The 57,671-nt window shown below is 37.0% G+C and carries 58 protein-coding genes, 1 tRNA gene and 1 pseudogene (1 of these 60 running past the window's edge); 45 read left to right on the top strand and 15 right to left on the bottom strand.

From position 1 onward, the window contains the following. From ACWPVE_RS04140 to ACWPVE_RS04090, 11 genes and pseudogenes are all read left to right on the top strand, one after another. A protein-coding gene (locus ACWPVE_RS04140; protein WP_453990976.1) for an ABC transporter substrate-binding protein crosses the window boundary here: on the top strand, positions 1-675 show its 3' portion. 612 nt of this gene lie to the left of the window's left edge; only the last 675 of its 1,287 coding nucleotides appear in the window; its start codon lies beyond the left edge, outside the window; the stop codon is at positions 673-675. Positions 676-792: 117 nt separating this feature from the next. Beyond that, a complete protein-coding gene (locus ACWPVE_RS04135; RefSeq protein WP_453990975.1) occupies positions 793-2,604 on the top strand; it encodes a sensor histidine kinase in 1,812 nt (603 codons plus the stop codon). After that, positions 2,585-3,334, top strand: coding sequence for a response regulator transcription factor (locus ACWPVE_RS04130; protein ID WP_453990973.1), 750 nt, complete (start codon positions 2,585-2,587; stop codon positions 3,332-3,334). Before ACWPVE_RS04135 ends, ACWPVE_RS04130 begins: the two co-directional genes overlap by 20 nt. Before the next feature lie 21 nt (positions 3,335-3,355). After that, positions 3,356-4,081 carry a ThuA domain-containing protein gene (locus ACWPVE_RS04125; protein WP_453990971.1) on the top strand — a complete coding sequence of 242 codons (726 nt, stop codon included), beginning with the start codon at positions 3,356-3,358 and terminating at the stop codon, positions 4,079-4,081. 22 nt (positions 4,082-4,103) lie between these two features. After that, positions 4,104-5,132, top strand: coding sequence for a Gfo/Idh/MocA family protein (locus ACWPVE_RS04120; RefSeq protein WP_453990969.1), 1,029 nt, complete (start codon positions 4,104-4,106; stop codon positions 5,130-5,132). Positions 5,133-5,244: 112 nt separating this feature from the next. Further along, positions 5,245-6,213 carry a sugar phosphate isomerase/epimerase family protein gene (locus tag ACWPVE_RS04115; RefSeq protein WP_453990966.1) on the top strand — a complete coding sequence of 323 codons (969 nt, stop codon included), beginning with the start codon at positions 5,245-5,247 and terminating at the stop codon, positions 6,211-6,213. A gap of 348 nt (positions 6,214-6,561) precedes the next feature. Continuing rightward, the gene (locus ACWPVE_RS04110; protein ID WP_453990964.1) at positions 6,562-6,825 is read left to right on the top strand and encodes a (2Fe-2S)-binding protein; all 264 of its coding nucleotides are present in this window, start codon (positions 6,562-6,564) and stop codon (positions 6,823-6,825) included. Further along, a pseudogene (locus ACWPVE_RS04105) lies at positions 6,822-7,124 on the top strand ((2Fe-2S)-binding protein); the annotation flags it as partial. The gene ACWPVE_RS04110 and the pseudogene ACWPVE_RS04105, both read left to right, overlap by 4 nt. A gap of 94 nt (positions 7,125-7,218) precedes the next feature. After that, positions 7,219-8,424: an NAD(P)/FAD-dependent oxidoreductase gene (locus tag ACWPVE_RS04100; protein ID WP_453990962.1), complete on the top strand. Its 1,206-nt coding sequence runs from the start codon at positions 7,219-7,221 to the stop codon at positions 8,422-8,424. A gap of 70 nt (positions 8,425-8,494) precedes the next feature. Next, positions 8,495-9,670, top strand: a complete 1,176-nt coding sequence (locus ACWPVE_RS04095; protein ID WP_453990960.1) for an NAD(P)/FAD-dependent oxidoreductase — start codon at positions 8,495-8,497, stop codon at positions 9,668-9,670. Positions 9,671-9,777: 107 nt separating this feature from the next. Beyond that, positions 9,778-10,065 carry a putative quinol monooxygenase gene (locus ACWPVE_RS04090; protein ID WP_453990958.1) on the top strand — a complete coding sequence of 96 codons (288 nt, stop codon included), beginning with the start codon at positions 9,778-9,780 and terminating at the stop codon, positions 10,063-10,065. Between the two features lie 45 nt (positions 10,066-10,110). Here the strand turns inward: ACWPVE_RS04090 and ACWPVE_RS04085 are convergent, their stop codons facing one another. Next, the gene (locus ACWPVE_RS04085; RefSeq protein ID WP_453990956.1) at positions 10,111-10,791 is read right to left on the bottom strand and encodes a phosphoribosylaminoimidazolesuccinocarboxamide synthase; all 681 of its coding nucleotides are present in this window, start codon (positions 10,789-10,791) and stop codon (positions 10,111-10,113) included. Positions 10,792-10,995: 204 nt separating this feature from the next. On the opposite strand from ACWPVE_RS04085, the gene ACWPVE_RS04080 reads away from it, so the two are divergent. Then, positions 10,996-12,480 carry an amidase gene (locus tag ACWPVE_RS04080; RefSeq protein ID WP_453990954.1) on the top strand — a complete coding sequence of 495 codons (1,485 nt, stop codon included), beginning with the start codon at positions 10,996-10,998 and terminating at the stop codon, positions 12,478-12,480. Positions 12,481-12,754: 274 nt separating this feature from the next. Here ACWPVE_RS04080 and ACWPVE_RS04075 read toward each other — a convergent pair whose 3' ends face one another. Continuing rightward, the gene (locus tag ACWPVE_RS04075; RefSeq protein WP_453990953.1) at positions 12,755-13,735 is read right to left on the bottom strand and encodes a diaminopimelate dehydrogenase; all 981 of its coding nucleotides are present in this window, start codon (positions 13,733-13,735) and stop codon (positions 12,755-12,757) included. Between the two features lie 277 nt (positions 13,736-14,012). On the opposite strand from ACWPVE_RS04075, the gene ACWPVE_RS04070 reads away from it, so the two are divergent. The 6 genes from ACWPVE_RS04070 (at position 14,013) to ACWPVE_RS04045 (ending at position 20,571) form a co-directional block, all read left to right on the top strand. Then, positions 14,013-15,365: an MATE family efflux transporter gene (locus ACWPVE_RS04070; RefSeq protein ID WP_453990950.1), complete on the top strand. Its 1,353-nt coding sequence runs from the start codon at positions 14,013-14,015 to the stop codon at positions 15,363-15,365. 457 nt (positions 15,366-15,822) lie between these two features. Continuing rightward, positions 15,823-16,725 (top strand): pyrroloquinoline quinone biosynthesis protein PqqB, encoded by a 903-nt coding sequence (pqqB, locus tag ACWPVE_RS04065; protein WP_453990948.1) that lies wholly within the window; start codon positions 15,823-15,825, stop codon positions 16,723-16,725. Between the two features lie 2 nt (positions 16,726-16,727). Continuing rightward, complete coding sequence (gene pqqC, locus ACWPVE_RS04060; protein WP_453990946.1) at positions 16,728-17,459, top strand: pyrroloquinoline-quinone synthase PqqC; 732 nt, start codon at positions 16,728-16,730, stop codon at positions 17,457-17,459. Between the two features lie 25 nt (positions 17,460-17,484). Then, positions 17,485-17,799: a pyrroloquinoline quinone biosynthesis peptide chaperone PqqD gene (gene pqqD / locus ACWPVE_RS04055; RefSeq protein ID WP_453990944.1), complete on the top strand. Its 315-nt coding sequence runs from the start codon at positions 17,485-17,487 to the stop codon at positions 17,797-17,799. Further along, on the top strand, positions 17,777-18,886 hold the full coding sequence (pqqE, locus tag ACWPVE_RS04050) for a pyrroloquinoline quinone biosynthesis protein PqqE (protein WP_453990942.1): 1,110 nt from the start codon (positions 17,777-17,779) through the stop codon (positions 18,884-18,886). The genes pqqD and pqqE overlap by 23 nt, the downstream gene beginning before the upstream one ends. A gap of 428 nt (positions 18,887-19,314) precedes the next feature. Next, positions 19,315-20,571, top strand: coding sequence for an MFS transporter (locus ACWPVE_RS04045; protein WP_453990940.1), 1,257 nt, complete (start codon positions 19,315-19,317; stop codon positions 20,569-20,571). Between the two features lie 39 nt (positions 20,572-20,610). Here ACWPVE_RS04045 and ACWPVE_RS04040 read toward each other — a convergent pair whose 3' ends face one another. Next, positions 20,611-21,696, bottom strand: a complete 1,086-nt coding sequence (locus ACWPVE_RS04040) for a DUF1648 domain-containing protein (protein ID WP_453990938.1) — start codon at positions 21,694-21,696, stop codon at positions 20,611-20,613. After that, positions 21,693-22,085, bottom strand: a complete 393-nt coding sequence (locus ACWPVE_RS04035; RefSeq protein WP_453990936.1) for a GntR family transcriptional regulator — start codon at positions 22,083-22,085, stop codon at positions 21,693-21,695. Before ACWPVE_RS04035 ends, ACWPVE_RS04040 begins: the two co-directional genes overlap by 4 nt. A gap of 437 nt (positions 22,086-22,522) precedes the next feature. Here ACWPVE_RS04035 and ACWPVE_RS04030 point away from each other — a divergent pair, with 437 nt between their 5' ends. The 7 genes from ACWPVE_RS04030 (at position 22,523) to ACWPVE_RS04000 (ending at position 30,851) form a co-directional block, all read left to right on the top strand. Then, the gene (locus tag ACWPVE_RS04030; RefSeq protein ID WP_453997345.1) at positions 22,523-23,212 is read left to right on the top strand and encodes a response regulator transcription factor; all 690 of its coding nucleotides are present in this window, start codon (positions 22,523-22,525) and stop codon (positions 23,210-23,212) included. A 1-nt stretch (position 23,213) separates the two neighbouring features. Next, positions 23,214-24,218, top strand: coding sequence for a HAMP domain-containing sensor histidine kinase (locus ACWPVE_RS04025; RefSeq protein ID WP_453990934.1), 1,005 nt, complete (start codon positions 23,214-23,216; stop codon positions 24,216-24,218). A gap of 126 nt (positions 24,219-24,344) precedes the next feature. Beyond that, positions 24,345-25,028 carry an ABC transporter ATP-binding protein gene (locus ACWPVE_RS04020; RefSeq protein WP_453990932.1) on the top strand — a complete coding sequence of 228 codons (684 nt, stop codon included), beginning with the start codon at positions 24,345-24,347 and terminating at the stop codon, positions 25,026-25,028. Further along, positions 25,025-27,613, top strand: a complete 2,589-nt coding sequence (locus ACWPVE_RS04015; protein WP_453990930.1) for an ABC transporter permease — start codon at positions 25,025-25,027, stop codon at positions 27,611-27,613. The genes ACWPVE_RS04020 and ACWPVE_RS04015 overlap by 4 nt, the downstream gene beginning before the upstream one ends. Positions 27,614-27,796: 183 nt before the next feature. Then, the gene (locus tag ACWPVE_RS04010) at positions 27,797-29,065 is read left to right on the top strand and encodes a mechanosensitive ion channel family protein (protein ID WP_453990928.1); all 1,269 of its coding nucleotides are present in this window, start codon (positions 27,797-27,799) and stop codon (positions 29,063-29,065) included. Positions 29,066-29,154: 89 nt separating this feature from the next. Next, positions 29,155-30,045 carry a DMT family transporter gene (locus ACWPVE_RS04005; protein ID WP_453990926.1) on the top strand — a complete coding sequence of 297 codons (891 nt, stop codon included), beginning with the start codon at positions 29,155-29,157 and terminating at the stop codon, positions 30,043-30,045. Positions 30,046-30,116: 71 nt separating this feature from the next. Next, positions 30,117-30,851: a pirin family protein gene (locus ACWPVE_RS04000; protein ID WP_453990924.1), complete on the top strand. Its 735-nt coding sequence runs from the start codon at positions 30,117-30,119 to the stop codon at positions 30,849-30,851. A gap of 76 nt (positions 30,852-30,927) precedes the next feature. Here the strand turns inward: ACWPVE_RS04000 and ACWPVE_RS03995 are convergent, their stop codons facing one another. Further along, positions 30,928-31,851: a DsbA family protein gene (locus ACWPVE_RS03995; protein WP_453990922.1), complete on the bottom strand. Its 924-nt coding sequence runs from the start codon at positions 31,849-31,851 to the stop codon at positions 30,928-30,930. A gap of 158 nt (positions 31,852-32,009) precedes the next feature. On the opposite strand from ACWPVE_RS03995, the gene ACWPVE_RS03990 reads away from it, so the two are divergent. The 10 genes from ACWPVE_RS03990 to ACWPVE_RS03945 all read left to right on the top strand — a co-directional run bounded on the left by ACWPVE_RS03990 (position 32,010) and on the right by ACWPVE_RS03945 (position 40,012). After that, positions 32,010-32,570 (top strand): TetR/AcrR family transcriptional regulator, encoded by a 561-nt coding sequence (locus tag ACWPVE_RS03990; protein WP_453990920.1) that lies wholly within the window; start codon positions 32,010-32,012, stop codon positions 32,568-32,570. A gap of 100 nt (positions 32,571-32,670) precedes the next feature. Then, the gene (locus tag ACWPVE_RS03985) at positions 32,671-32,895 is read left to right on the top strand and encodes a DUF378 domain-containing protein (protein ID WP_453990918.1); all 225 of its coding nucleotides are present in this window, start codon (positions 32,671-32,673) and stop codon (positions 32,893-32,895) included. 698 nt (positions 32,896-33,593) lie between these two features. After that, positions 33,594-34,919, top strand: coding sequence for a group II intron reverse transcriptase/maturase (ltrA, locus tag ACWPVE_RS03980; RefSeq protein ID WP_453990916.1), 1,326 nt, complete (start codon positions 33,594-33,596; stop codon positions 34,917-34,919). A gap of 186 nt (positions 34,920-35,105) precedes the next feature. Beyond that, the gene (locus ACWPVE_RS03975) at positions 35,106-36,161 is read left to right on the top strand and encodes a C45 family autoproteolytic acyltransferase/hydolase (RefSeq protein ID WP_453990914.1); all 1,056 of its coding nucleotides are present in this window, start codon (positions 35,106-35,108) and stop codon (positions 36,159-36,161) included. Between the two features lie 119 nt (positions 36,162-36,280). After that, the gene (locus tag ACWPVE_RS03970) at positions 36,281-37,486 is read left to right on the top strand and encodes an SEC-C metal-binding domain-containing protein (RefSeq protein WP_453990912.1); all 1,206 of its coding nucleotides are present in this window, start codon (positions 36,281-36,283) and stop codon (positions 37,484-37,486) included. A gap of 418 nt (positions 37,487-37,904) precedes the next feature. Further along, positions 37,905-38,621 (top strand): 3-ketoacyl-ACP reductase, encoded by a 717-nt coding sequence (locus ACWPVE_RS03965; protein ID WP_453990910.1) that lies wholly within the window; start codon positions 37,905-37,907, stop codon positions 38,619-38,621. Positions 38,622-38,681: 60 nt separating this feature from the next. Further along, the gene (locus ACWPVE_RS03960; RefSeq protein ID WP_453990908.1) at positions 38,682-38,912 is read left to right on the top strand and encodes an LLM class flavin-dependent oxidoreductase; all 231 of its coding nucleotides are present in this window, start codon (positions 38,682-38,684) and stop codon (positions 38,910-38,912) included. Then, positions 38,885-39,013: an LLM class flavin-dependent oxidoreductase gene (locus ACWPVE_RS03955; RefSeq protein WP_453990906.1), complete on the top strand. Its 129-nt coding sequence runs from the start codon at positions 38,885-38,887 to the stop codon at positions 39,011-39,013. The genes ACWPVE_RS03960 and ACWPVE_RS03955 overlap by 28 nt, the downstream gene beginning before the upstream one ends. A gap of 43 nt (positions 39,014-39,056) precedes the next feature. Next, on the top strand, positions 39,057-39,299 hold the full coding sequence (locus ACWPVE_RS03950; RefSeq protein ID WP_453990904.1) for a hypothetical protein: 243 nt from the start codon (positions 39,057-39,059) through the stop codon (positions 39,297-39,299). 281 nt (positions 39,300-39,580) lie between these two features. After that, positions 39,581-40,012, top strand: a complete 432-nt coding sequence (locus ACWPVE_RS03945) for a DUF892 family protein (protein ID WP_453990902.1) — start codon at positions 39,581-39,583, stop codon at positions 40,010-40,012. 91 nt (positions 40,013-40,103) lie between these two features. On the opposite strand, the gene ACWPVE_RS03940 is transcribed toward ACWPVE_RS03945, so the two are convergent. The 4 genes from ACWPVE_RS03940 to ACWPVE_RS03925 all read right to left on the bottom strand — a co-directional run bounded on the left by ACWPVE_RS03940 (position 40,104) and on the right by ACWPVE_RS03925 (position 41,998). Further along, positions 40,104-40,469, bottom strand: coding sequence for a carboxymuconolactone decarboxylase family protein (locus ACWPVE_RS03940; protein ID WP_453990900.1), 366 nt, complete (start codon positions 40,467-40,469; stop codon positions 40,104-40,106). 23 nt (positions 40,470-40,492) lie between these two features. Then, positions 40,493-40,636 carry a hypothetical protein gene (locus ACWPVE_RS03935; RefSeq protein WP_453990898.1) on the bottom strand — a complete coding sequence of 48 codons (144 nt, stop codon included), beginning with the start codon at positions 40,634-40,636 and terminating at the stop codon, positions 40,493-40,495. 88 nt (positions 40,637-40,724) lie between these two features. Continuing rightward, a complete protein-coding gene (gene splB / locus ACWPVE_RS03930) occupies positions 40,725-41,753 on the bottom strand; it encodes a spore photoproduct lyase (protein WP_453990896.1) in 1,029 nt (342 codons plus the stop codon). Then, on the bottom strand, positions 41,750-41,998 hold the full coding sequence (locus ACWPVE_RS03925; RefSeq protein WP_453990894.1) for a transcriptional regulator SplA domain-containing protein: 249 nt from the start codon (positions 41,996-41,998) through the stop codon (positions 41,750-41,752). Before ACWPVE_RS03925 ends, splB begins: the two co-directional genes overlap by 4 nt. A 178-nt stretch (positions 41,999-42,176) precedes the next feature. Here ACWPVE_RS03925 and ACWPVE_RS03920 point away from each other — a divergent pair, with 178 nt between their 5' ends. Beyond that, a complete protein-coding gene (locus tag ACWPVE_RS03920; protein ID WP_453990892.1) occupies positions 42,177-42,602 on the top strand; it encodes a YugN family protein in 426 nt (141 codons plus the stop codon). Positions 42,603-42,684: 82 nt separating this feature from the next. Here the strand turns inward: ACWPVE_RS03920 and uvsE (ACWPVE_RS03915) are convergent, their stop codons facing one another. Together uvsE (ACWPVE_RS03915) and uvsE (ACWPVE_RS03910) are read right to left on the bottom strand one after the other, a co-directional pair. Beyond that, positions 42,685-43,650 carry a UV DNA damage repair endonuclease UvsE gene (uvsE, locus tag ACWPVE_RS03915; RefSeq protein WP_453990890.1) on the bottom strand — a complete coding sequence of 322 codons (966 nt, stop codon included), beginning with the start codon at positions 43,648-43,650 and terminating at the stop codon, positions 42,685-42,687. 67 nt (positions 43,651-43,717) lie between these two features. After that, complete coding sequence (gene uvsE / locus ACWPVE_RS03910; RefSeq protein WP_453990888.1) at positions 43,718-44,671, bottom strand: UV DNA damage repair endonuclease UvsE; 954 nt, start codon at positions 44,669-44,671, stop codon at positions 43,718-43,720. 188 nt (positions 44,672-44,859) lie between these two features. Here uvsE (ACWPVE_RS03910) and ACWPVE_RS03905 point away from each other — a divergent pair, with 188 nt between their 5' ends. Continuing rightward, positions 44,860-45,717, top strand: coding sequence for a hypothetical protein (locus tag ACWPVE_RS03905; protein ID WP_453990886.1), 858 nt, complete (start codon positions 44,860-44,862; stop codon positions 45,715-45,717). Between the two features lie 110 nt (positions 45,718-45,827). Beyond that, complete coding sequence (gene aac(6'), locus ACWPVE_RS03900) at positions 45,828-46,265, top strand: aminoglycoside 6'-N-acetyltransferase (RefSeq protein WP_453990884.1); 438 nt, start codon at positions 45,828-45,830, stop codon at positions 46,263-46,265. Between the two features lie 37 nt (positions 46,266-46,302). On the opposite strand, the gene ACWPVE_RS03895 is transcribed toward aac(6'), so the two are convergent. After that, positions 46,303-46,755 (bottom strand): nucleoside deaminase, encoded by a 453-nt coding sequence (locus tag ACWPVE_RS03895; protein ID WP_453990882.1) that lies wholly within the window; start codon positions 46,753-46,755, stop codon positions 46,303-46,305. Positions 46,756-46,931: 176 nt separating this feature from the next. On the opposite strand from ACWPVE_RS03895, the gene ACWPVE_RS03890 reads away from it, so the two are divergent. After that, positions 46,932-47,480: a DUF6241 domain-containing protein gene (locus ACWPVE_RS03890; RefSeq protein WP_453990880.1), complete on the top strand. Its 549-nt coding sequence runs from the start codon at positions 46,932-46,934 to the stop codon at positions 47,478-47,480. 9 nt (positions 47,481-47,489) lie between these two features. Here the strand turns inward: ACWPVE_RS03890 and ACWPVE_RS03885 are convergent, their stop codons facing one another. Together ACWPVE_RS03885 and ACWPVE_RS03880 are read right to left on the bottom strand one after the other, a co-directional pair. Then, positions 47,490-47,834, bottom strand: coding sequence for an ArsR/SmtB family transcription factor (locus ACWPVE_RS03885; RefSeq protein WP_453990878.1), 345 nt, complete (start codon positions 47,832-47,834; stop codon positions 47,490-47,492). A gap of 21 nt (positions 47,835-47,855) precedes the next feature. Further along, positions 47,856-49,613, bottom strand: coding sequence for a SulP family inorganic anion transporter (locus ACWPVE_RS03880; protein WP_453990876.1), 1,758 nt, complete (start codon positions 49,611-49,613; stop codon positions 47,856-47,858). 389 nt (positions 49,614-50,002) lie between these two features. Here ACWPVE_RS03880 and ACWPVE_RS03875 point away from each other — a divergent pair. Continuing rightward, positions 50,003-50,076: transfer RNA gene (locus ACWPVE_RS03875), tRNA-Gly, on the top strand. A 71-nt stretch (positions 50,077-50,147) separates the two neighbouring features. On the opposite strand, the gene ACWPVE_RS03870 is transcribed toward ACWPVE_RS03875, so the two are convergent. After that, positions 50,148-50,813, bottom strand: coding sequence for a B3/B4 domain-containing protein (locus tag ACWPVE_RS03870; protein ID WP_453990874.1), 666 nt, complete (start codon positions 50,811-50,813; stop codon positions 50,148-50,150). Positions 50,814-50,911: 98 nt separating this feature from the next. Here ACWPVE_RS03870 and queG point away from each other — a divergent pair, with 98 nt between their 5' ends. From queG to yhbH, 5 genes are all read left to right on the top strand, one after another. After that, positions 50,912-52,045 carry a tRNA epoxyqueuosine(34) reductase QueG gene (gene queG, locus ACWPVE_RS03865; protein WP_453990872.1) on the top strand — a complete coding sequence of 378 codons (1,134 nt, stop codon included), beginning with the start codon at positions 50,912-50,914 and terminating at the stop codon, positions 52,043-52,045. Positions 52,046-52,188: 143 nt separating this feature from the next. After that, the gene (locus tag ACWPVE_RS03860) at positions 52,189-53,073 is read left to right on the top strand and encodes an amidase domain-containing protein (RefSeq protein WP_453990870.1); all 885 of its coding nucleotides are present in this window, start codon (positions 52,189-52,191) and stop codon (positions 53,071-53,073) included. 103 nt (positions 53,074-53,176) lie between these two features. Beyond that, positions 53,177-53,659 (top strand): tRNA (uridine(34)/cytosine(34)/5-carboxymethylaminomethyluridine(34)-2'-O)-methyltransferase TrmL, encoded by a 483-nt coding sequence (gene trmL, locus ACWPVE_RS03855; protein WP_453997343.1) that lies wholly within the window; start codon positions 53,177-53,179, stop codon positions 53,657-53,659. 518 nt (positions 53,660-54,177) lie between these two features. Continuing rightward, the gene (locus ACWPVE_RS03850; RefSeq protein ID WP_453990868.1) at positions 54,178-56,073 is read left to right on the top strand and encodes a PrkA family serine protein kinase; all 1,896 of its coding nucleotides are present in this window, start codon (positions 54,178-54,180) and stop codon (positions 56,071-56,073) included. Positions 56,074-56,469: 396 nt separating this feature from the next. Continuing rightward, positions 56,470-57,651 carry a sporulation protein YhbH gene (gene yhbH, locus ACWPVE_RS03845; protein ID WP_453990866.1) on the top strand — a complete coding sequence of 394 codons (1,182 nt, stop codon included), beginning with the start codon at positions 56,470-56,472 and terminating at the stop codon, positions 57,649-57,651. Positions 57,652-57,671 lie beyond the last annotated feature (20 nt).

The raw sequence follows: 57,671 nt of genomic DNA, 5'->3' as shown, positions 1-57,671 counted from the left end.
CAACATTTACTTAATATTCCATTTGCTCAACAAGATGACCCTGTTAAATTTATCGAAGGACTTTATGCTGGAACAGAAAAAATTGTGGGTAATAAGCATTTTGAGGATTTTAAGAATGTACTAGATTTAGAGTTAGAATATGCAAATGACAATCCACTCACGACTGACTATAATACCCAGGTTACGTTATTTGCATCTGGCGAAACGGCAATGCTACAACAAGGGAACTGGACTGAAAACATGATCTATGAAATTAATCCTGAAATTAACATGGGCTTCCTACCAATTGCAATGACGGATGATGAGGCGTCAGCAAACCGATTACCAGTTGGGGTTCCAAATAACTGGGTTGTTAATAAGAATTCAAAGCATTTACAAGAAGCAAAGGATTTCTTAAATTGGATGGTGTCTTCTGAAACCGGCAAACGTTATATCACTGAAGAATTCGCGTTTATCCCTGCATTTGATAACATTGAACCGACTGGATTAGGTGATTTAGGTCGTTCGATTCTAGAATATTCTAAGGATGAAAATACCATTCCGTGGACTTGGTTTAGATGGCCAGATGGTGCAAATATGGAAAAAGCAGCAGCTATCCAAGAATATGCAGCAGGCAAAATTGATTATGATGAATTATTAGCTCGTTTCCAAGAGACATGGGATAACCTGAAGTAATCGTTAATTGATAGGTAGTTTTCAGTGATTACTCCCTTCTTTGTAGAAAGCATGTCTATACTAGGCGTGCTTTCTATTTTATACTAATACTGTATATATTTAGGAGGGAGATACCCTTTGTTTAAAAAGAGCATTAGAAATAGACTGATTGTACTATTGCTACTTACAACAATCATACCGTTTGGAACATCCATTGCAATTACCTATTTTCATATTAAAGAATCGTTGAAGGATCAAGTCGTTCAAGAAAATAAAAGTCTCCTATATCAAGGGAAGGAAAATCTCTCAGGCTATATTCGCGAGCTCAATGGTTTATCACTCTCCCTTTATAATAATCCCGATTTTGTGAGTTTCTTAAAATTTCCTTATAAGGAAAATCATTATCCGATAGTTGAAAATGTGAAGAATGTTTTGCAAACAATTTTAAATGCTGAAGAGAATATTGAGAGGGTATATATTACTTTTTCAAACGATGACAAAATTGTCTCAATATCAAAGAAATCAGCGGTCGTCTTTGCAAATAAAATAGAAAATGTAAACGAAGAAGCTTTCAAAAAGGCTAAAAATAGTGCGGGTTATATGTATATTGAGCCAATTCATATCCAGAAAAATTTAGATAATATCGTAAATGTAAAACGGCCGAAAACCGTATTATCCATACATCGAGCTTTTATCAATTCACCGTCTAAAGAAGTTCTTGCATTTGTTACATTGGAAATTACACCAGATAAAATCTTTAATTTAAGTGAAAATCTATATAACGAAGAAAATGAGGAATTTTATATTGTTTCAGCAGAAGGGGATTTTATCTATCAATCCAAACAAGAAGAAAAGGAACTTCACAAAGCATGGATTGACAAATTAGTCCATACAAATGAAGAACAGGGAACCATAGAGTGGAGCGATGATTCCTTCCAAGGTGTCATGGTCTATAATAAGCTCCCAGAGATTTCAGGGAACTGGATGCTAGTGAAGAGAATTCCCTATACAACTCTTTATGAAAGCGTGAATCGTGTAGCGTTGATTAACATCTTATTTGGTGTCGTTGGATTAATTTTAGTTGTGTTAGCAACTTTATTTGTTTCCTTTAAAATAACGTCACCCATTCGAATTCTTTTACACAATATCCGTCAAGTAGAAGAAGGTAACATGGATGTGAATTTACAATCACTAGGCGAGGATGAAATTGGGGTATTAGGAAATCGCTTCAAGCAGATGATAGAAAAAATTGATCATCTTATTAATAAGGAATATAAGCTTCAGTTAGAAAATAAAACGAATCAATTACGCGTTTTACAATCACAAATAAATCCGCATTTTTTATATAATGCACTTCAGTCCATAGGTACACTTGCGCTAAAAAACAATGTACCACAAATTTATTCATTAATCACTCAGCTTTCCAAGATTATGAGGTACGGAATGAATATGGAGGAAGACATCATTCCATTCATTAAAGAAATAAATTATATAAAAGCGTTTCTTCTTTTACAAAAAGAAAGATTCGGTGAGCAATTAGAATTTATCATTGATGTTGATGAAAATGCTCAATTTGTGAAGGTGCCCAAGATGATTCTGCAGCCTATCATTGAGAACTATTTCAAGCATGGATTTGATGATCGGACAGACACTGGTCGCATTACAATCACTACTATCGTCGAGCAAAATGAACTAATTATCTCTATAAAGGACAATGGGAAGGGTGTAACGCAAGAAAGACTCCAAGAAATTTATTCGTATTTTCATAGTGAAAAGAATTTGGGGAATGGGTCTAATATCGGTCTTAAAAATGTATATGCCAGATTAAAACTTTATTATCATGACCAAGCAACTTTACAACTTCAAAATAATGAGGAAGGTGGTTTTTTAGTTACCATGAAACTTCCAACTGATTTGAAAGGTGCCGATTATGAAAGCGATTATAGTTGATGATGAAAAGCATGTACGAGAAGGACTACTTCTGCTAGCTGAGTGGAAAAAGTTTGGGATTCATACAGTTTTAGAAGCAAAAGATGGGGAAGAAGCCACTAGGATCATTAAGGAGCATCAGCCAGAAATCATATTTACTGATATGAGAATGCCAAAAAAAGATGGAATTAGCCTGTTGAAATGGATACACACATCCAAGATTTTGAGTAAGACAATTGTAGTAAGCGGTTATGATGATTTTGAATACATGAGAAATGCCATTTATTATAAAAGCTTTGATTATTTATTAAAGCCAATCGAGCCAGATCTTCTTAATGAAACATTAGAAAGAGCTGTTAACGAATGGAAGGAGCAAGCCCACCATCAAAAGGCTATAGACACGTCCACTACAATTCAAAAAGAGAAAAAAGGAATTCATTTGATTGAAGAATTTATAAGACAAAATTATCAAAATGAAATCAATTTGCAAGAAATTGCTGACCGATTTTTCTTTAGTAGGGAGTACATTTCAAGGAAATTTAAACAAGAATTTAATGATACAATTACGGACTATGTGATTAAAATTCGCATGGAAAAAGCAAAGGAATTATTAGAGAACTCACATCTAAAAATCTATGAAATTGCTAATCACGTGGGATATCGGGATGAGAAATATTTTAGCAAGCTATTTAAGAAGTTAATTGGGATAAGACCGAATGAATACCGAAATATGAAAATAAAAGTAAAATGATTAAATTGGAGGAATAAAACAATGTTACAAGTAACGGTTTGGAATGAAAATCGCCATGAGCAGAAGAATCCGATTGTACGAGAGATATACCCAGAGGGCATTCATGGAGCGATTGCAAGCTATTTGAGAGAGGAGCAATTCCAGGTGAGAACAGCAACGCTTGATGAGCCAGAGCACGGCTTAACAGATGATGTTCTCGCTCAGACAGATGTTTTAATATGGTGGGGACATCTTGCCCATCATGAAGTAAGTGATGCAATCGTTGAAAAGGTCAAGCAACGGGTTCTTGACGGAATGGGGCTAATTGTTCTTCATTCAGGTCACTTTTCGAAAGTTTTTAAAGCATTGATGGGAACATCCTGTGATTTAAAATGGCGAGAAGCAGATGAAAAAGAAAGAATTTGGATAGTTGACCCAAGTCATCCGATTACAGAAGGGCTTGGTGAATATATAGAGCTTGAAAAAGAAGAAATGTATGGGGAACATTTTGATATTCCAGCACCTGACCAGCTCTTAATGGTGAGTTGGTTTGAAGGTGGCGAGGTATTTCGAAGTGGTTGTACATATCAAAGAGGAAAAGGAAAAATCTTTTATTTTCGTCCAGGACATGAAACGTATCCAACCTATCACCAAAAAGATATTCAACTAGTGATCCGTAATGCAGTTAAATGGGCAGAACCTACTAAACTTCCAAAACCTAATTATGGGAACGCAAAACCACTAGAAGAAATTAAAGCAAATAAATAAATACATAGGGAGGAATAGCCGAATGAGTAAAATAAAAGTTGCTGTGATTGGTTGCGGGAGTATTGCCCAACATCGTCATTTACCAGAATATGCAATGAACGACAATATTGAGATTGTAGCAGTGTGTGATGTTGTTGATGAACGTGCTAAAAAGATTGCGAGTGAGTATGGTGTAAAAGCCTATACAAGCTATGAAGAACTCCTTGAAAATCCTGATATAGATGCAGTTAGTGTTTGTACACCAAACTATCTGCATGCACCGATATCAATTGCGGCATTAGAAGCAGGAAAGCATGTCCTTTGCGAAAAACCAATGGCTACTTCAAAGGAAGAAGCGTTAAATATGATTGAAGCAGCGAAGAAAAACAACAAAAAGCTGATGATTGGGCATAATCAGCGATTTGTTCCCTCACATCAAAAGGCAAGACAGTTGATTGAAGAGGGGGTACTCGGAAAAATTTATAGCTTCCGAACAGCCTTTGGGCATGGTGGGCCAGAAGGATGGAGTGTTGATGGGGCGGATAGCTGGTTCTTTAAGAAGAGCGAGGCCTTTATTGGGGCAATGGCGGATCTTGGTGTCCATAAAACTGACTTGCTACGTTACTTGTTGGGTGAAGAGTTTGTAGAGGTAGGAGCGTTCGTTGAAACAAGTGCTAAGGAAAATGCGGATGTAGATGATACAGCAGTCTGTATTCTACGAACAGAATCAGGAATTATTGGAACTTTATCTGCGAGCTGGTCTTATGTTTCAAAAGAGGATAATTCAACGATCATTTATGGAGAAAAGGCGATATTACGTTTAGAAGATGATCCTGTTAATAATCTCATTATTCAATATGCAAATGGGGAGGTTGTAAAGTTTGAATTAGGGGGTATTCAAACAAATGAAGATGGTGGACAAACAAATACAAACGTTATTTCTCATTTCGTCCAATCCATTGTTACCGACACGACTCCACCTGTGCCAGGAGAAGAAGGAATGAAATCACTACAAGTGATTTTGTCAGCACTTGAATCAAAAGAGACGAAGAAGATTATCACAATTAACTGAGGTATAAAAAGCGAGTAAACTGTGAATTAAACATCTTGGAGTAGACGAACAATTGCACGGGCACTGCATATTCTTAAGAAGGATTAAAATGTAGCGGGAGGAAAAACGTGAAATGAAACTAGGAGTATTTACTGTATTATTCTCAGAGAAAAGCTTTGAAGATATGCTTGATTTTGTGGTGGATTCTGGATTACATGCTGTAGAAATTGGTACTGGTGGATACCCTGGCAATGCCCATTGTGATTTAGATGCATTGCTCGAAAGTGAAGAAAAACGAAAAGAATATTTAGAAAAAGTGACATCACGAGGGCTACAAATAAGTGCGTTTAGCTGTCATGGAAATCCGATATCACCTGATAAAAAGTTTGCCATGGAATCTCATCAGACTTTGATAAAGACAATTAAACTTGCAAGTTTATTAGGTGTTCCAGTTGTCAACTGTTTTTCAGGTACAGCAGGAGACTATGAAGGTGCAAAATATCCAAACTGGCCAGTTGCTCCTTGGCCAAATGAATTTACTGATATTTTAAAATGGCAATGGGAAGAAAAATTAATCCCCTATTGGAGGGAGTGGGGGCAATTTGCAAAAGACCATAATGTGAAGATCGGGCTCGAGCTTCATGGGGGTTTTTTAGTTCACACTCCTTATACCCTTCTTAAGCTACGAGAGGAAACATGTGATGCGATTGGAGCGAATCTTGATCCTAGTCATTTATGGTGGCAAGGAATTGATCCTATAGCAGCAATCAAAATTTTAGGTAAGGCAAATGCGATTCACCATTTTCATGCCAAGGATACGTATATTGATCAAGATAACGTCAATATGTATGGACTAACAGACATGCAGCCATACGGGAATATTCAAACAAGAGCGTGGACTTTCCGTTCTGTAGGATGTGGTCATAGTTTACAAGAATGGTCAGATATGATGAGTGCTCTTCGAACATACGGATACGATTATGTCGTAAGCATTGAGCACGAGGACCCAATTATGTCAATTGAAGAAGGATTTACCCGTGCTGTACGAAACTTAAAGACAATCATACTTGAAGAATTACCAGGAAATATGTGGTGGGTTTAGGGGTACCTAAATAGTTTACTAGTTTACATAGATGAATTATCTTAAAATAAAGGACCTTTCAAGGTCCTTTTCTTGCATGCAAAACAATAATAATGCATCATTCAATTTTGTTTTTCCATTAAAAGAAATTACTTCAATTTTGACAAACAAGATATTAATAATATTGGAGTTTAACTTAAACTAAATCATAGTATAATAGAATATAAGAAAGCGTTTACTTTTTTTATCTGTATCATATTTTTTTGAGAGTTTAGGTAAAATTTTTTTTATTTAACAAAGGTTCATATATTACCTAACCTTAAATCATTTTTTAAACACACATTTTTTGGCAAAAGGAGGATTTGCCCGATGGAAAAACTGGTTATATGCAGATGTGAAGAAGTGACCTTAGCAGACATCAAAGATACAGTTGCTAAATATGAGTGCTCTGCGCGTGAGGTGAAATTGCGTACACGAGCAGGAATGGGATATTGTGGTGGACGCATGTGTCGAACATCAGTCGATGCCGTTTTGCATGAGATTAAGGGAGAGAAACCTGGTAATGAAATTCCATTAAATATAAAGCCACCTGTTAGACCAGTATCTCTATCATCATTAGGAGGTCAATCATGAATAACCGTATCGTAAACCATCCTGTTTTAGGTGATTTAGAAAATAAAAAAAAGATTACATTTACATATGATCAGAAAACTCTTCAAGGATATGAAGGAGATACGATTGCTTCTGCTCTTCTAGCAAACGGAATTCGCCTACTGCGAGTCCATGAAGAAAGCGGAAAGCCTCGAGGAATCTATTGTAATATCGGGCATTGCTATGAATGTCGAATGACTGTTAATGATACATCAGGGGTCCGTGCTTGCTTGACTGAATTAAAGGAAGGCATGATTATCGAAAGTGGAAAAATTCAACCCTTACCATTTGCTCGAAAAACAGATGCAGACGATATGCCTCGAACATATGCAGAGTTTAGCAAAAAATGCAAAAGCAACAAGGAGGAAGGGTCACATGTATGATGTTGTTGTCATTGGTGCTGGGCCAGCAGGCTTGTCAGCAGCGATTGCTTGTCGTGAATGGGATTTACACGTCCTAGTCATTGATGAATATCCACAACCTGGTGGCAGATTACTTGGGCAGCTATATCAGGAATCCAATGGAGAATGGTGGAATGGGATAGAAGAAACAAAAAAATTGCTACAGAAGGCAACTGAATTGGAGACAGAAATTCGCTGCAGTATCTCCGTTCACCATATCGAAAAGCTGAATACAGGCTTTTGTGTTCATACAAACAAAGGAAGGTACAATACAGAGAATTTACTACTCGCAACGGGTGCAGCAGAAACACCTGCCCCAATACCTGGGTGGACTCTACCTGGTGTTATGTCAATTGGTGCTGCACAAGTCATGACAAATGTGCAGCGAGTACGTGTCGGTAAGAAAGGTATTATCGCAGGGATTAATGTTCTGTCAGTCGCCATTGCACGGGAATTGCAACTAGCAGGTATTGATCTTCATAGCATGGTTTTGCCCACTGTAAATTCAGTTACGAAACAAGCTGGAAATCCGAAGCATGTGATGGAAGGGTTAATTCGGGTAGCACATTTAGCCCCTTCTGCTTTCCTTCGTTTCGGCAGTAAATTCGCAAAAACTACTTGGGTTCGTGACTTAGCCCTACAGTTTTATCCTAGTGGTGGTGTGAAAATGTGGGGAATGCCTATCCACGTCCGGAAAGCAATCATTGAAATAAATGGTACGGAACAAGTAGAATCTGTAACAGTGTGCAAAGTTACAGCAGATGGGGAACGTATACCAGGCACTGAAGAAACAATTGACGTAGATTTTGTTTGTATCGCAGGCGGACTTTATCCACTAGTAGAATTGGCTTCAGTAATCGGTTGCCCTTTCCAATATATTGAAGAACTTGGTGGACATGTTCCAGTTCATAATGAACAAATGGAGACACCAATTGAAGGTTTGTACGTCGCGGGGAACATTACAGGTATTGAAGGTGCAAAAGTGGCAGCTGCACAAGGTACTCTTGCGGGATTATCCATTGCTAGAAGTAGATTAATCGATATTGCTGACATCAGTGATAAAGTGACCCAAGCTATGGAAAATGTAAAAACGACCAGGGAAAATGCAGCCATTCAATTCCATCCTGGGATCAATGAGGGACGAGCAAAAATGGAAAAAGCATTCCATGCATATATGTAAGAGAAAGGTACGTTCATGTTTGTCTCTTTTTCTATTATTTTAAGTATTGTTTATAGGGAGGTTCCTAGATATGAATAATAGTCACACAGAAGTAGCCATTATAGGTGGTGGGATTGTTGGCTGTGCAATAGCATATTATGTATCAAAAGCAGGTATAGATTGTACGTTGATTGAAAAAGGGGATCTCGTAAGTGGTACATCTTCTAGGTGTGATGGAAACGTCACAATCGTGGATAAGGATCCAGGATTTGATAGTCAAATGTCGTTGGTAAGTCAGGAGCTAATTCTTGAATTGTATAAGGAGCTCGATTTACCATTTGAATACCGTGCACTAGGAAGTATACTCGTTTGTGATAATGAGGAAGAAATGGATGCAGCAAAAAAGTGGGTCGAGACACAGAGTAAAGCAGGATTGAAATTTCATGTTCTTAATCCAATAGACATTCGTCAAGAATCTCCTTACTTTGCGGATGATATACCAGGGGGATTGGTATGTGAAACAGATTCACTAATTAATCCGTATTTATTTTGCTATTCCTTAGTTGATAAAGCGAAGCAATTTGGATTGAAGTTGCGCACCCATTCTGAAGTCACTGCCATTAAGAAAAACGAAGATTTTACAATCGAAACTACAAACGGAACAATTGTTGCAAAAAAAGTAGTGAATGCTGCAGGGGTATGGGCTCCTTTTATTGGTAAGATGTTAGATATTCATATACCTATCATCCCGAGAAAAGGACATATCCTTGTTGGGGCTAGGCAGAAACCAATTATGATGCGAAATGTGATGGAATTTGGCTATTTGATGAATAAATTTGGACGTGAACGAAAGGTAGACGAGCGAACAAAAGGACATGGCGTAGCGTTAGTTTTAGAACCAACGGAAAGTCAAAACTTTTTGCTTGGCAGCAGTCGTCAATTTGTAGGTTATGATGGAAGTGTTGATATTAACGTCGTCGAAACAATGGCGAAACGAGCCTTACGGTTCTTCCCTAAAATAGACGACTTTAAAATGATTCGTACATACACTGGTTTTAGACCTTGGACAGAAGACCATTTACCGATTATTTCCTCTGTTGAAAAGGTACGTGGATTCTATATCGCAGCTGGACATGAAGGGGATGGTATCAGTTTGGCAACAGTCACGGGGAAATTGGTAGAGGAGTTAGTCCGTGAAAAAGAAGAAACAATTATACCGTTAGAACCACTACGATATGATCGTTTTGCGCATACACCTGTAACTTGATGTCCGACACTTGTAATAGTAAAATTCAATAGAATAAGCTTTCTACTATAATATGAAAAGATTTACTTGTTAATGGAAAGAGTATGAATGAAAAAGGAGTTTTCAACATGATTAAAGTTGTATGTCGAATTAAATTAAAACCAGGAGTAAGCGTAGAAGAATATCTTGCACTTGCAAAAGAAGTGATTATTGAAACTCGAAAAGAAAAAGGGTGTATTACATATACAATTAATCAAGATCTTGATGACCCAACTGTTATTTCAATGCTTGAAGAATGGGAAGATCAAGAGTCTTTAGATGCTCACCTTAATGCCAAACATGTTCTAGAAATTGTTCCAGAGCTTAGAAAACTGCGGGAGAGTACAGAGCTTAACCAATATAAAGAACTATATTAAGACATTTAAAAAGAAGCCAATCCGTTTTGATTGGCTTCTTTTTCATTATAGAAACATCTTTTCTAATTCTAAAGGTTCAATGTACTTTCCATCTTTATAGGCGCGCATGTTTCCGCCTGAGATTTCATCAATCAGCACGATTTGTTTGTTCTCACCAGTACGTCCAAATTCGAATTTAATATCATATAATTCGATGCTCTTTTTAGCAAGTTCATCTTTGACAATACCAGCGATTTGTTGGGTTAGTTGTTTTAGAACTTGGTATTCTGCTTTAGATAAAATACCAAGCATATCCAATGCATCTTCACTAATTGGAGGATCTTCACGTTTGTCATCTTTAAGTGTCACTTCAACAAAAGCATCCAAGGCTTGTCCTTCTTCTGCATATAAGCCATATCGGCGCAGAAAACTACCTACAGCCCGGTATCTGCAAATGACTTCAAGACCTTTACCGAACACTTCTGCAGGTTTTACTGTCATAGTAGCTTTGTCGATATCAGCGTCAATATAGTGAGTTGGAATATCTTTTTCTTTTAGAATTTCGAAAAAGTATTTCGTTAATTTTAATCCTGCACGTCCTGCACCTTCAATTGTTAGCCCTACTGTATTTGCACCTGGATCAAAAACACCATCAACGCCTGTTACATCGTCTTTAAATTGAAGTAAGTAATTTCCGTCCTGCAATTCATAGACATCTTTTGTTTTACCTGTGTACTTTAGCTCCATGTCAATCCCCCTATGCGAAATTCAATTTCATAACATAATAATCATAAAGTGAAAATGGATGTTGCACAAGTGGAAATATTAAAATAACAAAATATTAACGCTTACATTAATGGCCGAAAGGTTTTACAATATTTAATATGCACATATGATAGAGTAAACAGTTGAATTTACTGAAAATTCTATGGAATCTATGGGGGTGTATTGGTGTTTGATTATAAGATGTATGATGGGATTGGGTTGGCAGAGTTAATCAAAAATAAGGAGTTGAAGTTAGAGGAAGTAAGGGAAGCCGCTATCAAAGAAATTCAACAAAAAAATTCTACCTTAAATGCTGTCATTCATATGATAGATGATTCCCCAGAAGAAGGAGCTTTGAGCAATCATACTAGCGTTTTTGCGGGTATACCCATTCTAACAAAAGCAATTCATCAAGAGGTAAAATACCAACCTGTCCTGGAGGGCACGAAGGTTCTTGCCAAGCATGCTGCAGAACAAGATAGTGAGTTTGTCAGGCAATTAAAGGGCATGGGTATTTCAATCCTCGGGATAACGAATGTTCCAGAATTCGGGTTGATGGGAATCACAGAGCCATCCTATTTTGGACCTTCAAAAAATCCATGGAATCCTAATTATACACCAGGTGGATCAAGTGGAGGAGCTGGTGCTGCAGTTGCTTCAGGTATGGTTCCAATAGCAGGTGCAAATGATGGTGGTGGTTCAATTCGCATACCAGGTGCTTTTTGTGGATTATTTGGGTTAAAACCGACTCGTGGTCGAACTCCTATTGGTCCTAATAGTGGCAGAGTATGGCAGGGTGCTTCTGTTAATCACATATTGAGTCGATCCGTACGAGATAGTGCTGCGATGCTTGATGAATATCAATTTGATCGAAACAATGCTTTCATTGCTCCAGTTTATAATGGATCTTTTCTTAGAGCAGCGAATACCCCAATTTCAAGACAGTTAAAAATTGCATTTTCAACTAATTCACCTCTTGGAAGCAGTGTTGACCAGGAGTGTCGCGAAGCCGTACGTAAAACTGCTAATCTACTCGAAGAGATGGGACATATAGTGGTAGAGAAGGAAGCACCTGTTGATGGTAAAAAACTAGCAAATTATTATATGTTATTGTATTTTGCAGAAGTAGCTAGTACGTTAAGAGCATTAGAGGAAACCATTGGACGGAAAATAAGATACGACGACGTTGAACCCACTACTTGGATACTTGGATTACTAGGGAAAGCTGTATCTGCAGAAGAGTTCTTAATAAGTTTAAAATATTGGGACGAAGTTGCCATTCAAATGCAGAATTTTCATGATGATTATGATTTTTATATGACTCCTACAACGGCGATGCCTCCATCAAGAATAGGTGAACTAGATTTACGAACTTTTGAAAAAACGTTGATTCGAACTGTTGGAAGTCTTGGTTTGGGAGGAATTTTAAAAAAGTCTGGATTTGTGGATCAGTTGGCATATAAGAGTCTTGAGCGTACTCCATTTACTCAACTTGCTAATTTTACTGGGCAACCAGCCATGACTCTACCAATGCATATTACAAAGGAAGGCTTACCATGTGGTGTTCAAGTGATGGCAAGACGTGGAAGAGAAGACCTTCTACTTCAACTAGCAGGACAGTTAGAGAAATCAAACGCATGGATTGATGTAACCCAAAACCCTACTTATTAATTTGTTCTGTACATAAGGAGCAGGACAGTTAAGATGAGACCGTTCTCGCTGAAAAAATAAAAGATCAGTCGACATCTTGAGGTGACAGTGAGCTCCGTGACCCATATTTATTGGACAACTTTATCACGAGTAGTCAGAAAGAGGTATTTCAATTCTGCTTGTAGATGGTTAATTGATGGGGTGGGGTAGCCGATGTCATATAAAGAAAGGGAATTGTTGATAAAAAAATCACTCCCCAATAAGGTGAGTGATTTTTTGTTGGTATTTTTGAATCCTATAGAAAATCTTTTCTTAGTTCTTCAGGTGAACGTGGTGAAATATAGCCTGGTGCGATATCAAAAACGGTTTTTGCGCCAAATTGCTTTTCTTGGCTAAGTCGATAAGCAGCTCTTGCATATGCGACTAAAACACTTGATGTGAATTCTGGGTTACTGTCTAATTTTAGTGAGAATTCGTAGATTTGTGTAGTATCTTCACCCGTTTTCCCGCCGCGAATCACAAATCCGCCATGAGGGGCTTTTGTGTGGTCACGATTTAATTCTTCTTCAGAGATAAAATTCACTTCTGTATCATAATCAGCGAAATAGTTTGGCATTGTTTTGATTTCATTTTCGATCGCTGCTTTGTCTGCACCCTCTTCCGCAACAACATAACATACACGACGGTGTTTTTCAGCGGTTGATAATTCTGGATTTGCCCCACTTCGGACTTTTTCCATGGCATCTTCAGAAGGTATCGTATATTGAACACCATTTTTAACTCCCTCTACACGTCTAACCGCGTCAGAGTGACCTTGGCTCAGTCCTTTACCCCAGAAAGTATAATTTTCACCATTTGGTAGAATGGCATCTGCCATCACACGGTTAATAGAGAATAAGCCTGGGTCCCAACCTACAGAAATAATGGCAGTTGTATTTTTTGCAGCCTCATTAACAGCTTGATAAAATTCAGGAATTTTTGCGTGTGTATCAAAACTATCCACAGTATTAAAAAGTTTTGCAAATTGTGGAGTTTGTTCAGGTAGGTCTGTAGCTGATCCTCCACATAAAAGCATTACATCAATTTTATCTTGATAATCACTTGCATTCGAAATATGTTCAGCCTTTACATTTGGTTCATCAAGAACTAGATCTTGCGGATCTCTTCTCGTGAAAACTGCTACTAATTCCATATCAGGAGCTTGTTTAATAGCCTTAACTGCGCCTTTTCCAAGATTACCGTAACCTACGATGCCTAATTTAATTTTATTGCTCATATACATACTCCTTTACCAAAATTACTATCAAAATGGGACAGAGGGACAGGTTCTCTGTCCTACTGGATGAGACGCGGGACCTGTCCCTCTGTCCCGTTTGATATTACCTATAATAATAGAAACTTCTCAAATATGCCAATATTTTTATTTAGAAAAATAGACAGTAATGTCATTTTTTGTAATATATTATCTCAAATCATTAAAGATTAACCTGTTTTTAAAAAAGGTATGATATCCTAAAAATAATAGGATTTAGACAATAAGGAGTGTTATTGCATTGGCGCAGCAAGATTTTACGCAAGGGTCGATTAAAAGACAGCTAGTTTACTTTGCTGGTCCCATTATGTTGACCAATCTGCTTCAAGTCTCTTATCAATTTATAGATAGTTTGTGGGTGGGAAATTTATTAGGAGCGAATGCACTAGGTGCTGTTACGATTTCTTCCACAGTTGTTGTGACGATTTTAGCGTTTATTATAGGAATCAACAATGCCACTTTAACCATTCTATCGCAAAAAAAGGGAATGGATGATGACTATGGATTGAAAAGGTATGTGAACGCATTTGTCGTCTTATTATCAATTCTTTCCATTGTGGTCGGCTTGTTTGGATTCTTTTTCTCAAAGCAACTTCTAATGTTTTTAAATACACCAGCAGCAATGCTTCAAGAGGCCAGTGCTTATTTAGAAATTAATTTTCTAGGTATATTATTTATCATGGGGTATAACTTTATTGGTACGGTCCTAAGGGCATTAGGTGACGGCAAAACACCATTACGATTTGTGTTGTTGGCAGTTATTTTAAATGCTATTTTAGATCCATTATTCATTTCTGTTCTTGATTGGGGTATACATGGAGCAGCGTGGGCGACGATATTAGCTCAGGGGATAGCATTTTTATGGGCATTCGGATATACGTTCCGTCATAAGCTTGTTCCATATAGTCTGCCACGTTTACCGAGTAAGGAAGAAATTTGGTTGATTTTAAGATTGGGAATTCCTGCTGGTTTACAAATGATGGTTATCTATGCAGGTATTACAGCAATCTTATCAGTAGTAAATTCATTTGATGGTGCAGTAGTAGCAGGATTTGGTGCATCCCAACGTATTGATAGTTTAATAACCATTCCAGCTATGGCATTAGGAACAGCTGTTACTAGCATGGCAGGACAAAATATTGGGGCAAATAAATGGGAACGAGTCCGCCAAATTGCCTTGTATGGGACTATTTTCAATGTGGCTATTATGTTGTCAATCGCATTAGTTGTATTCCTGTTTGCAGATGGATTTACGAAGTTGTTTATACGGGATACTGAAGCAGTTACTTTTGGTTCGGACTTTTTAAAAATAGTCGCCTTCTTTTATCCGTTCATTGGTATCAATTTTATTCTTAACGGAATTGTGAGAGGAGCCGGTGCCATGTATCAGGTATTGGTTCTAAATATCCTTTCCTTTTGGCTGCTTCGCTATCCTTTAACTTATTTTTGTTCTAGTCTCATCGGACAGAATGGAATAGCGCTAGGAATGGGTATTAGTTTTATCATTAGCAGTATATTTTCCTTTTCCTATTATAAGTGGGGAGGTTGGAAAAGGAAGGAACTATTTAGTGCGAAAGTCGCTTTAAAACAATAACAAGTTAGTAACAATGCTCATCATTTTTTGAGCATTGTTTTTTGTGTTTTTTGAGAATGGGACAACTTTATGTCGAAATTCATAGTTATTTTGCGCATGTTATTTACATAAGAATAGGTTGAAAGGGTGCGATTTTATCCCATACTATGTCTTCTTTTTAAGAAAAACACAAATTTGCTTGTAAAGATTTAAGCTTTACGTCTTAATGGAAAAGTTTCGCAAGCTCCCCCTGCAATCTGCAGGGAAATTAACACCAGTAAACTTTTCATTTTATCTTCCAAACGATTCATTTTAAAGATTTTTAGGGGAGGTGAAAAGCATGTGGATTATTCCTGACTATGAAGTTATCCATACTGCGGCTGAGGTAACGATGTATTCCTACATTCGTGAGTAACTAACACTTAACATGTATAAAAAGTAGATTTGAAGGGATTGAAGAAAAATTCGAATTAGGGTTTTGGGGGTAGCGGCGGGAGGAGGTTTTCCACAGTGGAATTGTGCATGCCCCAATTGCCGTGATGTACGCAGAGGAGATCCTGCACTTACACCGATGTTACAATCTTCCCTTGTCATTAGTGCAAATAATAAAGACTGGTACCTTGTCAATGTGGGCCCGGATGTTAGTAGACAGATAGAGTCCTTTCCTGAGCTACATGCGGGTCCTGGAATTAGAGAAACACCACTTGCTGGTGTCATTTTAACAGATGCAGAGCTTGATCATTCAATTGGTTTATTGTCGTTAAGAGAAGGTTCGCACTTAACAATTTACGGGACAGACACAGTAAAAAAATGTTTACATTCTGCCTTTCCAATCTTTCCTATGCTGAAAAACTATTGTTCTTGGAAATGGCAATCGTTAACAACTCATACTCCAAATCGGCTTGGGGTTGCGAATGAGGATTCTATTTTAATCGAGACTGTTCCAGTTTCAAGTAAACCACCACTGTATGTACAGTCAAATGATCATGATCAAGATGACATTTGGGAGGTAGGGTTACTTTTAAAAAACGAACGGTCTGGAAAAAGTGTCGCATATTTTCCAACGTTAGATAGGATGACACCAGAAATCGAATCGGCTTTACATAAAGCAGATATTTTGTTGGTGGACGGAACCTTTTGGTCAGAGGATGAATTGGTTTCAATAGGAGCAACAAAGCGAAATGCAAGGGACATGGGGCATTTGCCCATAAGTGGACCTTCTGGAATCATTGAAACATTATCCTCATTTTCAGCTGAACGAAAAATTTTGATTCACATTAACAATAGTAATCCTATTTTAAAAAAGGGTTCGAAGGAAGCCGAGATATTGAAGCGACATGGTATTGAAATTGCGTATGAAGGTATGGAATTGGAGGTTTGATTGTGTCACCACAAGGAGGGTTAGGAAAGGGCAACGCTGAGAAGGAAACACCTTGGTCTCGTGACGAATTTAAAGAAAGATTAATTAATGTTGGGCGCTCTTCGTATCATGACAAACACCCCTTTCATTTGGCAATGCATGAGGGGCGTTTGAGTCGAGAGCAAATCCGTGGATGGGTAGCAAATCGATATTATTACCAAAAGTCAGTTCCGATAAAGGATGCAGTTATTTTGTCCAAACTTCCAACAAGGGAATTTCGGCAAGAGTGGATTCAGCGCATAATTGACCATGATGGAACCCATGAACAAGAGGGTGGAATTGAGGCTTGGTTAAGGCTCGGAGAAGTTGTGGGACTTTCTCGAGAAGAAGTGTTGAGTGAAGTTCATGTAGTACCAGCCGTTCGATTTTCTGTGGATGCTTATGTGAATTTTGCAAAGGAAAAGCCATGGATTGAAGCAGTGGCTTCATCATTGACAGAATTATTTTCACCTATACTTATTTCAGAACGGATTAAAATCTTGGAACGGTTATATCCTTGGATTGACTCTAGCGGACTCGGTTATTTTCGAAATCGTTTAACTCAGGCACCTCGCGACACTGAATTTGCTCTTAACGTTGTACTTGACTATTGCAGAACGTCAAAGGAGCAACAACTTGCAGTAGAGGCATTACAGTTTAAATGTGACGTGCTGTGGGCACAGCTTGATGCAATTGAAAATGCCTTTCCAAATTAAAATCACCAAGAGGGGGTGTGGACTATTGACTATTGGTTTTCCAAAACTCGCTCAAAAGGGGCGACTTAAATTTGATAAGGTAAGAGAAAAACATCTCCTCTTGTTACCTGAGAAGGTAGTTGTTCTGAATGAAACTGCCGCATCTATTCTTGGACTGTGTGACGGGAATGCATCGATTTACACCATCACTGAAAAAATGCGTAATACTCTTGGGGTCGAAAATAACAAAAATGAACTCCCCGAATTTGAAGTAATGCAGCAGGATATCACGGAATTTCTTCTGAAAATGGTGGATGAAGGATGGGTGGTGATGCAAAATGATAGAGATAAAGAAACATAAAGTACAACCTCCTTTTTCGTTACTGGCTGAACTCACACATCGTTGTCCAATGCATTGCCCATATTGCTCAAACCCAATTGAAATGACGTTGAAGGAAATGGAATTATCAACAAATGATTGGAAACGTGTTTTATCAGAAGCGGAAAACCTCGGAGTGGTTGAGGTGCACTTTTCTGGTGGAGAGCCGTTATTATGGAAGGACCTAGAGGAACTCATCGAACATGCAAATTCGCTTGAAATGTATTCAAATTTGATAACAAGTGGGATCGGGCTAACTGTGGAAAAGGCTAAGCAACTCGAGAATGCTGGATTAGCGAATGTCCAAATTAGTTTTCAAGCAGGAACAGAAGCACTATCTGACAGGATTGGTGGATTTAAGGCATTTGAAAAGAAACGTCTGGCTGTTGAAGCCGTAAAAAGTACGGGAATGCACTTAGCTTTAAATGTTGTATTGCATCGGTTAAACATTGATACATTAGAAGAAATTATTATGTTAGCTTATGAACTAGGGGCTGAACGCTTGGAATTGGCTAATACTCAATTTTATAATTGGGCTTTGCTTAATAGGGAACAGCTTCTTCCGAGTGAAGAGCAGATTGAAAGGGCGAGTGATGTTTTCGAGGCAGCGAAAGCACGCTTGGGAAGAGAGATGGAAATTATTTGGGTTATTCCTGATTATTATGCATCAACTCCGAAGCCGTGTATGGGAGGCTGGGGAGCAATCGCTCTGACAGTTGCCCCAAATGGGGATGTCCTTCCCTGTCCAACAGCTGGGATGATTGAAGGAATTACGTTTGAAAATGTCCGTGAGGAATCATTAAGTAGAATTTGGTATGATTCGGATTCGTTTAATCGATTTCGTGGTCATGATTGGTTGCCTGACACTTGTCGATCATGCGAATTCGTGCAACGAGATGGTGGTGGTTGTCGCTGTCAAGCGTTTGCTTTAACAGGTAATGCAAATGCAACAGACCCAGTGTGCCAACTTGCACCTGACCATTATATCGTTGAAAATGCTGTGAAGAAGGCAAATCAAAAGACAGTGGAAGAACCATCGCCGTTAATATTTCGAAAAATAAAGTATTGAGTAAACTGCTAGAGGTGAATGGGCCTCTAGTTTTTTTATGGAAGTATTCAACTGAAAAATATGCATAGTAGGTGATGAAGGTGCGAACGGGATGAGAATTCATCTGAAAGATCTTCATCAGTGTAATGACCGGGCGGAAGGAGTTAAAGAATCGTGCGACAGGCATTTATCGATGTAATGACGGGCAAAATGAGTTAAAACCCACTCGAAAAGCTCATCACCACTGAAATGATGTGCAAAAGGAGTTAAGAACCCATCGAAAATCTTTCAGCGCAAGAATAACTGAATTAGTGTTTAGTTATTGTTCTATATTGCTCGACATCGCCTCATATTCTTGTTCTTTTCCTTTGTGAATAATTACCACTTCAATTTGGAAGGCTTATAAAAAGTGTTTACTAATAAAAGTCTTTCATTAAAGTGGTGAAAAAATGCTAGTAAGGGAAGCTAGTCAAGAAAAAATACATCCAGTAGTTAAAAAACTGATGCTTGTTAATACGATACGCAGCATCGGACAAGGTATGATGATTGTTGTGCTAGCCCTGTATCTTGATGAACTGGGCTGGAGTACGGTAACAATTGGAACGGTTCTTGCAACTAGTGGATTGTTAGGTGTTTTTCTAGCCCCCTTCATTGGTATTTGCAGTGACCACTATGGGAGGAAACCGTTCATTCTTTTTTCGGAACTTTTGACAGCGGGTTGTGCGTTGGTTGGGATCCTCTCGACTCATCCAGTACTTTTGTTTATCTCCATTACGTTATCAGGTTTCGGAAAAGCAGACGCTGGTTCGGCAAGTCCATTTGCGCCAGCAGAACAGGCGTGGCTCGCATCATATATCAAACCTGCAGAACGTGGAAAGATATATAGTATGAATCATGCACTTAGTTTTTTCGGGATGGCAACAGGATCAATGCTTGTTGGAACGATGAGTGTTGGAGATTTTGTAGCGGGAATCTTCTCGTACCAATTTGCCTTTTATTTCATCTTTGTAATTTCACTTTCTACTGCTTCTATTGTATTAACAATACGAAGTGAAGCGATTGAATTGAAAAAGATATTTGTGGATGAGCAGGCAGTTGTTGAAGAAAGGAAAATAAGAAAAGAAGAAAATGTTACGATTCTAAAACTAGCTGGCATAAATGTGTTGAATGGAATAGCTATAGGTCTGACAGGACCGATGATGTCTTATTGGTTTTCAGTGAAATTTGGGGTAAGTAGTGCTCAAATTAGTAGTACATTGGCTTTAACTTTTTTCGCAACTGGTGTGACTTCCATTTTTCAAGCAAGAATTTCTCATAAATATGGTACTGTTCAATCTATTGTGGTGGTTCGCTTTATAGCTTGCCTGCTTTTGGCCCTATTGCCGATATTATCTTCGTATGCCTTTGTCTCCATTCTTTATATCCTTCGAACGGCCTTAAATCGAGGATCACAAGGTGCGCAACAAGCGTTAAGTGTGAGCATAACTCGTGGCAAGCGAAGTGGTTTTGCATCTAGTATTCATCTGTTGTCAATGAGATTACCGATTTCCGTTGGACCGTATATTACGGGGTATCTATTTGGAGTAGGAGCACTTAATTTACCATTTTATCTTGCTGCAGGCTTACAAGGAATGTTTGCCTTTTTATATGGTAAAGCTTTTCGGACTTATGATAGTAAAATGAAATTAAATCCATCCCCAAAATAAACAAACGACAAGCGCATCAAGAACTTGTCGTTTTACTTATTATAATGTACTTAAGATCACAATGATTGCTAACGGTAGTAAAACAATTAAATAACCAATTGGATTACCGAAGTTGATGGTCCAGCCAACACCAAAACGTTTTTCAACAAAGATGGAAGGATCGTTTCTGTTGAAATAGAAGAGTCCACCTTTCCAGTGTGCATCATCGTCATAGTCTGTTACTCCTTCAATCGACTCATCAAAAGTTATCTTATCAGACCGTCCAACTTTTATGGCGAATGCGATCGTAGTCCCTAAAGTGACAACAAGAAAAATAATCGGAATAGACATAACGATGGTTCCTTCCGCTAAGTCAGGGTGTATCGTTCTTAATTGAAAGAAACTAAACATTCCCGTTACTAAAATAGTCGTAAAATACATAAACCAGCTAGTATATTTGCGAAGTGTGAGCTGTCTTAAGCGAGAAGCCGTTGTGGCTGTTGCACTTAATTTTATGCCAGATTTTTTTGTACCAGTATGAATACTTAAAAACATAATCTGCATAACTAATAAGATTAATGGCATTGAAATAGCAGAGATTGGAGTCTTTGCTGTAAAGGCATCAGGTTCACCATTTATTCCCCAATGTGTCGGGATCTGCTCTGGAAGTAGATCATATTGTACAATTGTATAACCAATTACACCAATCGTAATGAAAATAGGTAATAAATAAATATACCATGGGAGCATTTCATCTTTCGCTCGAATTGATAAATCAGCAATTTTAACTTTAGGTTCATTGCTCTTCCAGCTGTTTTTTAATTGAAGTGTTTTACCGTGAAAATAAAAATAGAAGGAAAAGCTGAAAAGAATGATTGCAAATTGAATGATTGTTCCAATAAGGACAGTAAGTTCTTCGGACGGGTTGTTTAACAGGATCCACGTAATATAAGAAGCCAAAACGATAATTGAAATAAGTGATACAAGCAGTGCATATTTCTTTTTAAATGAAGTAAGCGTAGCATTATTTATTTGTTTTTCTGGAACTGTTACACCGAAAATAACGGATCGTTTCACTAGAAATGGAATTGCAGTTTGAATTCCAGCTAAAATGACTGCAATAAGTAGAAATATAGCTAAAGTCATAGGTTTGCCTCCTTTTTCTTTATAATGTCATGAATAATTGTAGTGACAAGTTCTTGTATTTGATCATTCGACATACCGACTACTAGTGATTCCGCAATAAGTAGTTGGTATTCATTTTTTAACCGATCAAGAGCAGATTCATTAAAATCAAGCGGAGATGAAATAACCGCTCCAGATTTTGGAACAATTCGAATAATGCCCTTTTTCTCTAATTGGTGGTAGCTTTTATTGACTGTATGCATATTGATGCCAAGGTCAGCAGCAAAAGCCCTCACGGAAGGTAGGGAATCTCCAGGTTGAATGGACCCACAAGCTATTCCTTCAATAATTTGATTCGTGATTTGCTGATAGATTGGGATTTCTGATTCAGGTTCAATTTGAAGTATCATTCGCATACCTCCTATTTGGAATTAGAACCATAATTCTTTCTGTTATATTTATATTATAACAGTTTTGTTCTAGTTTATCTATAACAAAAGTATATAAAAACAAATATGGGAAAAATTGTAGTGTGGGGGAGTTTGTATAGAAAGACACGATAATGAATTTACATAAAGGGAAGAGCAGTTGAGCTTACTTCAAAGTTTCTAAAAACAATGGAAGAATGGGTACGATAAACTATCCAAAAAGGTCAAAGACATCGAACATTAGTGAGATTTTTGTGATCTACAACCAGTGGAAAATTATCAGTTAGGATAAAAAAACCCCTAAATAAGCAAGTTCACTTTATTTTTCTTCCATTTTAATTTTTGTTATTTTAATCTGGTACTACATACTGTGTAAAAAAGGGGGGATGGGACGAGGATATACCTTATGTCCCAATATAATGAGGATTATGATTGTTGAAGATGATCGGACGATTGCATCTGGGCTGGATTATTCATTAAAGCAGGATGATTACGATACAGTTGTTTGTCATGATGCTGAGAGTGCAACGAAAGTAATTTCTGAAAAGTGGACTGAAGTTGATTTATTTTTATTTGATTTATCTTTACCCGATGGAAGTGGCTATGAGTTATGTGAGTTAGTAAAGAAGCTGGGGGATAAACCAGTTATATTCTTAACGGCTTTAGATGACGAAGTAAATGTGGTTATGGGGCTTGATATGGGAGCAGATGACTATATTACGAAGCCTTTTCGAATTCGTGAGTTACTATCGCGGATTAAATCCGTATTTCGGAGATATCACAAGCAAACTACAATTCAGCCAAAAAACGTAATCGATATTGATAATATACGAATAAACACGCTAGAAGGTAAGGTTTATAAGAATGGGGAGGAAGTACTCTTGACCTCATTAGAGTACCGTTTATTCCTAATTTTTGCTAATCATATCGGACAAGTCCTGACGCGAACACAACTGCTTGATCGAATCTGGGATGTAGCGGGTGATTTTGTAAATGATAATACATTAACTGTCTATATCAAGAGATTGCGAGAAAAGCTTGAGGATGAGCCACAAAGCCCAAAAATCATCAAAACAATCCGTGGAATGGGCTATAAGGTTGGTGATTAGTTTGGTTCGAAATCGGGAAATCCAAATCTACCTTCTTTCCCTCATTACGATATCATTGATTGCAACAGTCATAGCCTATTTTTTATTTTTTGGAAAAGTTGCACTACTTGTCTTCATAACAATGATGCTATTTATAGTCTGTAGTTTGGTTTTTACGAGATGGCGATATCGAGAAATTGAAAAGCTTTCAGACTATCTACGTAAGATAGCAAGTGGTGATTATAGTTTAGATGTACGGGATAATCATGAAGGTGAGTTAAGTATATTAAAGAGTGAGATTTATAAAGTGACGTTAAAATTATCAGAGCATAGCGCAGTTTTGCAACAGGATAAAATGAAACTTACGAATGCGATCTCTGATATTTCACATCAATTAAAAACACCACTCACTTCCATGATGGTAATGGCAGACCTATTGGGGGACGCAAAACTAGACGATACAAAACGAGCAGAATTCACAAATAACATACGTGTTCAACTAGAAAGAATTGAGTGGCTTGTTTCATCTTTGTTAAAACTTTCAAAAATAGATGCTGGAACAGTGACTTTTAAAAAAGACACCGTTTATGTTTCTGAACTAATAGAACGTGTGGTTCATCCTGTTTTAGTTCCGATCGATATCAAGCAGCAAAGTTTGGTTGTCAGTGGAGATAAAGAGGTATCTTTTATTGGTGACTTCAATTGGACTGCTGAAGCACTTATAAATATATTGAAAAACTGTGTTGAACACACTCCAGAAAAAGGAAAAATCTCGATTTTATATACTGAAAACACCTTATACACCGAGATTATGATTGAAGATAATGGTAAAGGAATCGCAAAAGAAGACCTTCCATATATTTTTAAGAGATTTTATAAGGGGAAAAATGCAAGTGAAGACAGTGTAGGGATCGGCCTTGCAATGGCCCACAGCATTATTAAGAACCAACAAGGGGATATTGAAGTGAAAAGTAAAAAAGGAGAAGGGACTAGGTTTATTATTAAATTTTATAAACAGGTCATCTAATGGGCTTGATACATAGGGAGAAGTCACTTTTCTTAGAATGTGAATAAATTGTCACTTTAGTAGTCACTTTAGAGTCATCTTAGACAGATATACTGAATTCAACATCGAAATTATGGAGGTATACGAATGAATATTTTACAAATAGAAAATCTGTCTAAGGTCTACGGAAAAGGTGAGACAGCAGTTAAGGCACTTGATAATGTGTCCTTTTCAATAAAAAAGGGAGAATTTGTAGCCATTATAGGTCCATCTGGTTCGGGGAAATCAACCCTCTTACATCTGCTTGGAGGAGTAGATCGACCAACTAGCGGTAAGGTACTAATTGATAATACTGATATTTATGATCTAAATGAAACAGAATTAGCGATCTTTAGAAGAAGGCAAATTGGATTAATCTATCAGTTTTACAATCTTATTCCGATTTTAACAGTTGAAGAGAACATCACTCTGCCTATGTTGTTGGATGAACACAAGGTAGATCCGAAGCAATTACATGATATTGTAAAAACTCTAGGGTTAGAGAATCGTTTAAACCATCTACCTAATCAGCTTTCTGGTGGTCAGCAGCAGAGGGTATCGATAGGGCGTGCACTAATTAGCAACCCTGCAATCATGTTAGCTGATGAACCAACTGGAAATTTGGATAGTAAAAACAGTAGCGAAATTATTGAGTTGTTAAAAATGTTCAATAAAACCTATAACCAGACTCTAGTTGTCATTACACATGATGAGCGAATAGCCCTTCAAGCTGACCGTGTTATATCGATTGAGGATGGACGGATTGCAAAGGACGAGGTGATCCGTCCATGAACATTATAAACAAACTGACGATTCGTCATCTTAAAGAGAACAAACGAAGAACACTGGTAACGATCATTGGGGTTATCATCTCAGTTGCCATGATTACTGCAGTTGCGACTCTAGGAGTTTCGTTTTTAAACTTGATAATTCGTGACCATATTGCGAGTAATGGAGAATGGCACGTTAAATATAATGAAGTTAACGCAGAACAAATAGAGGCAATTGAAAAAGATAGCCAAACGAAGCGTTTAGTTCTAACGAAGGACCTTGGCTATTCAAAACTTGAGGGATCTGAAAATAAGAGTAAACCCTATTTGTTTTTTAAAGAATATAATACAGCAGGGTTTAAGCAATTTCCAATTGAGTTAGCAGAAGGAAGATTACCATTAACAAAAAATGAGGTTGTGATTTCTGAAGAAATTGCTACGAATGGTAAGGTGAAATATAACATTGGTGATGAATTAACCGTTGAGATTGGCAACAGATTATTTGTAGGGGAGGAAAAATATTTAGGTCAGAACTATCCCCTACAATTTGATGAAGATGGAGCAGCGGAAGAACTTAAGGTCGAGTCAATGGAGACGTTCACCATTGTTGGTACTATTAAACGACCAACGTGGGAACCAGCTTGGTCACCAGGCTATACGGTTATAAAATACGTTGATGAAAAAGCCGTAGATGCTACTCATACAGTGGATGCACTAGTGGCGTTAGAAAAAGTGAATGGATCAATTTATGAACATGCAAAAGCGATAGCAGAAGAGAATGAAATCAATTCTGTTTCTTTTAATGATGATTTATTACGTTATTATGGAGTTACTGATAACGATGACCTACGAAAGACATTGTTTTCTCTAGCTGGAATTGTGATGATGGTTATCATTATTGGCTCGGTCGCGCTAATTTACAATGCTTTTGCTATCAGTGTATCTGAACGCTCTAGACACTTAGGAATGTTATCAAGCGTAGGAGCAACAAAAAAACAAAAGCGAAACTCAGTCTTTTTTGAGGGTGCAGTGATTGGCGCCATTAGTATCCCAATAGGTATCTTGTCAGGGATAGCTGGTATAGGAGTTACTTTCTACTTCGTAAATTCCTTTCTCACCAATGCTTTAAATGTTTCCGAGAAGCTAATTGTTATTGTCACACCAGTTTCGATTATCGTAGCGTGTGTCATTTCGATTGTCACAATATTTATTTCCACCTTTATTCCTGCAAAAAGAGCATCTAAGGTCTCTGCAATTGATGCGATCCGTCAAACACAGGATATCAAATTAACGAGTAAAGCAGTAAAAACGTCAAAACTGGTACGGAAGCTTTTTGGAATGGAAGCAGAAATTGGATTAAAGAACTTAAAAAGGAATAAGAAAAGATATCAAGCGACAGTTTTCTCACTTGTCATAAGTATTGTCCTCTTTTTAACGGTTTCTTATTTTACAGAGAATCTTACTAAATCACTGGAATTGACTCAGGATAATATTAGTTATGATATCCAAGTGATTGGTAGTCATTTAGAAAAAGAGGATTTACAGTCTTTAACTTCTCTTTCGTATGTAACAGATTCAACAATCGTTGATATCGTGACTTTAAGTGCAATGATTGAGAAAGATAAATTACCGAATGTTTTAAAAGAACAAGTTGAAAATGATCCATCCTTACTTCAAGATGGGAAATATAATTATTTTGTAAGGTTATATGCGTTAGATAATAAAAGCTTTCAAAGGTATATTGAAAAAATCGGTATGGAAGCTACACCATTTGAAAATAAAGACCAATATACTGCCGTCCTTATTGATTACATTTCCTATCAAGATTATGGGACAGGAAAATTTATTGAAACTAAATCCATCCATTCAAATGTAGGGGAGACACTCGATCTATATACCATGTTTTATGATGATGAAGAACAACAGATGGTAAATAAAATGACGATTGGAGCTCTAACTGAACAGGTTCCGATGGGAGTTAACACGAGTAGTGCTGGTGGGATCGATCTGATTGTTTCGGAGGATGTATTGAATCATTTTGTCTCAAACAATGAGAAACTTAAAAGTGAAATTCAAACTGAATTATACATGAATTCATCAAATCCAATGGGGACGCAAGATGAATTAGATAAAGTCACAGATTCGAATACTCATGTATATAATGTCGTCCAGAGAAGACAGGAACAAGAGAATTTAATCATGCTTATGTCTGTGTTTACGTATGGGTTCATTACATTAATTTCACTCATTTCGATTGCAAATATTTTTAATACGATCTCAACAAGTATTTCACTGCGAAAACGAGAGTTTGCGATGTTACGTTCAGTGGGAATGACCCCTAAAGGATTTAACAAGATGATTAATTATGAGAGTATCTTTTACGGTGTAAATGCCTTGTTATATGGTCTCCCAATTAGTTTGATCGTTATGTATTTAATTTATTTGTCACTTGGAAATACGTTTGAATATGGGTTTAGTCTTCCATGGCTCAGCATCGTATTTGTAATCTTTATCATTTTTATCATCGTTGGTGCAGCCATGATGTATTCGATACAAAAAATCAAGAAAGAAAACATAATAGATGGATTGAAACAGGAGAGTATTTAACTAATCCTCCTTATTCAAAAAGGCTTGGCCAATAATAGTGGTCAGGTCTTTTTTGGATAAAATAAGAATACGTTGAAAAAGGTGTTTTTTAAGGAGTGCGGTCAATTATTTGGTATAATGATTACTATCTCGCTAAACATGCATGTTATATTCAAGACAATATATACATAGTGGAGGGGAAGTATGAAAGTCATAAAAAAATATTTATTAGAGTATGGATTGGATCCAACTTTGGTGAATTATCTGTCTGTCATCATTATGATTCTTTTTATAGCACTCATCTGTATTGTTGCTAACTTTATTACGAAAAAGATTATCATTAAAATCATTACTAGAATTGTGACAAAGTCAAAATATACCTGGGATAACATGCTTTTAGAAAGGCAGGTTTTTCGAAGACTCTCACATATTGTTCCAGCGATCATTATACATAAATTCGCATCAACTTTTTCGTCATACGAGGATTTAATTATTATGGGTGCGAATGTATATATAATCATTGTGTCCCTATGGGTTATTAGTAGCTTATTAAATGCTTTAAATGATATTTATCAATTGTATGAGATTTCAAAGACTAGGCCTATTAAAGGATATATTCAGGTTGTGAAAATTATAGTGATCACACTTGGAGTTATCTTGATTATTTCAAATCTAATGGGGAAAAGTCCGCTTATACTATTAAGTGGGATTGGTGCATTATCTGCTGTTTTCATGCTTGTCTTTAAAGATTCATTATTAGGTCTCGTTGCAGGTATACAGTTGACTTCCAACGATATGGTTCGGGTTGGTGACTGGATTGAAATGCCTAAATATGGGGCGGATGGTGACATTATCGATATCTCTTTAAATACAGTAAAGGTCCAAAACTGGGATAAAACAATCACGTCAATTCCAAGTTATGCTCTCATATCTGATTCATTTATTAATTGGAGAGGGATGCAAAACTCTGGGGGACGTAGGATCAAACGCTCATTATTTATCGATAAAACAAGTATTACTTTTTGTACAGAAGAAATGATTGAGAAATTTAAAAATATCCACTACCTTACGGATTATATTACGAAACGAGAACATGAAATTGAAGAATACAATGAAAAAAATGATATTAATCGTAGCAATCCTGTAAACGGAAGAGCCCTAACCAATATTGGAGTATTCAGGGCGTATATTAGTAATTATATTCAAAATCACCCTGGTATTAATAAGGAAATGACCTTAATGGTTCGGCAGCTAGCGCCAACAGAGCATGGCTTGCCACTTGAAATTTATGCATTTACAAATGATGTAAGATGGGCTGTGTATGAGACGACTCAGGCAGATATATTTGATCATTTATTTGCAGTTGCCCAGGAGTTTGGACTTCGCCTTTTCCAAAATCCATCGGGGCATGATCTAAAAACATTGGTCTCAGAAACAAAAGAAGAAGGAAAGATTCGTAGTACAGATAATTAAAAACATGTAGGCAGGGAAGGACAGTTACATTAGCCAACTATCAATTGGATGATGTATCTGTCCTTCATGTGTAACGAGGAGAAGAAACAATGAAAGCAAAATTAATTTTTATCGTGGTCATGCTGACCTTTGGTAGTATCGGCTTGTTCGTGAGGAATATTGAGCTATCTTCGAGTGAAATTGCTTTGTTTCGAGGAGCGGTTGGGAGTTTATTTCTAATAGGTGCTAGCTTTCTAGTTAAACAGAAATTTTCATTTAAAATATCAAAACGAAATTTAGTTTTACTCATATTATCAGGTGCTGCGTTGGGATTTAACTGGATTTTTTTATTTGAATCTTATCGCTACACAACTATTTCAAATGCCACGCTTAGCTATTATTTTGCCCCAATATTTGTTATGATTTTGGCGCCATTTTTACTGAAAGAAAAGTGGACATGGATGAAAGGACTTAGCATTGCTCTCGCCTTTTTAGGGTTCCTATTAGTTGTAAATCCAGGTTCTGAATCATCAATTGGGATATATAATCATCCAGTAGGAATCATGTATGGTATAATGGCAGCTGCTTTTTATGCAAGTGTGATTTTGATGAATAAATTTATCAAAGACCTATCAGATTTAAATACAACAATCATGCAACTAATGACTGCTTCGATTGTGTTGTTACCATACATGATCCTGACGCAAAACTTGAATTACTCAGGGCTTAGTCTACGTTCAATTAGTCTATTGCTTATAGTGGGGATTGTACATACTGGTTTTGCTTATCTTTTATATTTCTCTGTATTGAAAAAATTAAAAGGACAGACAATCGCAATCCTGAGCTATATCGACCCAATTTCCGCCGTAATATTGGCCGCGATTATTTTGAACGAGAGTATGAACTTCGTACAAATTCTAGGTGGGATCTTAATCTTAGGCTCCACTTTCATTAGTGAAATGAATTGGAAAATATTTCGAAGACCACTAAAGAGCATGTAATCAATCAAAATGAATATGTAGCTGCTATCTATGGTAGGATTTTACAAAATAAGATATAAGGTGGCTTTTTCATGTTACGTAAACTTTCTGCAGACAAGCATAGGCAGCCATTTAAGGGGCCATTTTCAATCACTCGGATTCAGCCAGGTGATATTTTATCAGAGAACGACGATGTTGCATTCGGACCTTTAAGTATAATTGACCACGCGGTAATGAAAAAAGGATTAACGATTAAAATGCATGAGCATGTAAATGATGAGATACTGAGCTATGTTTGGCATGGAACTATGCATCATAAAGACTCGAATCATTTGGAAGTAGCTTTGTCCCCAGGTAACTTAATGATGATGAATGCAGGAAAAAGCTTTTGGCATGAGGAGAAAGTGAAACATGAGTTTGTCGAGATGCTTCAAATCTTTGTACGACCATGGCAAACAGATCTAGATCCAATGATTCAATTCCATGAAAAGCCAATTCAAAATCAAGACTGGTATTTGATGGTAGGGACAAAAGGAAGTCAGGCTCCATTGACGATTCGACAAAATGTCTTTATTTTTGATGCACATCCAAGACAAGGAGAGCAATTAGATATCCCAATCTTATCAGGTATGCAACCATTTATATATATATTAGATGGTGAGCTTGCAATCGGGGAATTACAAATTCAAAAGATGGAAGCTGTAACGGATTTAGAGAATCCGATTCAAACTGTAACAGCTGTAACAGATACAACAGTTGTCTTGTTCTTTGTTGATATGAATGCACCAGTTTCCCTGATGGGCACGATAAGTGGAAAACACGACTAGTAGTGGAGAGGGAGAAGTTCCAATGTACTAAGCATTTAATGAGAAGGGGGATAGCGTACTATCCCCATGTCCCTAATTATTTTTTTGTAAAATATTTTTCACCAAGAAGTTCTTTTTGTTCATAAGACCCTGGAGTTAATTGTGTTTCGATAAAGGACTGTAATTCAGTTGGTTCTAGGTCATACATTACCTCAATTTCTTTTGCAAAGAGTATTTCTTTTTCAAGTAATTTAGCTAGTGCAGGTTGTTGCTTGGCTTGTGGTTTTTCTTCGACAGTTATTTTTGATAGTCCGTTCACATAATACTCCAATGAACGACTTCCAACAATTTTGACACCCTTATTTTCTTTGTTCACCATAATAATAGTCGGAAATCCTCTAGCACCAAGTTTTGCTGCTAGCGCAAAATCTTCGTTTAATAATTGTTGCCCGATATCAGATTCAGCTTCGTTTACGATTGCTTCCCCATTAAGCCCTAAATGATTAACATTTTCAATCATCACAGATTTTTCTGCAATGTTTTTGTTGAATGCAAAGAGTTCCTCTCTCGCATAGCGTAAATATTCATTTGCTTTTTCATCACCATGGTGTTTTTGAATAACCTTGTATACACGTGATGGTGGGTAGGAAGATTGAACTGGATTGTCAATCATCAATGAACCATCAATTGGCATACGTGAATATTCTCCAACTTCTCTCCAGTGACCAGCAACATCTGCTGGTCCAAAGATTCCATTAGCCGGATCAACTGGCCCACCATGCCACTTTTCAAGTAAACCACCCAAGACAGTGTGGAAATTGAAATAATGTCCATACTGTTCTTTGAAACGACGGAAAGTTGGCTCAAGTGCCCAGCAATGGGAGCAGATTGGGTCTGTTACATAATATAAATCAATTGTCTTTTTCGGTTCGTTTAAATCAATTAGTTCCATTTCCTCGTCTCCTCCGACTCCACAGGTACCTGTTTCTAAATCACACATCAGATTATTGTTGTTTGTCATGTTCATACCCTCCACTTTATTGTTTAATAGTGCTACTTGATTGCTTTGTACTTTCATTTTAGTGGATAATAGAATGCATAGATACCGATAGTTCACTCGATATGTTGGATATCCAACATATCTGAAAAATTGTTGGAAAAGTGGGAGGAAGAAATGAAATGACACAAGAGAAAACTGACCCCCGAGTTCTACGCACACGAAAGTTAATTATGGATTCTTTTATTGAACTTTCCGCTAAAAAGGAATTTAAGGACATTACAATAAAAGACATCACGACGGAAGCGATGATTAATCGCGCAACATTTTATTATCATTTTGAAGATATTTATGACCTATTGGAGAAAGTATTATCAGAAGTTTTATTAATTAATTTAAATAGTGAAACCTATCAACAAAGTGAATGTAATGAAGAAACATTTGTTGGTATTTTTAAGGCGATCACGAATTTCCAATTATCTCTATCCAATCGTTGTCATCGTGGGTATGAGGATACAATTGCCAGAATTATTCGAGATCAACTTGAAGTTATTTTTTATAAAATGTTAAAGAAAAAGTTTCCAAAAGATGATGAAAATAATCTAAAGATTCCTGCTGTTATGTTAAGTTGGGGAATGTATGGGGCTTCTGTCGAGTGGAAAAGGAACCCAGATGCCTTAAGTCCAGAGAATATGATTAAATCCGTCATACCTTACCTGAAGTCTTGTAGTGTGATTGGATAATAACCATTGATAGGTCTAACCCCTATTATTAAATAAATGTATAATTTTTTCCTTAATTGAAAAACCTAATATTACTAAAATTAAAAGGAGCGATAACAACATGAATGGATTACAACGTTTAGCGCTAGCTTTAGTAATTATTGGTGCAATTAATTGGGGTCTTATCGGTCTATTCCAATTTGATTTAGTAGCTTCAATCTTTGGAGGGCAGGATTCATTTCTGTCTAGGATTATCTATAGTTTAGTGGGATTAAGTGGATTATATAGTCTTATGCTCCTCTTTAAACCTGACAGAGAAACTGTACCAGAGACTAGCAGAACGTAAGTATTAAATGATGCAAACTATTAGACCAAGCCATAAGGTTTGGTCTATTGTGCGCTTGGCAGCGCATCGGACTAACAGGTGAAAGTCCTGAACACACCGTAGTGGCGGAAGTGTATAGCTGACAAGTAGTGCATTGCCGTGAGGCAATGTGCAGAGGACTTGAAGGCAAAACCTGGAACAGGTGACAATCTAACCATGTTGGCTGGCAGAGTCGGATAACCCTGCAAAAGAAGGGAGTGTCCAAAGCCACAAGAGGGCTCTGTTAGTTAAGAGGACTGGATTCAGGTGAAAGCCCGATGACGTGACCCAAGGAGGTCTCATCGTTTCCGAAATACGGTAACCCTTATTCAAGTCCGTGATGGATAAGATAAGATTATGAATGGTGAGAAGTCAGAGCAGGGGATAGTAGTGAAGAAGCTTACCGGAAAGGTCGCAATGGTGAGTGACTTAATACAAGTTATTAAGAGGAGCCTTAACCCAAAAGGTAGGGACTCTATGCGAAGCCCGTCTGTCCATGGAAGAAAAAAACCGAGTTATCTTAGAATACGTCATGTCCATACAGAAACCGATAGGACAAATCCATAGAATCGGGGTCGAACAGAAGGGTAGACCGTATGGGGGCGCAGTACTTTGTGGACCTGTTGATATTGCGGAAATTGGGCTAGTCAATCATCAGACTGAAAGGAAAGATACGGAACATGAACGGAAAAGAAGGCAAACAAGGTTTTCGTGAGGGAGTAAGGATTCCACAAAAGAGAAAGTGGTATAGTCTTATAGATAAAATATGGGCAATGCCAAACATGGAGGAAGCCTTTAAAGAGGTTAAAAGAAATCGAGGTGCCGCAGGGATAGATGGAGTAACAATTAAGGCTTTTGAATTTGGTGTGGAGGATAATGTACAAATCCTTCAACGTGAATTACGAGATAAGACATATAAGCCGAGACCAGTGAAACGAGTATATATTCCAAAGGCTGATGGTTCAAAAAGACCTCTAGGTATCCCAACCGTGAGAGACCGAATAGTACAGGCTTCTGTACGCAGAATAATAGAGCCAATCTTTGAAGCTAAATTTCTTGATTGTAGTTTTGGTTTTCGACCGAACCGAAGTGCACATATGGCATTGGATAAAATCCGAAAGGATTTATTGGATGGTTATGTGTATGTAATTGATGCAGACCTAAAATCATACTTCGACACAATTCCACATGACAAACTAATGTCACTGGTTAGAGAAGAAATAGTGGATGGAAGTGTCATTGGACTACTTGAGAGTTTCCTCCAAGCAGGAATCATGGAAGGTGGAAGTTTCCACTTAAATGAAAAAGGTACTCCGCAAGGTGGTGTTATTAGTCCGCTTCTTGCGAACATATACTTGCATCCGTTAGATGAATTAATGACGGAGCGTGGACATCGCATTACGAGATATGCAGACGACTTCGTCATCTGTTGTAAATCACAAAAGGGTGCAGAAAGAGTACTTAAATCCGTTACTCGATTTCTTGAACAAAAACTCGGTTTAACTGTACATCCTGAAAAGACTAAGATTGTTGATAATATGAAAGAATCCTTTGTATTCTTAGGATATGAATTTAAACAAGGTTATTGGGTTAAGCCGTCAGAAAAATCGATAAAGAAATTTAAGAATAAGGTAAAGGAAATTACAAAGCGAAATCAAACAATAAACATGGAGAAGCTAATTAAAGAGAAACTTAATCCATACCTGCGTGGCTGGGCTAACTACTTCGGATACTGGCATTCCAAGACTCTATTTACGGAGTTTGACAAGTGGATTCGGAGGAGACTACGGTCCGTTCAATTGAGGAGCTGGCGAAAGATAAGAAAATTGCACAGAGAACTACGAAGAAGAAAGTGGAAAGGAGAACTTCCACAGTTGCGCATGTATGCTTGGAGAAGTTCTATGTCTACCCCAGTGCATGTAGCACTTCCAAATGAATGGTTTAAAGAAATTGGTCTCATATCTTTAGTGGATATTTACAATGAACATCATCCCCAACGGGGATAATCATGGAGGAGCCGTATGCGATGACCCGCACGTACGGATCTGTGAGAGGCGCATGAATAAATTCATGCGCCTACTCTATTTTACGTTTAGGAGGCTAAAAGTGAGAAGAAAAAGTATAACGTTAAGAAATAGATATACTAGATAAATTGATGAATGATAAATTCTTCGCCTAGGAGGAACTTGGTTATGAAAAGGATATTTGCAGATGTGATTCAATTTCGGGGAAGTCACTATGATTTTGGGTATGTACAAGGTAACCTGCTAAAGGATTCCTTTTTAGTAAAAAATCGTGAACAGCAATGGAAAGTAAGAAAGCCTTTATTTCGCATAGATATTGATGAGACGAAACAAGTTTATGAGCGTTTGGCTCCATATATTTGGGAGGAGTTCTTGGGTCTTCAAGACGCTTTGGGATGGTCAATGGAAAAGGTCCTAACGGAGTTTGGCGGTTACAGGGTGAATATTAATCCATCAGGTTGTTCGATTTTAGTTGGGAAAAATTACATGATCCGTAATTATGATTATCATCCTAAGACCTATGATGGACGTTTCGTGGCTTTTCAACCAACAGATGGTGGGAATGCAAGTCTTGGATTGACGCAAAAAATTACTGGTAGATCTGATGGGATGAATGAGAAGGGATTAGTGATGGGGTATACCTTTATGAATCGTCGACGTCCTGGGAAAGGATTCGTTTGTCATATGATCGGGAGACTGATTCTTGAATTATGCGCAAATGTAGACGAGGCTGTCACTTTATTGAAAGAAATTCCACATCGAGGTTCGTTTAGTTATGTTTTATTTGATGCTAAAAGTGAAGTGTCCTCTATTGTAGAAACGTCACCACGGAGAGTAGAAATACGGAAAGGAAATACATGCACGAACCATTTTAAAATCTTAACAGAAGAAAATCGCAAGATACTAGATGATTCGAACAAGAGATTACAGGCAATTGAAGGAAAAGAAAATGTAATTGGGTATGAGGCGTTTCGGCTATTGAATGATACGAGTGGAGGAGTATTCTCTAAGCTTTATGGGAGCTGGGCAGGTACTATTCATACCTCTGCTTATTTTCCAAAACAACTTGAAGCATGGTGTGCACTTGGCGGTGACCAAGAACCTACCATCTTTAACTTTTCTGAGTGGTTAAATGGAACTGATTTTCCCCTTACAAGAATCGAAGGCGAAGTGGATACAGATATACCATTTGTGAATATGGAAAAGGCAGATTGGTTTAAATAACCATAGGTCATTTTCTTGTCACTGGAATCCTTAGAGAACGGAATCGGACCTAACTCCACCCTTTTTTGTCAAATCGTCTTATTCTTTGTATAATGTATAAGATAGTGGAGGTTTAGAGAATGAATGTCAAAAGTAGTAAACAACTAGAAAATACATTAAGACAAGCTTTAGTAAGAGTAAGACAAGATACAAAGCAGCGGGAAGAAAAACTAGATAAGAAATTTTGGAGCGAAATGACGATTCCTTTTAGCCTAGGTGAGGGGTTAAATACTTATACGAAATCTGAATTAGATGCTATAAGAAGGTACCTAGAAATAAAGAATGCTAGTAGTTTAAAGAAAGCTGAGCTCATTGCTTTATTCCAAGAAGAAATCCCTGGGCTTATCAAACGTGTTGCTTTAAAATGGGATGATGAACGTTTTTCATTGCTCGTTAAAATGGCTCGTAATGGTGGGTATATCCATTCACCTGAGATGGATAATGCCCAGATAAAGTATTTACGAGATACTGGTTTTATTTTTACTGGTGTTTTAAATGGTAAAAGGGTACTAGCCCTTCCAGAAGAACTAAATAATGAAATGTTAACTTTAGAAGACGATCTAAAACTTAGAAGTATTATTAAAAGAAATACTGATTGGATAAAGTTAACAAGCGGTCTTTTATATTACTATGGTACTTTATCTGTAAAAAAAATTACGGAAATGCTAGAAGAATACACAAAAGTACCGTTACATTTTGGTGATTACCATCATGTAATTCAAGAGGCAGTTTCCTTTCATAAGCAGATTGTCATTGATGATAATGGTTTCTCGAATCGAAGAGTGTTTGATTCGAATAGAGTGAAACACGAACATGAAGTAAGGAAAAATATACCATTTTATCCTTTTACAAAAGAACAGCTGATGGAAGCTAGTGATCCTGATTTTATAGATCGAAATCGACATGCTACACAGTTAGTCAACTTTATAAAGCAAAACTTCGATGCAGAGAAACTAGATGTGGATAAAATTGTTGAAGAATGTGTGTACGCAACTAGAAATGGTCAAAATTTGAATGAAGTTATCCAGTATTTAAGTCGCATATTTATATTTGATCGTGAGGAACTACTTGGTAATCTAGTAGATAAAGTCGTTCAACTGATGAACAATACAAGAGAATGGAATTTAAAAGGACACACTTCAATAGAACTTCGGAACTTATATGAAAAGCCGTCGAAGTCAGCTGAAGCATCTATTAAACCATTAATCAACAAAGCAAAGGTAGGAAGAAATGAACCTTGCCCTTGCGGAAGTGGGAAAAAATATAAAAAATGTTGTGGAAGATAGGAGACATATAGGTAAATCCTGCTACCTGTATTTATTTGTAGTGACGTGATGTCTTCTGTAACTATAACCTAAAGAGGTGCCAAGTTAGAACTGGCATCTCTTTTTTTTGTTTAGGAATCTTTAAAATCCAATCTTGTGAATCCTTCTTTAATTAGACAATACATATCTCTTGAAAACAACTAGCCCACCACTGGACTAGCCAATTCGTCAAGAAGGTCAATGAACACATTGTAGAAAATCGTCTTGGCTTTCCACACTTTGCATGGGTTGAGGAAGTCTCATGAGCTCATCACTTTCAAGGCGCTTGTGCATTTATTATTAATCGGAATAATTCCTTTTTAACAAGACGTGTGATAGGAATTTTTCCAGTGAGGTATGCTATATTTGGAATAAGAAGGGATAGAAAGGGTGAAGAGGAGTGCAATCGTTAATAGGGAAAAATGCAATTATTACAGGTGGTAGTCGTGGAATTGGACGTGCAACTGCGTTGGCGCTCGCAAAAGAAGGGGTGAAACTTGGACTAATCGCTAGAAGTGAGGAAAGCTTTGAGAGGGTTCGGAAAGAATTAACTGAATTAGGAGCAACATTTGTAACAATTCCAGCTGACGTCTCAAATGAAGTAGAAATTCAGACTGCGATAAAAGAGATCGAGAATAAGCTTGGTGGAATAGATATTTTAATTAATAATGCAGCAGTAAGGGCTTATGGTTCTTTCCTAGATATTACAACTGAAGATTGGAAAAAAGTTATTGATACAAACATTATGGGCATTGTGTATGCAACTAAAGCAGTGCTCCCAGGAATGATTGAGAGAAATCATGGTGACATTGTCAACATTTCTTCTATGTCTGGGGTAAATGGAACGGAAGGAACAAGTGCTTATAGTGCTTCTAAATTTGCCGTAATTGGTCTAAGTGAATCTCTCATGCAAGAAGTTCGTCGTCACAACATTCGTGTAACTGTCCTGAATCCAAGCCGAGTAGATACGGAATCTACACTTGGACAGGGCAAACAAGGAGATCCTACAAAATTTACACAAGCAGAGGATCTAGCTGAATACATGACTAGTCTTCTTAAACTTGAGCAACGTACGTTTATTAAAACATCCCAAATCTGGGGAACCAATCCTTTTTAAGAAGCTTCAATTATAGTGAAACTGAACGACTTTTATATACAAAAAAAGGAGACGAAAAAAATGAGATTAAGTGTTCTTGACCAAGCCCCAATTACAAAAGGGAATTCTTCTGCAGATGCTTTAAAAAAAGCAGAGGAACTCGCAATCCTTGCTGAAGATCTAGGTTATCACCGAATGTGGATGGCTGAGCATCACGGGACTGGTTCAATGCAAGTTCAGCCCCTGAGATTTCTGTTGCTCACTTGGCGGCGAAAACAAAGAGAATGCGAATTGGAACAGGTGGAGTCATGATGATGCATTACTCTCCACTGAAGTTGGCAGAGGTGTTCAAAACCTTAAGTTCATATTCACCAGGTAGAATTGACTTTGGCGTTGGACGGGCACCAGTATGAGACCAATACGCTATTTATGCATTATCTAAAAGGACGTCAACCAATGGTCGACAATATGTACGAAAAATTTGATCTTGCCTTACAATTAATAAAAGATGAGGTACCAGAGCATCCGCTTTATAAACATACAATTGCAACACCCTTAGGTTCAGCTAAAGCAATTGCTGAACAACTGCGTCAAGAGCAGGAGGAATATGGTTTTAATGAGGCAATGATTTGTAGTATCCCTCATTCACAGGAAAAACGATTGAACGTCTACAAGTTGTTGGCAAAGGAATTACTATAGAAGTAAGAAGGCACCATCCCAAGAAAAGAGAAGGGTGGTGCCATTTTTAACTCCACTCAACTTAAATATTCATTTTTATATTAGTTTAGAGAATTAAAGATAGACATCTTAAATGGAGAACGATGCATAAAAACTCATAAATTCCTTGATAATATATAAATAAAGACTCTTTTCTTAGAGATTGTTACAAATCGATAAAACCTGAGAACAGCCCAAATAAAGTATGTTAATTAAATTAAAGCTATAAAATAGACAAAAGAAAAAAGGACATGTGGGAGAATATGAAAAATAAAGATATTGTGATCGAGGAACTGAATACATTATTAAGAGGTACATATATGGGTATTCGTGCCTTTGAACATCATATTCAAAAACTAGACGATCCTGAATTAAAGCAGAAGTTCCAAACCATGCAACAAGAGACAAAGCAAAATGCTCAAAGAATTGCTGAACGGATCCAAAATCTTAACGGAGTTCCTGCAGATAACGAAGGGATATCAGGAAGATTGCATAGTTCTATGCACAAAATGATGCTATCCAATGATACAGAAGAAATTATGCAAGATGCTTTAAATGGCCTAGAGAAGTACGGTGTTGAGTATTCTGAGGAACTCGTAAAAGGAGACCTAGATCCAGAGAGTAGGAAAATAGCTGAAGACGTTATAGATACAAGTCGTAGACATGCAGAGCAGTTACGAAACTTGAATAAATAAACGTATGAAAAGCACACTTTTAATTGAAAGTGTGCTTTTTTAATAAAAGAAGACAGTCCATTTTGAGACTGCCTTTGTAGAAAAAAAAGCATTATTGTTTTAGTTGGTTTAATTCTTCGATGCATTCTTGGACAAGTGTTACAGCCTGACTCATGGCTGCTCCACCACCAAAAGCTGCGGTAACACCTACAGTTTCAAGAATCTCTTCTTCCGAACAGCCTTGGTCTAAACAGCCTTTTGTGTGATAGATGATGCAATACTCATCTTGAGAATATAGGCTGATACCTAGTGCAATTAACTGTTTTTGCTTTTGGGATAATGCCCCCTCTTTAAAGCATTCTTGAGTAAATGCGTGATATTGTTCCGCTAATTTTGGCATTTTTTGTGTGAAAATACCTATCCCAGTTTTGTAGTCAAGAAGTGCGGCTTCTGTTGAATTTCTTGCTTCAAATTCCATTGTACGCCTCCTCTCTTTTCTAGTTAGCTTCTTCTTGCATTTGGATCAACGCTATTTCCTCCATAATCTGGAACGTGACTAGCGTGTTTTTCATGATACCTTGATCCAGAACCTACAGCTGTGTTTTTTTGTTGTTTTTCATTAAGATTTCCTTTTTGTTTAGGCATTATTTTCACCTCTTTTGTTTTGAATATACGAAGGACAGGTTCATTGTTTTAGAGTAGAACCATTTGTCCACCGTATTGTTACCCTGATTTATGTGAAGTATTCTAACTTAGCTTCTGGAAAAAATTTTTCCATATAGTTATAGAGATGTTTTTTTATATCTTCTTCTTCCTCTTTTTGATAAATATACTTTCCAATCCCATATTTGCCCCATTTATATCTTCTTTTTTCTTCATCTAATTCCAATTTCGTCATGGGGTAATTCTTTTCGATGACCCTCTTAGCAGGTTTTGTAAAACGGTGTTGAATGAATTCAAAGGTTAAGTCCTTTTTAGCTTCTGCTGGTAATTCCGCTTCTAGACGTTCAAACATCTTATAATACCCATCTTCCCAACCTTCATGAAGGTAGATAGGAGCAATAATGAAGCCTAGAGGATACCCAGCCCTTGCAACCTTACCTGCTGCTTCAATCCTTTTCTTTAAAGGAGATGTTCCAGGTTCAAAGTTTTTTACAATATAATCGGCATTCATGCTGAAGCGGAATCTTGTTTTTCCATTATGTTTCGCGTCTAATAAGTGATCAACATGATGAAATTTTGTGACAAAACGTAGTTTTCCGTGCTCTGATTCACCAAAGTGTTCAATTGCTCTCTTAAGTGTATGTGTGAGATGATCAATTCCAACGATGTCCGACGTACAGGCTGCTTCAAATCTTGTGATTTCTGGTGCCCGTTCCTCCATATACTTATCGGCGGCATCCAGAATTTCATCGACATTTACGTATGTACGAATGTATGGTTTTGACCCCATAGTTGTTTGGAGGTAACAATAATGACAATGTCCCATGCAGCCAGTTGCAAATGGAATTGCATATTCCGCAGAAGGTTTTGAGGTATCAAATTTTAATGTTTTTCGTACCCCAACTACAAGTGTTGATTTCGCAACACGGTACTTCTGGAAATCATTGTCACCTGGTAAGTTCCTTACCTGATTGTGTGATGTGGTATATCGGATTTCAACATCCATTTTTTCGAATTTTTCGAGCAGCTGTTTTCCTAACGGGTAATCTAATGCTTTTGGTTCAAAGTAGATAAGCTTTGGATTAAATGGCTTATTCATTCCAATGTCCCTTCTGAAACCTCACCATAATAATACTGGTAGGCTTGGTTTGCTTCTTCTTCTGAGGAATAGATAGCGATTTCGTCTGATAATGGATAATACGTTTCATACAGAAATAACGCTAATTCATCTGGTTTTTCAGGATTATTTACAACAGCTGCAGCTTGGATATTGGCTACATCTTGAGTATGGGGATTACGATAAAAAACATAAACGATATCTCCGGGTTGATACATTTTTTCCATAACATCACCTTTTAAAATTATTGTGAAGCATAAAAATCCTCTTCTATATTTTTGCAATCTGGTCAAGAGTTATGTCTTCTTGTTTTTGGAAAAAGAATAGATAAGGTGTATTCATGTATGTTCCTGTCCATTTTTGAAAATAATACCAATAGGACCATAATAGTTGAGGTGAAAAATAGTGATACCATTAAATTCAGTAATTGAGGGGAAAAAAGCAAACTTTGGTGCAGTACGTGATATTTTTGATTCTCACGGGTGTAGTTTCTGTAGTAATTTTGAGTATGATCAAGGTAAATTTGATGCTGTATTATGGCGTGAAAATGGAGAAACCATCTATTTGCGAGTCCCTTTCTTTGTAGTAGATGGAATGTTAGATCATTCAAGTGCTCAAATTCAATTTGGAACGCCATACATCATTAAACATATCGTGAATTTTGGATTAGATTACGATCAAAACTCATTCGTAACCGCAACAACTGGATTAGACCAATTCCAAACACCACTTGATAAAGACGGTCATATTTCTGATAAAAGCAGATGGGAACAGGCTGGTATTGAAACGGTTGAACAAATCTATAACTCCATAAAAGAATTAGTCTCCTAAAATAAAAAAAGGACGAAGGGTATCCGTGTAAACAGTGCCCTCGTTCTTTTTTTATGATTGGATTGTGAAATAGTTCAAGTGTTTATCTCATATAGAATGAGGAACCATCAATCATTTCAATATCATCTCTTTTTTTGATTTCCTCTATTAGAGTGAATAGAGCAGCATCTTTTTTCTTTGCCTCAATCATACAGTCAATTTGCGAAGTGCTGCCCTTTATTTCGTTTAAAAATGTAAAGAACATATCTACATCAACGTAGTCAGAATGATGACGAAAGGCGTCTTTACTTTTAGGGCTTGAAATATGCATTTTTATTGGTAGTGGAGAATGACTCCACGTGTTTAAAATTCGTACCCAATGAACTTCCCAATTAGGATTTTGATGATGGGCCAGATGGTGGTGATAATCAAATACAAGTGGAATACCTAATTTTTCACATAAGTAAAGAGTATCTTCAAGAGTAAAGGATGTATCATCATTTTCAAGCATTAACATTTTTTGGATTTTAACTGGGACTTCCATCCAATTGGTAATAAATCGCTCTAACGAAATATCTGTTTCTTTATAATTTCCGCCGACATGCATGACGCAGCGATGAATGGGGGGAAGTCCCATTGCCTTTAGTAAGAGATAATGGAGTTTTAATGTACGTATTGAATTCTTTAAAATTTCCGCTTTAGGTGAATTGATAAGAACAAAATGATCAGGATGAAAATCCACCCGCATTTCATGGCGTGCTACAAAATCTCCAATTTCACGCAGACTTTTCTTTAAAGGTTTTAAATAATTCCAATCTAGAAGTTCTTCATGATTGGCTAAAGGGATTAGACGTGAGGTGAATCTATAAAAATGAATGCCAGATGCGGCATTATGCTTTAATAGTCGAAGTGTATTGTGTAAATTTGAAAGGGCGATTCGCTCTAATTTGCGCAATGCCGCCTGCCTGTCCTCAATTTTTTTGAATTGAGCAAATGTCATTGTTTGTGAGGGGGATGCATTACTAAGTTCCATACTCATTGCGACATAACCAAGCCGTACAATTGTCATCTGTGTTTCACCTCGTTTGTATTTATCATCGTCTATTCCTCTTAGTGATTGAAAAGGTAACGCTTTTTTACCACTCCACTGTTGAACTAGATATTCGTTTTATCCCTCTAATTGATGAGATTTCTTCAACAAGCTTCTGCATCGCAAGGTTCTTCTGTTTTGCTTCAATCATAATGTCGAAGTCTTGATTAAGTGATTTAGCCATCTTTAAAAATGGCAGGATAAAATCAAGAGATACATAATCAGCATGGGAGCGGTACGCATTATCGGACTTTGGTGATGAAATATGTACTTTTGGTACGGTCGGCCTGTTGTCCCATGTCCTGAAAATACGTTCCAAATAAAGAGAAAGGTCGACATCACCTTTATTTGCCATATAGTGATGATAATCAAGAATCATCGGGATATTTTCTTTTTCACAAGTTAGTAATGTTTCCTGAACATCATAGGTTTTGTCGTCATTTTCAAGAGTCATTTGTTTCTTAATCTCATCTGGTAACCTTTTTAAGTTTAGATGGAAACGTTCTAATGATGTTTCCTTATCTCCATATGCACCACCAATATGGATATTAAGGATCCCTTTTTCTAAAGCCTTTAAGGCTTTGAGCATCTTATAATGAAATTCCATATCTTTTATAGCGTTTGTTGTAACCTCATCTCTGGGGCTTGTGAAAAGTGTGAATTGATTAGGGTGAAAGCTTACCCTTATATTTGATTGTTGAATAAGTGTTCCCAGCTCGTCCCATTCTTTTTTAAATGGGGAAATAAAGTCCCACATTACTTCAGGGTGGGTGGCAAGCGGGACAAGTGAGCTTGATAACCGATAGAGTTCTATTTCATGCGCGATATTATAGTGCAAAATTCTTTTCGTATGAAGTAAATTCTGGGCAGTGACATATTTAAGTTTTTCCATCCGTTCATCTTTTGGAAGAGCTGCAAACCGAGTAAAAGTTAATGATTTTGAAGGACTTGCATCCCATAAATCTAATGCATTTGCCACATAACCAAAACGAATTTTCATTTTTACCCTCTTTTAGGACGAAAGGACAGTTCCTTCGTCGTGTAATTAATTTGTTTTGGGACACTGAAACTCCCTTTTTCACATTGTTTTGATATATTTAATGTAAGGAGAATATGATGTAATTATGCGGATGTTTTTATTTTTATGGGGAGATGAAGAAAATCGAACGATACATAAGAGGTTTCGTGGTGTTGGCTCTAGTAGGGAGTTTAATTTTAAATTTTACTTTATTAACGAAATTAAATCAGCTTGAGGAACAGGTGCATTATATATCAGCTACTTCGCAAGACTTCTCACACAGAATAGATAATCAAGCGAGTCAAGTATACGATGCTTTAGAGGAATTTAAAAACGAGCAGAGCTGGATAAGTAGCGTTACTATGGATATTGATAAAACGAATTTTAACAACGGACAAGCAAAAGCTATTTTTAACTGGCAGATAAAAGAGTGGCAACATGGTTCAAATGTATTATTCCATTATTCATTTGGAGATCGTAAGGAATATTTTACTCTTACGGCAGAAGAAGTTGAGAAAGGCTTTTTTCAGGTGAAAGTTCCATTTGAATTTGACAAAGAACCGCAATGGCATGTTGGCTTGATTACATCTGAGGCCTATCATAGTGAAGAAGTGACAGAAAAAGAATTGGATAGTGAGGATGAGAATTCCATTAACTACTATATAACTGTATCTGATGGTGATTATGTTAAAAGTAGTGAAATCCAGCAAGAGTTTTTAGATAAATTCAGAACAAGCTTTTATGGGATTCTTCAGACCGATGTTCATCAGTTTAAATCAAAATTAGATATTACACTGATTCACTATCAGATTGGTGAAAATTCAGCGAACATAGAAAAGGCATATTTATTAAAATACGAACAAGATACGTTAATCGGTGAAGAAGAAATGCAAACATCAGATGAAAATTCAGCCGAATATGGTGAACGTTTTTTCCAATTAAATCAGGTTGACCCATATGATGAGATGAGACTCATATTAAAAGTAGTCTATAATACCGGAGAAACATTTGAAAAAGAAATTTATTAATCGAACAGAGAAATAGATATCTAATCGTTAATGAAGCTCTCAAAGTTTGACTAGCGGGAAAGAAATATAATCGAACTTGGAATGAAGTAGAGATAGGAGAGAAGGATTCCATGGAAATCGTAAAAGCTACAAAGAAAGATATAGAAGAAATTGTGCAGTTAGCATTATTGTTATGGCCAGACAATATAGTAGATGAACTTACGATGGAGTTCTCTGAACTGATTCATGACAAAAAGGCCGTCCTTTTTATAGCAAATATAGAGAATCAATCAATTGGTTTTGCACAATGTCAGTTACGCTCGGACTATGTAGAAGGAACTGAAAGTAGTCCAGTAGGGTATCTGGAAGGAATCTATGTAAAAGAAGAGCATAGGAGAAATGGTGTAGCTCAACAGCTATTATCAGCTTGTGAAGAATGGGCAAAACGTAAAGGTTGTGTGGAATTTGCGAGCGATGTAGAACTTGAGAATGATGAAAGCCTGCAATTTCACTTACAAAGTGGGTTTCGAGAAGTAAATCGAATAATTTGTTTAACTAAAAAACTATAAGCCTGTCCTCCGCTATTACGGAAACAGGCTTATACCATTATTCTTTTTGTTTCCAATTTTGCATTGGATCTTCTTGTCCTTCAACTAATTTCATCTGGGTCAGTTTGATGGTGCGATCTTCACGATTCCTTTTTATTTCATTATATATAAATGCCGATTTATCTAGTCCAACGGCTACAGCATCTTCTAATGACTGACAATAAAAGACCTTTTCAATGCCTGCAAAATACATAGCGGTTAAGCACATTGCGCAAGGCTCACCGCTGGCATACATTGTGTATCCTGATAACTCACTAACTTGTAATTTTTCCTGTGCTCTACGAATCGCGAGTAATTCGGCATGTCCACTGACATCATGTGTTTTATGTAATTCATTTACACCTTCAGACACAATCTCATTCTCTTTAACTAGGACTGCTCCAAAAGGTTGTCCACCTTCATTTACATTTTGTAAAGCAAGCTCAACAGCCCTTTTCATGAATAGATCCATTCATTTCCCCTCCAAGCTTATTTACATCTATTGTATCAAATCATGATACATGTAACATATACATGGTTTTTGATTTTGAAAGAATTTTCAGTTTAACCTTCTATTATATGCTAAAATAATAAAATGGATACATCATACTATAAAGTAAGAATATGGCGAATGATATGGAGGGAAGCATGAAAAACTGGCTCATTGTTTTAGTGATATTAATAGTCATTTCAGTAGGGATTGTGTTTAGTGTAAAAAAGATGCCCAACAGTGGTGATGCTAGTAAATCAATCCCTACATCGAATCAAGAAACTACTAATGTGGACAAATCTGAGGAAACCGACTTATCTCAGGAACAGACCCAGGAATTTGAGGGAGTAACATTTGATCTTGGGTTAAGCGAATCTTCAGATGAAAGGGAAGTAATTGCAGTTATGCATCATATGACACATCAGAAGGTGAAGGCCCATAAAAAGTGGGTATCAAAGCCAATGATTCCTGATACCATAGAGCAAGTTTATACTATTATTTCACAAAGTAATTTTAAAAGAAAAGATGAGCTTTTGGAAATCGCAGAACGATGGAGAGATGGAGATTTCAGTAGAGCTGACAAAGATCATAATTATTTTTGGGAATATCAAGATGGTACCGTTGGAAAAGCATACGGTTTAATGAGTGAAACTGAGGAAAGAAAGTTCATTATCGATGAGTTTGGTGAAGAATATTTACCAGAATAAAAGGATAGTTCATTCCGAACTATCCTTTTCAATTTCCCCAATTTTATCGAGCAAGGAAATAGTATTCACAAGATGGTTATTAAAAATTTGTTTTGCTACCGATAGTAGTTCAACAATCATAGGATCCCTAAGTGAGTAGATAACACGATTTCCATCTTTCGTTCCATATACTATATTTTTAGCACGTAGTACAGTTAGTTGCTGGGACACGGCTGATCCTTCACTACCAATAAGGGTCTGAATTTCATTCACATTTTTATCCCCCTCAGCGAGAAGCTCTAAAATTCGAATCCGCAAAGGATGGGCAAGAGCTTTAAAAAAGTCAGCCTTAAATTTTTGCATTTCTAAATCCACTACCTTACCTCTCTTTCTACGTTAACTCAGTGAAACGCTTCTTTGTTCAACCATTTTTTCTTCGACTCCAGAAAGAGCCTGACATTCCTCAAAAGCAAAATGTCTACAGCCCAAACATTTATTGTGATTGATTTGGGTAAGAGCATAATTAATCGCATCACCAGTATGTTCAAAGAAGTGGTCTTCTCCTATAAGTTCATATAAACCTGTTTTAATAAGAACACTTTTAGGCTGTGATTTAATTCCAGAAACCAGAACAATACCATGCTTTGAGAAGTCCTTAACGATACTTTCTAACCTAGCTTCTCCCGTCGTATCCATAAATGGAACTCTACCAAGTCGTAACAGAAGAACCTTAGGCTTGTAATGTATGGATTTCATAATTTGCTGCTCGAAACTTTGAGCAGCACCAAAAAATAAAGGACCCTCCACATTATAAATACTGATCTGTGGACAATCATGAGATTCAGTTACAACGCGACTATCCACTTTAGCCTGTTTTGTATTAGGATTCGGTAAAGCTTTTTCTGTCACTATTATATCACTCATTCGCTTTGTAAAAAGCAAAACTGCTAAAATGAGTCCTACTTGTACGGCAACTGTTAAATTAATAAACACGGTTAATAAAAAGGTGACAACCAATACTAGAGAATCCCCAGTTTTTGTTTTCAATACATGATAAAAAACCCGACGTTCGCTCATATTCCAGGCAACTAGCATTATTATAGGCGCCATACTAGCCAATGGTATTTTTGATGCGTATGGTGCAAATAGAAGTAAAACAAGTAGAACAACAACACCATGGATGACTCCAGAGAAAGGAGAGACCGCACCAGTTTTAATATTAGTTGCTGTCCTTGCAATGGCCCCAGTTGCAGGAATACCACCAAACAAAGGGGTTACCATATTTGCTATACCTTGACCAACCAATTCCCGGTTACTATTATGTTTGCTGTTTGTCATTCCATCGGCTACAACAGCTGAGAGTAGGGATTCAATCGCCCCTAACATCGCTATTACAAATGCTGGTTGAATTAGTTGAATAATTCGCTCATAAGTAATTTCAGGAAATTGCAAGCTTGGTAGTTTACTAGGTATATCCCCAAATGTTGAACCAATCGTAGCCACTTGGGTTGGGTAAAAAATCGTCGCAATCACCGTTGAAATAAGTAAAGCAAGTAATGACCCAGGAACTTTCGGCAACAATCTCGGGGTCAATAGAAGAATAACCAAACAAATGACAGCAGTTAAAATACTATAACTATTAATCTCTTTAATATGAAGAATGATTTCTTTTATATTGTCTAAAAAAAGTTCATGTTTCTCAATTTGATCGAGTCCAAGAAAATTAGGTATTTGACCTACAAAAATAATTATCGCAATACCAGATGTAAACCCTATTGTAACAGGACGTGGAATAAACTTTATTAGTGATCCTAATTTAAAGATTCCCATCAGTAATAAAATAACGCCAGCCATAAAACCTGCAATTAATAGATTTTCAAATCCATAAGTAGCAACTATTCCAAAAAGAATTGGAATAAATGCACCAGTTGGACCACCGATTTGATACTTAGAGCCTCCAAAGAGTGATATAAGAATACCCGCAATGATGGTTGTATAGATACCATATTCAGGCTTTACACCTGAAGCAATTGCGAATGCCATACCTAGGGGAATGGCAATGATCCCAACAACGACTCCAGAAATAAGATCCTTTTGGAAAGCGTGAATCGAATACCCTTCAAATCTCCCTGTAAAAGCCCATTTACGTTGCATATTTTATCCTTCCTTCTGAATAATAGAATATCTGATTATTTGAATATACATATATAACTTACCCCTTATCGTCATATAAGTCAAAGCATAAGAAGATACTACAAAAAGGAACGACCAAGGAAAAATGGGTGTTCCTGAGAAAATTTTATTATACTGATAAGAAGTTCCTTGCAGTAAGAAGTATGTTAAAAGTATATAAACAACGTGAAAAAAGTTAAAATTTATATTGCAAAATAACATAGAGGTATGTATAATAACTCAAGTAGTCATTTGAAAAAAGTTTTCGACAAAAAGTCACAAAAACCTCTTGCATAACTTTTACGAACTTGTTATAATGTTCACATAAATGATTAACAAAGTTAAAACTTAATAATAACTTTATAAAAAATGCGGGTGTAGTTTAATGGTAAAACCTCAGCCTTCCAAGCTGATGTCGTGAGTTCGATTCTCATCACCCGCTCCATACATATATAACGCAGTGTTTCGTTTCTTAGATAAACGAAGTGTTGCGTTTTTTTATTCTTCTTAGTTTTTTTACAAAACTAAGAAAGGCTCTGCTGTTCCACCATGAACTTGTGTAAACATTGCACCTAGAGATGAAATCAATTTCTCACTGCTTTCATTAGGTAAAGATGGCTTCAAATAGACAATCTGAATGGCATTTTTTGTTTTAGTGGTCACGGCCGTTCTCTCGGAATCCACATAGGGACTTCCAAACGCTCCTGTTTCATCACCTGTTAGGATTTTATCCTTCATCGAAATTTCTCTTCCGTTTATCCCCATATATTTATCGCTAGGTTGTCCAACCCGAATTTCAATTTTTCCATTCATTTTATCTGTGTCATAAATCCCAATAGGTATTTCATATTGCATGGAAAAGAAATTGTTAAGATCAGCAGCTGAATGAATCGAGTGCAAGAAGTTTCGCTTTTGAATCCGACGGTAAATGGCTTCTACGGACGGACGATAGCGATTAGGGTCTGTGCCTACTTGTTTAAAAATACCTCTCCACTCGGCGATTCCCTGGATATCTGTTACGTGCTTGTCCTCTAGATCAAAAAAGAGCGATTCTTGAAAGGTTTGTAATCTACCACGAATCATTTGTGGAGATTCACCAACTTCGATATGATCATATAAAATGACTCCCACTTTAAAATCGGGAACAAGGTCTTTTAATTGTGACGAAATTCGAATTTCCATCATTTATCCCTCCAAAAACTGATGTAATTAGTGTACCATAAATCCTAGTGATTCTATATAGAGAGCGGTTGAAAGCTTGAAGAAAGGAGGCATTTATATTGAATATTAAAAGGTTCCAACAAGAAGTTGTCGAGTATAGTAAAACAATCGGAATTGATAAAATTGGTTTTGCGAGTGCATCACCATTTGAAGAATTAAAGTCAAGGCTACTAAGGCAACAGGAATTAGGTTATCAATCAGGTTTCGAACCTAAGGACATTGAAAAACGAACAAATCCTGAACTACTGTTACCTGGTGCGAAATCAATTATTGCGATTGCCTTAGCTTACCCCGCAAAGCTCAAAGATGCACCAAGAAGTACGCGAACAGAACGCCGTGGGATGTTTGCTCGTGCCTCTTGGGGAGAGGATTACCATCATATTTTACGTAACCGGTTGAAGAAGCTAGAGTCGTTTATAGTAGAAAAATTACCTGATGCAAGGCTACAGTCGATGGTGGATACTGGGGAGTTATCGGATCGGGCCGTTGCAGAAAGAGCGGGCATTGGTTGGAGTGGAAAAAACTGTGCCATCATTACTCCTGAGTTTGGTTCCTATGTATATTTAGGAGAAATGATTACGAATATCCCATTTATACCCGATACTCCGATAGAAGACCAATGTGGTTCGTGTCGAGCATGTTTAGATGCTTGTCCCACTGGAGCATTGGTACAGGGGGGACAAATTAATGCCCAACACTGTGTTAGTTTTTTAACACAAACGAAGGATTTTTTACCAGACGAATTTCGTACGAAAATCGGTAATCGATTATATGGCTGTGATTCTTGTCAAACAGCCTGTCCGAAAAATAAGGGAATTGATTTTCATTTACATGAAGAAATGGAGCCTAACCCAGAAATAGTTAAACCGTTGTTAAAACCGATTCTATCAGTGAGTAATCGTGAGTTCAAAGAAACATTTGGTTCGTTATCTGGCTCATGGAGGGGAAAAAAACCAATTCAACGTAATGCAATCATTGCACTTGCCCATTTCAAAGACAGTAGCGCAATTCCAGAGTTAACGAAAGTGTTAAAAGAAGATCCTAGGCCTGTTCTTCGAGGAACAGCTGCATGGGCACTCGGAAAAATTGGTGATAACAGTGCGGTTGAGATATTAAAAGAGGCAAGCCTTAAAGAAAAGGACGAGCAGGTACTATGTGAAATTGAAAAAGGATTGCAGATGTTGACAACATAAAGGGTGCTATGATGCACCTTTTTTGTTTGTTTAGAAGGGTGGATTCTTCATTAAGCACAATCTGAGCATAAGAAAATTTTCTACTTAAAGCTCATGAACTTACATATTGTTGTAATATCACATCTTGAAGGTGGTGTAGGTTGATGAAGTCGACTTTAGCAAAAGTGATTGAGGCTAAATCTCAAATGTTACTGGGAAATACACGTAGTGCATTATCCGTAAACTTACCCCAAAAAGACATCGAATTGATTCAGCGGAAAAAAGAGCTACTTGCGAAACGTTCAGCAGAAATTGTCAAATGCCATACAAACGCACAGATAATCGGTAAAAATGAAGTGGATGGAAAATTACATCTCAATTATCTTGTTCATTATCAATACTTAATACGACAAAATAAAAATTTGTATGTAGAAGAGCAATGTGAGGAAAGGAAAGCTATTTTCACCTTTAATAAATTAATAAGTGATGAAGAAGTCCCAAAGGAACCAGAAAAACAATATAAGCCAATAGAATATGAAGTTTCAGGAGAGGACACCCGTAATTTTAAATATAATCGATTGGCAGCTGTGCAATATGCGGAGCGTTGGTGGAATGATTATAATCCAAAGTATAAGAAGTTTACTGATAATTGTACGAATTTTATTTCCCAATGTCTTCATGCAGGGGGTGCACCGATGTGGGGGTATCCAAATAGGGGAAAGGGCTGGTGGATGCAAAATAACAATTGGAGTTATAGTTGGTCTGTGGCAAATGCATTGAGATTATATTTAAGTAATTCTAAACAAGGGTTACAAGCAAAAGAAGTATCCTCACCGACTGAGCTTATATTGGGAGATGTCATTTGTTATGACTTTGAAGGAGATGGGCGCTATAATCACAACACGATTGTAGTTGCGAAAGATATTGCTGGATATCCTCTCGTAAATGCTCAGACCCAGAACAGTCGAATGAGGTATTGGTCATACTACGATTCCACTGCATATACGCCGAATATTAAATACAAGTTTTTTCACATCACGAATAATTAAAAAACATAATTAGGCGATATATACCTTATTATGTTCCTCCTCACACGACACTTCTTGGTTGGCAATTACATTCCTATTCATCTTTGGTATAATAACGAATGAGGTGAATATTTTGGGGCTACATGTCGTATTATACCAACCAGAACTACCTGCAAACACAGGAAATATTGCACGTACTTGTGCAGCAACGAACACTACTTTACATTTAATTCGGCCACTTGGATTTTCAACAGAAGATAAAAAGCTTAAACGTGCTGGTTTAGATTATTGGGAGTTTGTTAAGATATATTATTATGATTCATTAGAGGAACTATTTGAAAAATATATGAAAGAAGAATTCTACTTCGTTACAAAATTTGGTCAACGAACACATTCTTCATTTGATTATAGTGATCCACAAAAAGATTATTTCTTTGTATTTGGGCAAGAAACGAATGGACTGCCGAAGGAGCTCATCGAAAAGAAGATTGACCAGGCAATACGCTTGCCCATGACAGAAAATGTTCGCTCCCTAAATTTATCAAACACTGCAGCAATTCTCATTTATGAGGCATTGAGACAACAAAATTATCCTGGACTGTCATAAAAAAAGACCTCTACCACATTGGTAGGGGTCATTTTTTTGTGCGCTTTTCGTTCTTATTTCTTGTTAACTGTTGGTTTATCTTCGTAGCCAGAAGTAAAGATAGCAGCTAAAAATGTAACACAGACACCTAAGATCAGGATTAATTTCATGTGTTTTTCCTCCTTTATGTATAAAGCTAAAAAATGAAAACCACTAAGTATCTAATCTAAATAAAAATCATATACGTGTATTATAACCCAATTTCAATTTTGTGTGAATGTTATCTATGGACAAAATGTAAACATTTTCGTCGTTTTCAAAATTAGGCACAATCACTTTTTTATCCTCCAATAATTGGATACCCGAAATTTTTTTGAAAAATTTTATATTTGTCCAAACAGGAAGTATTGATCACTATTCATAATATTTAGAATAGGACATGTTGAATTTTGTAAGATTAAAGCATGTTAAAGGACATCCTCGCATACATTTTATTAAACCGTGCAAGAGATATCAAAGATGGAGGAGGCCCCTAAATAATGGATATCTTAAAAAAGATAGAACAATTTCGTGAAGAGGAACAACGTTTGAAGTGGGAAGGTACCTTCGCAGAGTATTTGGAGATTCTGAAGGAAAAGCCTTGGGTTGCTCAGTCTGCTCATTCAAGAGTTTATAATATGATTAAGGATGCAGGTGTGGAAGAGGTAGATGGAAAGAGGAAGTACAAATTTTTTGACCACCAATTATTTGGCCTTGAAGAGGCGCTTGAACGCTTAGTAGAGGAATATTTTCATCCAGCAGCAAAACGACTTGATGTTCGAAAACGGATTCTATTACTAATGGGTCCTGTTAGTGGTGGTAAGTCAACACTAGTTTCCATGTTAAAAAGAGGGTTGGAATCCTACTCGCATACGGAAAGAGGCGCGGTTTATGCAATAAAAGGCTGTCCGATGCATGAGGATCCATTACATCTCATTCCACATCATTTAAGAGAAGACTTTTTTGATGATTATGGGATTCGAATTGAAGGGAATTTATCACCGTTAAATATGATGAGGTTACAGGAAGAGTATGGTGGCAGAATTGAGGATGTAAGGGTCGAGCGCATATTCTTCTCCGAGGATAAGCGTGTTGGAATTGGAACATTTAGTCCATCTGATCCAAAATCGCAGGATATTGCTGATTTAACAGGAAGTATTGATTTTTCAACGATTGCTGAATTTGGCTCAGAATCTGATCCACGAGCCTATCGTTTCGATGGAGAATTAAACAAAGCAAACCGTGGAATGATGGAATTCCAAGAGATGTTAAAGTGTGATGAAAAATTCCTATGGCACTTACTTTCCTTAACCCAGGAAGGGAATTTCAAAGCAGGAAGGTTTGCGTTAATTTCAGCAGATGAATTGATTGTCGCTCACACGAACGAAACAGAATATCGTTCGTTTATTTCGAATAAGAAAAATGAAGCATTACATTCACGTATAATTGTAATGCCTGTACCTTATAATCTTCGCGTCTCCGAAGAAGAGCGTATTTATGAAAAAATGATCAAAGAAAGTGATGTGCGTGACGTTCATATTGCACCACATACGCTTAAAGTAGCAGCTATGTTCACAATTCTAACTCGATTAAAAGCACCGAAAAAAGGTGATATTGATATTATCAAAAAGATGAGATTGTATGATGGAGAAAGTGTAGAAGGCTTCAACGCAATTGATGTTGAAGAACTTAAAAAGGAATACCAGGATGAGGGGATGAGCGGAATTGACCCACGTTATGTAATAAACCGTATTTCATCCACCATTATCCGAAAGGAAATTCCATCAATTAATGCACTGGATGTATTACGTTCGCTAAAAGATGGACTTGAGCATCACCCGTCAATTTCAAATGAAGACCGCGAGCGCTATCTAAACTTCATTTCAATCGCGAGACGTGAATACGATGAGATTGCGAAAAAAGAAGTTCAAAAGGCATTTGTCTATTCATATGAAGAGTCGGCTAAGACTTTAATGGATAATTATTTAGATAATGTTGAAGCATACTGTAATAAAAATAAACTCCGCGATCCGTTAACTGGTGAAGAAATGAACCCAGATGAAAAACTAATGCGTTCCATTGAAGAGCAAATTGGAATCTCCGAAAATGCGAAGAAGGCATTCAGAGAGGAAATCCTAATTCGTATTTCGGCGTTTGCACGGAAAGGAAGACGTTTTGACTACAATTCACACGAGCGTCTCCGTGAAGCCATTCAAAAGAAATTGTTTGCGGACCTTAAGGACGTCGTAAAAATCACCACATCCACAAAAACACCAGATGAGCAACAGCTTAAAAAGGTTAACGAGGTAGTAGCTAGGTTAATTGATGAGCATGGTTATAATTCAACATCCGCTAATGAATTACTTCGTTATGTTGGAAGCTTATTGAATAGATAGGGGAAAGAAAATAAGGGTTAGGCCAAATGAATGGTCTAATCCTTTATTTTTCAACGTGTCTTTAGTCGTTACTGCATGTCCATTTTTAAAGCATGGAATTAGTTCCTGTATTATAAATGATTTAGTAGAACTTGTCTAATTTTAAGACTTAGTGCCTAATTTACAAAATTTTTTGTCAATAATATGAATGTTTTGCATAGTATAGAGTAATCTACAATTGCTTTTTATTTTTGCTAAGTAGTAAGAAGTTGGTTTCTTTTTGATTTCAAAACAGGTGTAGTCTAGTAGTTTTTCATTCTAGGATAATCTTTCAGAAACCGTCAAGATAATGTATGAAGGTCAAGGTAAAAATGTGAATGGTTCATAAAAAAATAATAAATTGGGAGGGGAAGGATTATGTCGAAAGGTAGTTCAAAGAATTTTGTTATTTCACAAGAAGATTGGTCCCTCCATCGCAAAGGCCATGATGATCAAACTCGACACCAGGAAAAGGTACAGGATGCTATAAAGAATAATTTACCTGATTTGATAACGGAAGAAAGTATAATTATGTCAAACGGAAAAGATGTTGTGAAAATTCCAATTCGTTCATTAGACGAATATAAAATCCGTTATAACTATGATAAAAATAAGCATGTTGGCCAAGGAGATGGGGATAGTCAGGTTGGTGACGTTATCGCAAGAGATGGCTCTGGACAAAGCGGCGGAAAAGCAGGACCTGGAAAAGGGCAAGGAGCAGGGGATCAAGCAGGTGAGGATTATTACGAGGCTGAGGTTTCGCTTATGGAACTTGAGGAAGCCCTCTTTAAGGAGTTAGAACTACCAAATCTAAAGCGTAAAGAACAAGATCAGAACATCGTTGAGAATATTGAGTTTAATGATATCCGTCGGACTGGATTAATGGGAAATATAGATAAGAAGCGGACGATGATGGCTGCATACAAACGAAATGCGATGGCTGGAAAGCCGAGCTTTCACCCAATTTATCGTGAAGATTTGAAATTCAAAACGTGGAATGAGATTGTAAAGCCAGATTCAAAGGCTGTTGTACTAGCGATGATGGATACGAGTGGTAGTATGGGAATATGGGAAAAGTATATGGCAAGAAGTTTCTTCTTTTGGATGACCCGATTCCTGCGTACGAAATATGAAACCGTTGAAATTGAATTTATAGCCCATCACACAGAGGCGAAGGTTGTATCAGAGGAGGATTTCTTCTCGAAAGGGGAAAGTGGAGGTACGATTTGCTCATCTGTTTACCGCAAGGCTTTAGAAATTATTGATGATAAATATCCTAATACACGCTATAATATTTATCCATTCCATTTCTCGGATGGTGATAATCTAACCTCAGATAATGCAAGATGTGTGAAATTGGTAAATGAGTTAATGAAGGTATCCAATATGTTTGGTTATGGAGAAGTTAACCAGTATAATCGCCATAGTACCCTTATGTCGGCTTATAAAAACATTGAAGATGAGCGATTTAAGTACTATATCTTAAAACAAAAAGCAGATGTGTTCCATGCCATGAAGAGCTTTTTCAAGAAAGACGAAGAGAATAAGGTGTATGCATAAAAAGAGAGGGAAATCCCTCT

It is taken from the genome of Bacillus nitroreducens, assembly GCF_964021195.1.
The sequence above is the reverse complement of the archived record's forward strand: the minus strand, read 5'-3'. Positions and strand labels throughout refer to the sequence as shown.

Excerpts from the sequence above, each read along its gene's own strand:
- ACWPVE_RS04130 (WP_453990973.1), top strand. The coding sequence starts at position 2,585 with ATGAAAGCGATTATAGTTGATGATGAAAAGCATGTACGAGAAGGACTA.
- ACWPVE_RS04125 (WP_453990971.1), top strand. The coding sequence starts at position 3,356 with ATGTTACAAGTAACGGTTTGGAATGAAAATCGCCATGAGCAGAAGAAT.
- ACWPVE_RS04120 (WP_453990969.1), top strand. The coding sequence starts at position 4,104 with ATGAGTAAAATAAAAGTTGCTGTGATTGGTTGCGGGAGTATTGCCCAA.
- ACWPVE_RS04115 (WP_453990966.1), top strand. The coding sequence starts at position 5,245 with ATGAAACTAGGAGTATTTACTGTATTATTCTCAGAGAAAAGCTTTGAA.
- ACWPVE_RS04110 (WP_453990964.1), top strand. The coding sequence starts at position 6,562 with ATGGAAAAACTGGTTATATGCAGATGTGAAGAAGTGACCTTAGCAGAC.
- ACWPVE_RS04100 (WP_453990962.1), top strand. The coding sequence starts at position 7,219 with ATGTATGATGTTGTTGTCATTGGTGCTGGGCCAGCAGGCTTGTCAGCA.
- ACWPVE_RS04095 (WP_453990960.1), top strand. The coding sequence starts at position 8,495 with ATGAATAATAGTCACACAGAAGTAGCCATTATAGGTGGTGGGATTGTT.
- ACWPVE_RS04090 (WP_453990958.1), top strand. The coding sequence starts at position 9,778 with ATGATTAAAGTTGTATGTCGAATTAAATTAAAACCAGGAGTAAGCGTA.
- ACWPVE_RS04085 (WP_453990956.1), bottom strand. The coding sequence starts at position 10,791 with ATGGAGCTAAAGTACACAGGTAAAACAAAAGATGTCTATGAATTGCAG.
- ACWPVE_RS04075 (WP_453990953.1), bottom strand. The coding sequence starts at position 13,735 with ATGAGCAATAAAATTAAATTAGGCATCGTAGGTTACGGTAATCTTGGA.
- pqqE (WP_453990942.1), top strand. The coding sequence starts at position 17,777 with ATGATAGAGATAAAGAAACATAAAGTACAACCTCCTTTTTCGTTACTG.
- ACWPVE_RS04045 (WP_453990940.1), top strand. The coding sequence starts at position 19,315 with ATGCTAGTAAGGGAAGCTAGTCAAGAAAAAATACATCCAGTAGTTAAA.
- ACWPVE_RS04040 (WP_453990938.1), bottom strand. The coding sequence starts at position 21,696 with ATGACTTTAGCTATATTTCTACTTATTGCAGTCATTTTAGCTGGAATT.
- ACWPVE_RS04035 (WP_453990936.1), bottom strand. The coding sequence starts at position 22,085 with ATGATACTTCAAATTGAACCTGAATCAGAAATCCCAATCTATCAGCAA.
- ACWPVE_RS04030 (WP_453997345.1), top strand. The coding sequence starts at position 22,523 with ATGAGGATTATGATTGTTGAAGATGATCGGACGATTGCATCTGGGCTG.
- ACWPVE_RS04020 (WP_453990932.1), top strand. The coding sequence starts at position 24,345 with ATGAATATTTTACAAATAGAAAATCTGTCTAAGGTCTACGGAAAAGGT.
- ACWPVE_RS04015 (WP_453990930.1), top strand. The coding sequence starts at position 25,025 with ATGAACATTATAAACAAACTGACGATTCGTCATCTTAAAGAGAACAAA.
- ACWPVE_RS04010 (WP_453990928.1), top strand. The coding sequence starts at position 27,797 with ATGAAAGTCATAAAAAAATATTTATTAGAGTATGGATTGGATCCAACT.
- ACWPVE_RS04005 (WP_453990926.1), top strand. The coding sequence starts at position 29,155 with ATGAAAGCAAAATTAATTTTTATCGTGGTCATGCTGACCTTTGGTAGT.
- ACWPVE_RS04000 (WP_453990924.1), top strand. The coding sequence starts at position 30,117 with ATGTTACGTAAACTTTCTGCAGACAAGCATAGGCAGCCATTTAAGGGG.
- ACWPVE_RS03995 (WP_453990922.1), bottom strand. The coding sequence starts at position 31,851 with ATGACAAACAACAATAATCTGATGTGTGATTTAGAAACAGGTACCTGT.
- ACWPVE_RS03990 (WP_453990920.1), top strand. The coding sequence starts at position 32,010 with ATGACACAAGAGAAAACTGACCCCCGAGTTCTACGCACACGAAAGTTA.
- ACWPVE_RS03985 (WP_453990918.1), top strand. The coding sequence starts at position 32,671 with ATGAATGGATTACAACGTTTAGCGCTAGCTTTAGTAATTATTGGTGCA.
- ltrA (WP_453990916.1), top strand. The coding sequence starts at position 33,594 with ATGAACGGAAAAGAAGGCAAACAAGGTTTTCGTGAGGGAGTAAGGATT.
- ACWPVE_RS03975 (WP_453990914.1), top strand. The coding sequence starts at position 35,106 with ATGAAAAGGATATTTGCAGATGTGATTCAATTTCGGGGAAGTCACTAT.
- ACWPVE_RS03970 (WP_453990912.1), top strand. The coding sequence starts at position 36,281 with ATGAATGTCAAAAGTAGTAAACAACTAGAAAATACATTAAGACAAGCT.
- ACWPVE_RS03960 (WP_453990908.1), top strand. The coding sequence starts at position 38,682 with ATGAGATTAAGTGTTCTTGACCAAGCCCCAATTACAAAAGGGAATTCT.
- ACWPVE_RS03955 (WP_453990906.1), top strand. The coding sequence starts at position 38,885 with ATGCGAATTGGAACAGGTGGAGTCATGATGATGCATTACTCTCCACTG.
- ACWPVE_RS03950 (WP_453990904.1), top strand. The coding sequence starts at position 39,057 with ATGGTCGACAATATGTACGAAAAATTTGATCTTGCCTTACAATTAATA.
- ACWPVE_RS03945 (WP_453990902.1), top strand. The coding sequence starts at position 39,581 with ATGAAAAATAAAGATATTGTGATCGAGGAACTGAATACATTATTAAGA.
- ACWPVE_RS03940 (WP_453990900.1), bottom strand. The coding sequence starts at position 40,469 with ATGGAATTTGAAGCAAGAAATTCAACAGAAGCCGCACTTCTTGACTAC.
- ACWPVE_RS03935 (WP_453990898.1), bottom strand. The coding sequence starts at position 40,636 with ATGCCTAAACAAAAAGGAAATCTTAATGAAAAACAACAAAAAAACACA.
- splB (WP_453990896.1), bottom strand. The coding sequence starts at position 41,753 with ATGAATAAGCCATTTAATCCAAAGCTTATCTACTTTGAACCAAAAGCA.
- ACWPVE_RS03925 (WP_453990894.1), bottom strand. The coding sequence starts at position 41,998 with ATGGAAAAAATGTATCAACCCGGAGATATCGTTTATGTTTTTTATCGT.
- uvsE (WP_453990890.1), bottom strand. The coding sequence starts at position 43,650 with ATGACAATTGTACGGCTTGGTTATGTCGCAATGAGTATGGAACTTAGT.
- uvsE (WP_453990888.1), bottom strand. The coding sequence starts at position 44,671 with ATGAAAATTCGTTTTGGTTATGTGGCAAATGCATTAGATTTATGGGAT.
- ACWPVE_RS03895 (WP_453990882.1), bottom strand. The coding sequence starts at position 46,755 with ATGGATCTATTCATGAAAAGGGCTGTTGAGCTTGCTTTACAAAATGTA.
- ACWPVE_RS03890 (WP_453990880.1), top strand. The coding sequence starts at position 46,932 with ATGAAAAACTGGCTCATTGTTTTAGTGATATTAATAGTCATTTCAGTA.
- ACWPVE_RS03880 (WP_453990876.1), bottom strand. The coding sequence starts at position 49,613 with ATGCAACGTAAATGGGCTTTTACAGGGAGATTTGAAGGGTATTCGATT.
- ACWPVE_RS03870 (WP_453990874.1), bottom strand. The coding sequence starts at position 50,813 with ATGGAAATTCGAATTTCGTCACAATTAAAAGACCTTGTTCCCGATTTT.
- ACWPVE_RS03860 (WP_453990870.1), top strand. The coding sequence starts at position 52,189 with ATGAAGTCGACTTTAGCAAAAGTGATTGAGGCTAAATCTCAAATGTTA.
- ACWPVE_RS03850 (WP_453990868.1), top strand. The coding sequence starts at position 54,178 with ATGGATATCTTAAAAAAGATAGAACAATTTCGTGAAGAGGAACAACGT.
- yhbH (WP_453990866.1), top strand. The coding sequence starts at position 56,470 with ATGTCGAAAGGTAGTTCAAAGAATTTTGTTATTTCACAAGAAGATTGG.